This is a genomic window from Maridesulfovibrio salinus (assembly GCF_055394525.1).
The window spans coordinates 3,550,851-3,607,065 of sequence record NZ_AP042461.1 but is presented as its reverse complement, the minus strand read 5'-3'; the positions used below and the strand labels follow the sequence as shown (position 1 = coordinate 3,607,065).

Here is a 56,215-nt window from a genome sequence, read left to right as displayed (position 1 = left end):
GGGCAACAGAAGGGGGAGAGTATCCCGGAGCATTGCAGACGGGGATATTGCGTTTCGCGGCCGCCTCAAGGTCAACTACATTGTAACCGGTGGCCAGCACGCCGATAAATTTGAGATTGGGAAGTGATGAAATTACTTCTGCACTGAGAACTGTCTTGTTGGTCAGCAGGATGTCCGCTTCCAGGGATCTCTCTATAATCCGGCTGTTTTCAGTGCGGTCGTAAACTTTCAGTTCACCTAGTTTTTCAAGTCCGGTCCAGGGATTGTCGCCCGGGTTCAGAGTATATCCGTCCAGAATTACAATTTTCATTTTCCGTTCTCACTTCCGGCAGGGTGTTAGATTTTTATTTTAGGCGTGGGCCCTTTCTTCTCACCGCGTTTTGAGGTTCTTTCCACTTCTTTCTGTACTTCCTCTTCGGTCATATCGGGATGTTTGCCGCTGTGTTTCTTCTGAATCAATCTTTTCTGGGCGGCTAGAACTATTTTGCTGATGATTTTATCCTGTCCTCTTTCCAGATCCTGGAATTCACAGCCGATGATTTTTCCCTGCTGGCGCATGATCTTCATCTTCAGTCCTTTGAGGACCGGCTTTCCGGACCAGAGCATTACAGCCTCAACGGTTTCGCCTACCGGGAATTCCTTTGAACTGACAAAACCGACACCTGTCGCGCTGATATCGGAAATACGGCATTTGATCCGTGGAGTTCTACAGATCACATGCATGTTGTCCACATCAATGCGGTATGCCTTTCTGGCGCTGGGGGTGTCCTGTTTAGGTTTATAACAGATATCCAGCTGTTCTTTGCTCTGCCTGCCAAGCATTCTGTCGAGTTTTTTCTTCAGCTTGCTGATCAGACCGGAATCGCAGTTATTCTCGTTCATGTTTACCTGCCGCAAGGTCAAGCTATTGTTTTCAGGGTGCTTTATTTACAGGATTAATCAAAAGCCTTTTTACTTATTAATCATAGCGGTCTGAGTATCCATGTCAATATTTATACTGAAACTAGAGCTTGACAATCTTGCAAATTGTAGAGATGAATATCTAACATTTAGGTAATAAATCGGGTTAAATACTTGGAGGTATCAGGGTATGATCGGCGAACTTATTAGCAACATGGGACATAGCACAACTGCGGGCTTTGTCGGCGTTTCTCTTATTTTTGTTTACCTTGCATGGATTCTGTACATGGCGATCTACAGAATCGAGCAGGGCAAAAATGAAGATCACCATTAGAAAATTTCAGTAAAGCGGTCTCATGACCCTTTCAAAAAAAAGCGGCGCTCATTGCGCCGCTTTTTTTTTTGCGCCTTGCATACGGCACTTTCTCAACACTCTGATTAGTCTGCAGCTTAGATGTTGGCCTTAATCCTGACAAGCTGCTCAAGTATTATTTCCAACTGGGCATCAAAAATATGGGCGAGGTCGCGCAGCCGCTGATCCTTTGCCTTTTTCAGGATATCCATGACAAATGCCCTGCGGCGGGTAAAATCATTGAACGCGTAGAGGCATTTCTTTTTAAGCTGCGCGGTCTGATTATCCTGCACCTTTTCTCTTTTGACCAGATTGACCAGTGAAAAAAGTGAATTCAGACTGTGAACCTGCATTTTGCTTGAACTGCACAGGCCCGCCATATCCTGCATGGCATAAACACGGTCCGGGGTCGCTTCAGATCCGACAGCCTTGTCAATCTGCTTTGATAGAGTGCGCAGAGCTGCTTCTGTTCCGGACAGCTTATTGAAAGCTTCGGTAAGATCATTTCCTTTAGCGAAAACAGTCCCCGGTATTGCCAATGCCAGGACCAGCAGCATAAGGACGACAGTTTTACGCATATTAATCCTCCTGAGCTTCGTTGTATATTTCCATCAGATATCTGCCGTACTCGTTTTTGAGCATATCCCCTGCAAGATTCTTCAATTCGTCAGCGCTGATATACCCCATCCTGAAAGCGATTTCCTCAAGGCAGGCCAGCAGGAATCCCTGTCTCTGCTGGATGGCCTCAACATAGGCGGAAGCCCTTAAAAGGGATTCATGTGTCCCCATGTCGAGCCATGCGTACCCGCGTCCGAGGAGTTCAACGTTAAGCTTTCCCCGTTTAAGGTATTCGTTGTTAACGTCAGTTATTTCCAGTTCGCCCCTTGCGGAAGGCTTTATGCTTTTGGCAATTTCGATAACTGAGTTGTCGTAGAAATACAGTCCCGTTACAGCAAATTTGGATTTTGGTTTTTCCGGTTTTTCTTCAATGCTCAGAACGCACTGTTCCCTGTCGAATTCAACTACCCCGTAACGTCTGGGGTCCTTTACGGCATAGGCGAAGACGGTTCCGCCTTCTTCGAGTTTTGCCGCTCTGCGCAGGAGCTGGGGCAGGTCGTGCCCGTAGTAGATGTTGTCTCCAAGAATAAGGCTGACTGAGTCGTCCCCGATAAAGTCTTCACCTATAATGAAGGCCTGAGCCAGTCCTTCCGGTCTGGGCTGTACCTTGTAGGATATCCTTATTCCCAGATATGAACCGTCACCCAGCAGATCTTCGAAGCGGGGCAGGTCTTCGGGAGTGGATATGATCAGAATATCTTTTATGCCCGCCATCATCAGGGTCGAAAGGGGATAGTAGATCATAGGTTTGTCGTAAACCGGAAGCAGCTGCTTGCTTACCACCCTCGTCAACGGGTACAGTCTGGTGCCGGAACCGCCAGCCAGAATGATGCCTTTCATATTGTTCTCCTTAATATTATGTGCCGGAAACTGTTCCGGCTAATTTATCAATAAAATCTTGAAGTGTCTGCTTTAATATAATTTAATGACTTTTTCCATTCAGGAATCAAAACCAAGGAGTGCTGTCACTATGCGTGGTCCCATGTTTTCTCTGCCCACAGTCGTATTTCTGGGCATTATATTTTTTGTCCTCATATTCTTTTTGTTTATATTTGTACAGGTTGGACTTGTCACGGTTGCCTTTTCCAAGCTGGGGCTGACTCCGGGGCAGGGATTCCTGCTGCTTATCGCCACACTTCTCGGTAGCGGGTTGAATATTCCTGTTTTCAGATCGGAACGGCTTGTCCCTGATGTCAATGTCCGCAGGGTGCGCATGTTCAATCCCCGATTCGGTGGATTCGAGTCTGCCCACAGCAGGGCGCTGACTAATCAGGTGGTGGCGGTCAACCTTGGCGGATGTGTTATACCCGTGCTGCTCTCCCTTTCTCTGCTTGCCCGTAACGGTTTCAGCTTTCCAGTTCTGATCTGCATTGCTGTTGTCAGTGCGGCGGCTTATGCCCTTGCCCGGCCCATTCCGGGGGTTGGAATCGGTATCCCGATCCTTATTCCGCCGCTGATCACCGCCTTTGCGGCCCTGATTTTCGTGCCCGGTGAGATGGCTCCCATTGCAGCCTATGTTTCCGGAAGTCTCGGGACGCTCATAGGGGCTGATCTCCTGCATCTGGCCACTCCGGCCACCAGACGTGTTCTGGATGCCCCGGTTGTGTCCATCGGCGGAGCGGGTACTTTTGACGGTATTTTCATTACCGGTATACTGGCTGTCCTTTTATCATGATGATTTTCAAGGAGTTGGATGATGTTGAAATGTGATTTCTCAGAAGTCGGAGATATGCGCCCCGGCAGCAGGATAGTTCTCGGCTGTGCGGATTCCCTTCCCGCCGGAACAGCATGCGCCCCGGTTGAGGGGAATATCAGATCACTGCGGGCCGGATTTGAACTTTTGAACGGGGATAATCCCCTGTTGCGTGTCGTCTCGGGGTTCTGGGCGGATAATATGCCCGGAGCCAGACTGGTCATCGCTGAAGTTACAGGAATGCTCCCTGCTGGCGAAACTGAATTGAAAATTTCGAAATCAGGTTACTCTCTTGCCTATGTGACGCTCAGCGATAAAGGTGCGGCCGGACAGAGGGAAGACGGGGCCGGGCCGTTGATCGCCGAAATGATAAAAAATGCACTTCCGGTTTCTGCCGTTCAGGGTTATCTGATCCCGGACGAAGCTGACGACCTCAAATCCCTGATCATGCATCTTGCCCATGTGAGCGGTTTTGACCTGATCCTGACCACAGGCGGGACCGGGGTGGGGCCGAGGGATGTATCGCCGGAAGCTACTCTCGGGATAATCGAGAAGCGTCTTCCCGGTTTTGAGAGGGCAATTACCGCGACCGGGCTTTCCAAGACTCCGCATGCCATGATTTCCAGAGCAGTTGCCGGAACGCTGGGGCAGAGCGTGGTTATCAATTTTCCGGGAAGCCCCAAAGCGGTGCGTGAAAGTCTGGAGGCTGTAATCCCCGCACTAAAGCATACAGTGGACAAGCTTCAGGGAGATAAGGCGGACTGCGCGCAGTTAAATGGCTGAAAGCCGGGCTCAAAACAGTTTGAACAATAGCGTTTAAAACAAAATTGATACTTGATTAACTGCTTCGGAACATCTATAGAAGTGGTAATTTTGTTAATTTATCTGAAAATAATAACTCACGCTGTTTTAGGATGTGTAGAATGAAACGCAATATTTCCCTTTTATTTGTTCTGATTCTGATGCTGGCATCTGTCTCCTTTGCCCATGCTCAGCAGGCTGCCCCCGAGGGAGAGGACAATGCAAAGGCTCCGGTATCATTAGAAAATGCTACAGTACAGGTTCCTCAGGCTGTAACCAAGAAAGAGCAGGAGGCGAGGAGAACCCTGACTCTGGAAGAATGTGTAAAGATCGGTCTTGAGCAGAATCCGACCATTGTTGCCGCCCGCAAGAACCTTTTTGCGGCAGAAAGTGCAGTAAAGTCCCAGCGCGGACAGTTCGGAGGACCTTTCACTGCAACCTACGGCTACACTCATAACGGTGATCAGCCCCGGGCCAGTGGTGTTCCTTCCGACTACAAGGACAAATGGGCATTCACTTTCAATATCAACCAGCCGGTGTTCAGAGGTTTCGAACTTCTTTCAAAGTACCAGAAGACAAAACTTCAGAGAAAGTCCAGCGAAGCAAGTCTCAGAAATGCTGAACTCGCGCTGATCAGCCAGATCCAGACCGCTTTCCTGACCCTGCTGCAGGGCCGTATGGATGTTAAGAGTAAGGAAGATTCAGTTGCCCGTCTTAAATCCCAGCTTCAGGTGATTGAGGCGTTTTATCAGGTCGGTCTCCGTCCCCGTGTTGACGTGCTTCAGGCTGAAGTTGAGCTGGCCACTGCAGAGCAGAATCTGCTTATCGCCAAGAACGATGTTGATTCAAGAGCGGCAAGGCTGAATACCCTGCTCAATCTTCCCATCGAAGAAAATATCAACTACACAGGTGAGCTTACTTATCTGCCTTTTTCCATGACACTTGAACAGTGCATCGCTCTTGCGGACAAATATCGTCCGGATCTCGAAATCGCCAAGAAATCAGTTGAGATTGCTGAAGAAGACGTAACCATTTCCGAAAGTGATTACTATCCTGATGTCAGTGCTGATTTTGATTACAGCAGATCCGGCGGCGATCCTTCTGTAAGTAAAAATAAATACAACTACCAGAACGAGCCTGACACCTGGAGTGTCGGAGCCAGTGCCAGCTGGGAATTGTTCAGCTGGGGACAGACATACTATGATGTGAAAAGAGCCGAGGATAACGTAGAAAAGATCAAAGCCGAGTATGATAATACCAAGCTTGAGGCTTCCTACGAAATCAAGGATCAGCTCCTCAGCCTCAAAGCAGCGGCGGACCGTATCGGTGTTGGACGCAAGTCCGTTGAAGCAGGTCGCGAAGGTTACCGCATGGCCATGGCCCGTTATCAGGCTCAGGTCAGCACTAACAACGAAGTTCTTAATGCCCAGTCCCGACTCAGTGACAGTGAAGCTCAGCTCATTCAGGCTCTGTCGGACTATCAGGTCGCCCTTGCAAAGCTTTATGTGGCAATGGGGCAGAAGAACCCTTCACTCAAGACTAATTAGTTTTTGCGTCCATCAGATTCATAAGCTTTTACAGCCGGGTTTCAATTCAGGAAATCCGGCTGTTTTTTTATGGTGGACAGTGTGTTGAAATACATTTTATGGTTGAAGTTGGAGGAAAAAATGTTTCAGGGAAGAAGTCTATTCAGTAAAAGCAAGAAATCCGGCAGGGCTGAGGGTGAAGAAAGCACCTGTGCTTCCTGCGGTGGTGATCTTTTTATCCGGCGTAGTTGAAGTTCCGTTTATTTGCGCTGCGGGGACTGCGGCAAACGTTATGAAGTGTCGGATTATTCAGATTTTATCGATGATGATTTTGAAGATGAAATGGCCAATGTGCCTATGAACAGGTTTTAATACAGAGTCTGTAAATGCTTAGAAAATCGATTTTATTCACAATTTTAATTTTGACGTGCTTTGCGGCTGCGGCTGTCGCCGACGGACATAAAGGCTGGACTCCACTCAAGGACAGACTTGTGGCTGACGGTTTCAAACAGGAATATGTGAACACTGTTTTCGCTGTTGGATCAGTCAAATATGATTCCGGAATGATGGCCAGAAAAATGCGTTCCCTGCTCAAGCTCAGGTTTGAGCCACCGGCAAAAAAGGCCAAAAGGGAAATGACCTTCGACAAGAGATATGTCGGTGCGGTCATGCTGGCCGGGGGCTATTCCTATCTGCGCGAGCACTATGATTACCTTACCGAGATAGACAAGAAATACGGAGTAGCACCTTCGGTTATTGTGGCCTTGCTGCTTGTTGAAACGAAGCTTGGTTATACTCTGGGCAACAATCCTGCGTTCAATAATCTGGCAAACATGGCCGCCAGTTCAGACCCCGATCTTTTTTTTGATGAACTCGGGTATGATAAGCTTGAAAAGAAGGATATGGAGTGGCTTAGAAAAAGAACCAGACAGAAAGCGGACTGGGCCTACCGCGAGCTGGCGGCCCTGCTGAAGTTCTCTTCCGAGAATTCTTTTGATCCCACGGAAATCCCCGGTTCGCCTTACGGTGCTTTCGGAATCTGCCAGTTCATGCCGACCACTGCTGTGAGCTATGCCGTGGACGGAGACGGGGACGGCAAGATAGATCTTTTCAGCCGTGAAGACGCTCTTGCCAGCATGGCCAATTATCTGAAGAGGCACGGGTGGAAAAATTCACTCAGCAAGGAAAAGAAGCTGAAAGTCATTTACCGTTACAACCATTCCAAAGTCTATGCCCGTACAATCTACGAAGTTGCTGATAATCTTGAGGGTATCCGGTCTGTTTTCGGTCCCAGTGATTAGTCTTGCTGCTGCCGGGGGGAATAATGAGTAAGCTGGTTCTGTTTTTCTATCGCCTGGCTTTCTGGCTGCACAGGAAAGGAGTCCCCATCCTGCCCGGGCTTATCAACAAGCTTTTCGTGCGGATAATCTTCAGCTGCCAGATCGGTCTGGGAGCGGTTATAGGCAGGGGAGTCGACCTCGGTTACGGAGGACTGGGTGTTGTGATCCACCACCGGGCCGTGATCGGGAACAACGTGAATATCGGAAGCTGTGTCACCATAGGCGGCCGCTCCGGTATACAGGAAGTTCCGGTAATCGGTGACGGGACTCTGGTCGGCAGCGGCGCTAAAATCTTAGGTCCGGTAAAAGTGGGCCGTAATTGTAAGATCGGGGCCAACGCCGTGGTTCTCAAAGACGTTCCCGACAATCATCTGGCTGTGGGTGTTCCCGCAGAAATCCGTCCCTTATAATCTAATCCAGCACGCCCTGATAAAGGGTCATGGTCCTTTTCAGGAAGTCTTCGCCGGAAAGCTGGGACATTGTTCTGGCGTGTTCTTCCAGAAGTTTTTCCCTGAATTCAGGTTTATTAATCGCTTCGGTCAGCTTGAGGGACAGGGAGGTCACATCTTCCGCCGGGACCAGTGCTTCAGGGGGAAGCAGGTCGGGCATGACCCCTACTGAGGTGGAAATAAGCGGCCTTTCACAGGCCATAATTTCAAGGGCGGCTCTGGCAATTGTTTCCGACCATAATGAAGCTATCACTCCCAGATCAATGGCGGAGATACAGGCCACAACATCGGAGCATTTTCCGCTTATAACGGTGATGTCATCCATCTTGTTGTCGGAAATCCATTTATCAACTTCGTGCCTGCTGGTGGCGGTGGGGAAGCCGATCAGGAAAAGTTTTATTTTTTTGTCCCCGATATTGAGGCGGGTTTTGGACAATGCCTCGATAAGTTCTTTCTGACCTTTAACCCGGTCGAATCTTCCGAGCATTCCGACTACGAAATCATCCTCGGCGAAACCGTATTTCGCCCTGATTTTCTTTCTGCCTTCAGGGTCAAATTTAAATTGGTCGGTATCCACCCCGCCGTGAATCAGCCATAGACGGTTTTCGGCAAGCTCCATTTTATTCAGAAAATGCTCGGCCATGCGCTTGTTTGTTACAACAACACCGTCGGCGATTGTGGAATGCAGGTGGCGGTTGAAAAAATCGCTGCGTGGAAGACGTTGGTCTCCCCTTGTTCTGATGAGTTTGTAGCCCATGCGTATTTTGCGTAGAATCCCCCACCAGAAAAAAGCTTCACCGCGATGGCAGTTCACGATATGAGGCCTGTGTTCACGCACCAGTGACAGAACCCTTGAGCAGGCATTGAAAAGTTTTATGGGCCGGGTGGAGTTGAGCTCGATAGTCTCGACTTTGAGACCCATTTCAAGGGCCTTCGCTTCGGTTTCCGTATCGGGTACGGTGATGACCAGCACTTCATGCCCCGCATCCTGCAGCAGTTTACTGAGATAAAGGGCATACCACGAAGTGGCGTTGAACCAGCGGACATTGATAACTTGAAAAATACGCATGGAAGTAAATGACAATCCGTTTACTAAAGAGTCAAGAAAAAAGGACCGATAAGCGGCAGAGAATTCGAATTGAACATAACCTGCCGCCACCTGTAAAGATTCTTTTTGCGGTGATTTGCAAAACACAGTCAATCTAATTGTTGTTCCGGGAAAGGTGTATGATTAATAAAAATATGAGTGGCGGGCCTGAAGTCTCGGTCATAATCCCTACCTATAACAGGTGCGAACTGGTTGTAAGGGCGGTAAACTCGGTCCTTGCGCAGACTTTTTCCGATTTCGAGTGCATTGTCGTGGATGATGGTTCCACTGATGATACTTCGGCCCGCCTGCGTGAAATTGATGATTCCCGCCTGAAGATTATTGAAAGGGAAAACGCGGGTGTCTCCGCGGCCCGCAATCTCGCTGTAGAACATTCTTCCGGAAAGTTTCTGGCACTGCTGGACTCGGATGACGAGTGGGTTGAAGACAAGCTGGAAAAACAGCTGGCCTTTATGAAGAAGGAGGACCTGCAGATCAGTCAGACTGATGAAATCTGGATTCGCAAGGGTAAACGGGTCAACCAGTGCAAAAAGCATGAGAAGCCTGAAGGATTTTTCTTTAAACGCTCTCTGGAAATGTGCATGGTCAGCCCTTCCTGTGTAATCTTTACCAGAAGTTTCTGGAATGATGTGGGAACATTTGATGAACTCATGCCCGCGTGCGAGGATTATGATCTCTGGCTCCGGGCGGGGCTGAAGTATCCGGTCGGGCTTTTGAGGGAGCGGCTGACCATAAAGCATGGCGGAAGGCCGGACCAGCTTTCCAACAGTGTTGGCTGCCTGGATCTCTACAGGATGTATTCCATGGTAAAACTGTTGGTGCGGGAAAAGCCGGATGCGGAAAAACGTGATATGATACTTAAGGAACTGCGTAAAAAATCCGGCTTCTATATTGGCGGATGCCGCAAAAGGGGCCGCGATGCCGAAGCGGACAGGGTTATGCTGCTGGTGGAAAAACTGGAGCAGGGGACTCTGGCAGACCCTGCCGAATTTATTGGAAATTAAAAAAGGTCCGGGCTATACTTATCATGTATTTATTCCCGGACCCGGTTTATGATCAGGCGAAGATTTCTTTTTTGGAGAAGGCTTCAGCTTTTACACGGTCCAGCAGGCTGGAAAGGCATGCTTTTACATTTTCGCGGATATCCCCGGCAACGATGAGGAAAAGAACATCATCCCCGGGGTTGAATGTGCCTTCGTTGGCATGAACAACGATTTTATAAATGCCATCCATGTTTTCGTGTTCGATGCGCAGTTCTTCGATCTTTTCATGGTCGGCTTTGATTTCAATACCGGAGACTTCGTCGCGTGTGCCGCGGGACCAGCCTCGGACGACTCCGTTGTGAATGAGGATCATGCCTACATTGGCAGCGAATTCGGGGTCCTGTTTGAGCTCAGCAATCTTTTTCGAAATGTCCATAATACCTCCGCAAGTAAGGAGTTTTTATTTTGTATCAGATTTCCACCTTATTTGAAAATTTCCCGATTGTCAGCCATTCCCGAATGGTTAATCGCGGATTCGGTTTATGGCTTGTCTGGGGAGAGTCATTAGAGGATTCCATTGTCCGCAGCCTGAGCGATTTCGGCGGTATGCTCATGAGCGAAGGACAGAACCAGGCCTACTGGTTCTTTTTCAGCGATGATGTTTTCAGGGTGTCGGCAAGGCTTGAGGTCTGGGCCCGTCTCAATCCCATGCCCGTCTTCATGCAGATCATGCCTGCAACCCTTCTCGTGGATTACGGCCTCGACCTTTCGCTTAAAGTGGATAACGAGTTTACCTCGCAGGAAGTGGTGCTGCCCAAGGAATTTGAAGTAATTGTGCACCCCAAGCTTGAGGACGCGGTAAAACGGATTTCCGGGCTGGAGCTTGAAGAGGTCAGAACTCCCACCGGTATTTCAAAGTCAGGATGGAAGGCCCTGATCGCCGATCAGAGTCTGGGCTATGATTCGCAGCAGAGCTGGTATTTCATAATGATTCCTGTCGGCAACCCGTCCGATAAGGAATTCATTAAAGGATGGCGTTCCTTTTTTTCAGATATCCAGACCCTTATGCAGAAGCTGGGCATCCAGTACATTACTTCCGATGTCAAAGTTATTCTGCCCATAGGTTCATTGTCACTGCTGCGCACATTTCTCAGGGAGCTTCTTTCGGTAATCACCCGGTCACGCAATAATGAAGAGGGGACCCATTACTGGCCGACCGTGATGGCTCTTGTTCCGCAGATGAATATGAATTTTAACGATGAAATTCTGCGCAAGGTCAATCTGGACTGGGATAAACTGACCCCGGACTGTCCCCATCTGCGTTACCGCGACGCATATCTTCTGGGAAAGGATTTCGCCATCAACGAGGTCCGTTTCGGCAGCGATCAGGAAACTCTTGAGGGATGGTGTCATGTCAGTCTCAAGCACGGGGTGGAAGGCCTCAGCGCCGGAGCGATGGACGTCACTATTTCCCGCAGAGTCTCCATAGGTGAGATGGATGACTGCTTTTATTGCGGAATGAAAAACCACGCCCCCGCCGACTGCCCCAGTAAGAAACTCAAAGGGCTTGATCCCGGAGCATGGAAAAAGCTTGCGGCAATTGACAGTGATAAATTCAATGAAGGGTTTCAGAATATTGATCTTTCCATGCAGGGCAAGGATAATGTTCTGGAAGAGTTTTCCAAGATTCTCACTTCCGGCGACAGTTATGAAGGGATAATCACCCGCGCTCTTTTTTCCATCAATGCCATTTCGCAGTTGAGAACCCTTTACATGGTCTGGCGGAGCAGGGGAAAGGAGTGGCCCCGGGGAATCATGGAGCAGGGCCCTGAAGAGGGAGAGTTGATCTGGTCCGCTTTTGATTCACTTGTCGGCGGTTCGTTCAGTGATGCGGAACTCCTTACCAAAAATGCCATGATCCGGTTCAGCCGCAGTTACCAGCCACGGGCTTTGATCGGCTTTATCGAGCTTGAAAACGGGGACGGCGAGCAGGCTTATTTTTACTGGCAGGAGGCCGAAAGATTGAGCTTCTCCCCTTTGCAGCAGGGATATTTCATATATCTGCAGGGGCGGATGCAGGAGGTCAGCGGTGACGTCAGCGAGGCCAGCAACACTTTCAGGCGCGCTTCAAGGGTATGTCCCGACTGGCTGGACCCTTTGTACCGGCGGGCGGTCTGCATGGTCAAAATGGGATTTGCCGAGCAGGCTATTCCCTATTTTGAAGATATTATCGAGCGTGACCCGAATTATTTCAACCGCATAGCCATTGATCCCGAGCTTGACCGGGGGCGGCTCACCGTATTGCAGGCTATGGGGCAGCTCTGGGAAACGGCTGAAGCCGATGCAAAGGAAGTCGCGGCGGGGATGGATACTCTTGCCGCCGATATTGCCCAGTGGTTCGAAGAAGGGCACGACTTCGCCGATGAAGCGGGCAGGTTCATGGAGCGGATGAGAAAGCTGGCCAAGATCAAAAACTATGTGGCTTTCAAGCACCTGACTTCCGGAGTGGCCCGGCTTACGCAGGAGATCGAGAAGCGGGTTGAATACGAAATAAAGGTCATCAACAAGAAGCTAGAAATCTACCGCGAGGAACTGCTTGATATCCAGCGGGAGGCTTCATGGTTTCCCTTTCCCAAACTTCTTACCGAGTTCAACAGTGATTTCAACTACTGCGCCGATAAAATCTACTGGATTAAAACCCAGAACCTCAATCAGGCGGAGACTTTCCGTAAAACCCAGCAGTACCTGAATCAGATGGATGAACGACTGAAGAAGCTTAGACATAAGCTTGTTACTCTAAGAGTTATTCGGGATTCCACACTTTTCATAATGCTTCTGGGGCGGAGTTTTATATGGCTTGAGGTTATCTTTCTTGGATTGGCGTTACTTTGCATTCCCGCCCTGATTTACTATTCGAATAATTTCCCGTCCAATTTCGTGGTTGATATGATCATCCGCCAGAAGTGGGAATTTCAGCAGGGAATGATTTTGATCCTGAGTATTCTGGCGCTGGCCATATCCGCTTTCAGGGCCGCTGTGGTATTTGAGAAAAAGAAACGGGAATTGTTTTTACTCAATGATGAAAAAGATGAGGAAGACAAAGGTAAGAAATAAAATTTCAGCCAAGATCACTGCGCCTCGCATCTGATACTTTCTCAGCAGTCTGATGATTTTGTCACCAAACTCGCCTCTGAATTATATTCAGGGTCTTTTTTGTCTATAATCCGGACTGTTGGAGAGGTTGGCACACATGATGCTTTAACTCTGGTGGAATCATATATTTTTGACAGAGGGAAAGCTATGTCCAATGTGAATAATGATATCGCATCAGTTGTGCAGATGCTTGGCAAAAACGCTTCCGGCGTTGCCGGGAAAGGTGCGTCCACTCCCAATCTTGCGGCCTTGAAAGGGCAGCAGGGGGCATTCAATCTGGATATGATGATGACCGAAAAACTTCTGGCCGACCCGGCGAAAGATGATGGTTATTCGTCAGCGGATATGGATATGGGTGTGATGAACAACATGCTTATGCTTGAAGCATTGACCGCCTTAAATTCAATTAAAGGATTGAATGGATCCGGCGGGTTGAATCGTTCTCAGATAGCTCCCTACCAGCAGAACGGTATACCGGGCGGTGCTCCTGTCAAAAAAACGACAAATCCGGAGGTTACCGGAAGTCTGTCCGCAAAATTTGAGTCCGGGACTAAAGGCGTGGCCGCGATAGGCTACGACCGGGTAGGCGGAACTTCCTACGGTAAGTATCAGATCGCATCCAATACCGGGACTATGGACCGTTTTGTGGAATTTCTGAAAGACAAGGCCCCGGAAGTGGCGGACCGTCTGCTTGATGCAGGGCCTGCAAACACGGGATCGAAGTCAGGTAAAATGCCGGAAGTGTGGAAACAGCTCGCTTCAGAGGACCCCGCAGGGTTTGAAAAGCTCCAGCATGATTTTATTCAGAGCAGCCATTACGATCCGGCGGCCAGAATGATCTATGAAATGACAGGCGTTGACATGAACGCTCTGCCGGGTCCGGTGCGTGAAGTGCTCTGGTCCACATCGGTTCAGCATGGTCCTACCGGAGCGTCACGGCTTATTGCCAAGGCCATTGATAAACTGGCGGCTAATGCCGAAGACAAGGGGTTTCCCAAAGATCTCGTGAAAGAGATCTACGGTGAACGGTCAGGACAATTCTCTTCCTCAACCAATGCGGTTCAGAAGAGTGTTGCCAACCGCCTGCTGCGTGAACAGGACATGGTCCTCACCATGCTGGGCGAAGGAATTTCAAGAACCGCCTAAAGCAGTATGGCCGCCGCGCAAAATGAAATGATCAGAAAAATATCAAGGTGTGGGTAATATGAAGACCGATCTCAGGAATGTCGCTTTCATCATACCCTGCCGTGTGGATTCCCTTGAACGGGTCAGCAATCTCAAGCTGGTCACAACACTGCTGCTGAGCTGGTTTGATACCAGAATAATGATCATGGAGGAGGGGCCGAAGAGAGTCCTCCCAGAATTTTTCAACGATATGCCGGATGGTCCTGAACTGTATTTCAGGGAAGACCACTCCGGTTTTTTTCATAGAAGCTCTTGTGTGAACGAACTGGTCCGCATGGCTGGAGAGCCTGTTATCGCCAATTGCGATGTCGATGTTCTGGTTGCTCCGGGCAGTTACGTCCGGGCATGCGGGATGCTTCTTAAAGGGCGGATGGATGTGGTGCGTCCTTTTGACGGGCGCTGTCTGAATGTCCCGCAGAGTCTGGCCGCCAGAGTCCTGTCCGAGCGGGCGGTGGGCTTTCTGGATGATTCAAACTGCACTCTTCTTTATGCCGACACTCCGGGCGGGCTGGTGATGATCAGGCGTGAGGCTTATCTTGCTGCCGGAATGGATAATGAGAATTTCATTTCATACGGATATGAAGATGATGAGCGGCTGGTCCGTATGTCCGGTCTGGGTTACAGGCTGGGGAAGCTTGAAGGCCCCCTGTTTCATCTTGACCATCCACGGGGGGTGAACAGCCATGAAGGACTTAATCCCCACAACAGCTCAAACCGGGAAGAGCTGGAAAAGGTAAGGGCCATGAACCGGGAAGAGCTTGAAGCCTACATTGATTCATGGCCCTGGAAAGTTGTCTGATTGTTTATTTCCTGGCCAGTTTTTCTTCCAGTGAACCGTCCACATTGACGTGGACAGTTTTCAGGACGCTGTCGACGGTAACCTGTCCGTGAGCCCAGCCTTTCACCTTGCGCACATCCTTGACCAGGGCGCACATGACGTCCGCTTTGGAGTCATTTGCCCGGTAGCTTTTCAGGGCCGCGAGGGTGGCTGCTTCCTCGAAGGTGCTTTCCGGAACTTCCTGCCCGGGATGGTCCCGCTTGAGAACCACATGGGAGCCGGGACCGCCTTGAACGTGAAACCAGTAATCGAACACTGACGAGACTTTACTCAGTATCTCGTGGTTGGCTTTGCTGTTCTTGCCCCGGATCATCAGAAATCCGTCAGAAGAAACAAACAGGGCGGCTGCTATATTCTTGTACTTCTTGGGTATTTCAACAGACTTTTTCTTGCGGCAGCCTTCGGAAGAAGGCATCAGGTTGGATTGCAGAAATGCTTCATGTTCTGTTTCCACTTCTTTCTTTCTGCGCTCCATGTGCTTGAATCCGCGGTCAGCCTTGGCTGCGAATCTGAATATCTTCTCCATGTTTTCCGAAGGGGTGAGGGAAGGATCAAGTTTCACCTCCATTTCACCGTGTTCCGGGTGGGTGACGGATATGCTGTCCAGTTCACGCAGGTCTTTAATCCGGTACATTTCCGCCTGCAGTGCTTCCGCTTCGATCTTGCGGGCCTTCAGGGCGTGAAGCCTTTCTTCCTCCTGCTCGATTCGTTTTAGAATCCTCTTGAATTTCCTTTTGCCTGATTTCAGGGTGCTCAGCTGCTCAGCGTTCTCCATCTTTTCCATGACCGGAAAAAGAACCCTTTCCCCGTAAACCGAGGAGGCTTCAATTGCTGAGTGGAACACTTCGGCATTACCTCCCGAAGCCCACACTCTTGGCGGACTGGGAACGTCATTCTTTACGGTTTGCAGGTAGAAACTGTCAGCAATTCCGCTTTCAAGATTCAAAAGCAGGGTCTGCCCCTCATCTCGGGGCATTCTTTCAAGCACCTTGCGAAGGGGCGGGGAGATCTGAGGGTAATCACGCCAGATATCAGGATCGGACTGAATTTCTTCAAGCGAAGGCCATTCAACGTCCGGACCGAAATCTTCGGGAAGGTCATGAACAAGGGAGACCCCTTTTTTCATATCAAGCAGCAGATAACGGTATTTGTCCGGCTGTCTGAAAGGGGAGAGGGTAAAAGCCAGTCTGAGGTTCATCCAGTCGTGATGAGCCTCGAATATCCTGCGTCCCGCCAGACGTTTGCGGAGCCACATAACCTGTGACGGCGGAGCGGGGGGATTGGCGGGTTTTACCCTTGAAAGAAAGAGCAGGCCCACCGATTTGGCGGGCCTGAACAGAAGATATTCCTTTCCGCCTTTTGACTGGAGTGCAAAAGTCCAGACTCCCTCAGCCGGCGAAAAAATTTTCTCTACCCTGCGTCCATTGAGGTTCTCCTCAAGTTCAAGACACAGGGCACGAAAGAAGTGTGCGTCCATTTATACGAATCCGGGTTAGTCGCCGCGGTTCTTTTCGTCCTCTTCCTGCTTGCTCTTACAGGCAATGCACAGTGTGGTCACCGGGCGGGCCTTGAGCCTTGCAACAGAGATGTCATCACCACAGGCGTGGCATATACCGAAGTCACCGTCTTCAATGCGCTGGATAGCCTGCTGGATCTTCTTGATCAGCTTGCGCTCACGGTCCCGCAGGCGCAGGGTGAAGGCGCGATCTGATTCAGCAGTTGCACGGTCGGCGGGATCGGCATAGTTTTCGCCGGATTCAGTCATGTCTTCAATAGTTTCCTTGCCCTTCTGCAGGATGTCATCAAGCATCTTGTTCAGGGTTTCACGGAAAAATGCGAGTTCCTTTTGATCCATATCATTAACCTCTCTTTACGCATCGTGAGGTGGGGGTTACGAAATTACCAGAACTACATATCGTCATCAATTTTTAAGATGAATGGTATTAGCCTAAACCGGGGCAGAAAGTAAAGGCCATGATAAAAAAAAACAAAAATATAAAAAAATAAAACGGTTGACAAACATTTTAAGTTTTCCTAATCACTCTCCTCGAACGGTTCAAAGAACCGGATCTTTGAAAAAAAGTTCAGTTTTTGAGTTGATTAGCAAGGGTGATGTGTGTAAAGTTACTCCTTTGTTAAGAATTTCACCAACTGGCGAAAAGATCAGAAAAAATAAAAATAAGTGTTGACAGTTTGATAGCGTAACGGTAAAAACTGCTTCGCTTTTTGTGAGCGGGAATAACTCAGTGGTAGAGTACAACCTTGCCAAGGTTGGAGTCGCGAGTTCAAATCTCGTTTCCCGCTCCAGATATTTCAGGCGACATAGCCAAGTGGTAAGGCAGAGGTCTGCAAAACCTCCATTCTCCGGTTCAAATCCGGATGTCGCCTCCAAGAGCGGGAATAACTCAGTGGTAGAGTACAACCTTGCCAAGGTTGGAGTCGCGAGTTCAAATCTCGTTTCCCGCTCCATTTAAATTTCCGGCAGCCTCAAGGCGGCCTTCCTTCACCACCACACGAAGGTAAACCCCAAGGGCGGGAATAACTCAGTGGTAGAGTACAACCTTGCCAAGGTTGGAGTCGCGAGTTCAAATCTCGTTTCCCGCTCCACCGGAATTTCACATAAGGGTCGATCAGAAATGATCGGCCCTTATTGTTTATGGTTAAAATAAAATATTAATCATTGTTCGTGGGCCGGGCAAGCCTTTGCCGGGTGATCAGAGTTGGGTCTACACCAAAGAAAGGGGCGCAAGCCCGAATGATCAAATTTCCAACCGTTGATTCTCTTTTCGACTACCCACACAAAACGCGCACACGCAGCCGATAGTTTTCAAAATTTCTAAACCCGTATGCCCGCCTCTGGATAAGTTTCATCTTTCGATGAAATCCTTCAGTTGTTCCGTTGTTTTTACTGTAGCGAAACATCCGGGCCACCTCCTCTTTCCAGTTGCTCAAAGTTTTACCCAACGTCCGAAGTGGAGCAAAAGGACTTTGCTGAAGTTGCTTTATTTTATCAAGCAATTCGAAAATGTATTTTTTACAGCTACGACCATTTTGCGCCCTGATCCGCAGAAGATCGTTTAGTTCATGGCAGAAATGGTAAAGGCTTTCTATTGCCGGTTGAGCCTTAAAATATTGAGACAAAAGATCTTTCCTTTTATCGGACAAACGGTCCTGCCGACACAGCATGGCCCGCATAATTCCACCACGCCCATAAGAAATATTTTCTTCATCAATCAGCTTGCAGGTCTTGGTAAAATGATGATTTACCAACCGGATTACGTGAAAGCGATCCGAAACAATCCGCGCATTCGGAAACCAGTTTTTAACCATATGCCGATAAGCAGAATTCATATCGATGCAAACTACTTTTACCTTACTACGTCCTTTAAGAGTCCTGAGAAAAGGGAGTAATTCAGCTGCACTGCGACCTCTGGCTATGTCAAAAATTTTGTTATTTGTAAGATCGCAAAACGTGGTTGAAAAACCGACTTTGCGAGTGAAGCGGTGCTCGTCAATTCCGAGATAACTCGGGCATTTCCAGTTGCTGCGCTGTCGAGCTTTCAGATCAATGACTTGATGGTAAAATCGCTCCACACTTGAAACGCCGATCCCGTTTTCGTTGGCGATGGTCTTGTTACACGAACCGTTGTTGTACTGCCGAAAAACTTCTCGTTTCAGGACTTCAGTTGATCGACTCCATTTTTTTACACCTTCCATACGGGTGTTGAAATATCGACCGCAATCCTTACAGTGATGCTTATGACATTTCACCCGAAGAATCGATGCTCGTCCATTGTGCGGGATGCTCTTGATGAACCGCGTAAACGTATCCTTGATGCGAAAAGAAGAACTTCGACATCGTGGACAAACGGGTTTGCCTGTCCACTCCACTTCAAGAATTATCGGAAAATATGACACTACATTTTTGATTGCAAAATCGGAAAGACCGATTAAAATCCGATCCATAAATTGACCTCTTTTCTTTGGTAGGAAATTTGATCAATTTATAGGGCATATCGAGTCGGTTCGGTATGCCTTTCTTTTATCGGATTATTCTATCGCCCCTGTCTTTGAGGTAGAGCCTCAGAGTTTCGGTCCGGGGGTGGCGTGTATTTTTTTGTGGTTAATATTAATATAATTTGTCATTTTAGTTGACAGTATCGTTACATAGCGATAAACACAGCTTCTCTCGTGAGCGGGAATAACTCAGTGGTAGAGTACAACCTTGCCAAGGTTGGAGTCGCGAGTTCAAATCTCGTTTCCCGCTCCAGAAAAGGCGACATAGCCAAGTGGTAAGGCAGAGGTCTGCAAAACCTCCATTCTCCGGTTCAAATCCGGATGTCGCCTCCATGAGCGGGAATAACTCAGTGGTAGAGTACAACCTTGCCAAGGTTGGAGTCGCGAGTTCAAATCTCGTTTCCCGCTCCACATGAATTTCATAAAGGGCCGATCAGAAAATGATCGGCCCTTTTTTGTGTTATTTCCATTAATTCAAGTGGTAATGGTGATTATGAAGGTGTGTTTCCGCTTTTTCAGAGCGGAAAAACGGCGGTCAATCCTTGTTAAATATGTGTCGAGAGTTGACCCTTTGTGCTGAAATGATTACTCCTCATCGTCGTGGATAGTTTTGTTTCATACCTCGCAGGTGTGAAAATTCACGTCTTATATTAATGTTACGAATCAGTTAAGGAGGCATTCCTTGAAAAATATAGCACTTAAGGCCGATGCTACATTCGATGAGCTTCTGGCTGCGGCCCGTAATAAGTTCGGAGCCATAAAATTCGAACCTGTAAAGGTAGGCGATCAGGAACTTGAACTGGCCCAGATCGCGGACATGCAGGCATATCTGGACCGTCTGGTTGATAAGGCCCGTGGCGGAAAGAAGATTGAACTTCCCCTTTGGGCCAAGATATGGCCTTCATGTCTTGTGCTTGGTTTTTACATGCTCAGGTTCAAGGCTCCCGAAAATGCCAGAGTCCTTGATGTCGGTACTGACGGGGGGCTTTGCGGAATGCTCGCCGCAAAGAGGGGGCTTGATGTTGTTCTTGCGGAGACTGACGATGACGCGCTTCTTTTTGCCCGTCTGAATGCGGCCCGGAACAACCTTGACGATAAGGTTTCTGTGCAGAAGCTCGACTTCGCCGAGACAGAGATGGGACAGAAGTTTGATTTTATCGTCGGCTGTGAAATCCTTCATCGTGATGAAGTTGCCGAATCCTTTCCCGGATTCATTGAAAAGCACCTCGCGGACGGCAAGGAGTCCGAAGTGCTGCTCGCCATGGATAAAAAACGCGGCGGAAGAAAATTTTTCGACAGCATCAAGGATAGCTACAGGCTCATGAAGCAGGAAGTGCCTTTTGCTGCTGAAGGCGGAAAGAGCATTGTCTCTCTGGTCAGAATGGGGGTGAAGTAATGATTGAACTCAAATCGTGCCCCAAAGTATATTCCAAAGATCAGGATAAAGCGGTCACTCCCGAGGAGACCGTCGCCCGGGTGAAAGAGCTGCTTGAAGCAAAATGCAGCGGCGTACTCAAGTGCACCAGAAAGGTCGATACCGGACGTCTGGGCATTCCTGTTTTCATCAGTGAGTGTGGCGATGTGGCCCGGGATGTCATGCCTACCCGCAAACAGATGGGTAAGGGCGCTTCCGTGGCGCAGGCTGAGGCTTCCGCGCTTATGGAACTGGTGGAGCGGTTCAGCTTCTTCAGTTTCTGGAACACTCCCGAGAATTTCACCCTTGCCACCTACAGCGAGGCTGAGGAGTTGTGGCCCGGCAAAGTCATCTCGATTGAAAAGATTCTCCAGTCCGTGGATGAAGAGATGGACCCCGGCAAGGCACGGGTTATCCTTGATCTGGTCCGCTGGCATTTTCATCCGGCACTGAATGTCCATACCGGGGAGACCGAGTATGTGCCCCTCGACTGGTTCAAGATCCTTAATGAGTTCAACGGTTCTTCCGCTGGCAACACCCCTGAGGAATCTGTGCTGCAGGGCGGCAGTGAGCTCGTTGAGCGCCATGTCTGTGCAGTTATTGACAGGGAACGGCCCGAAGTGCCGGTGATTGATCCGGCTTCCTGTGACGATGAAGTGCTCGCTGACCTTTGCAGATGTTTTGATGATAACGGCATCAAGTATGTGATTAATGATTTCTCTCTTGGAATGCCTCTGCCCACTGTTGCCGTCACCGCCTGGGACCCTTCAACTTTTCCGGGCATGAGTGAGATTGTCTTTACCGCCGGAACTTCCGCGTCCCCGTGCAAGGCCGCGATCAGGGCTTTCACCGAGGTTGCCCAGCTCGCTGGCGATTTTGAAACCGGTCGTGTCTACGAGGCGTCAGGGCTCCCCAAATTCACCGAGATTGAGCAGACCGGCTGGCTGTCTGCCGGAGAGTGTGTAAAGCTCAAGGGGCTTCCCTCCGTAGAGACTGACGATATCTATGCCGAGTTGAAATCCTTTGCCGCGGGGCTGGAGGAAAAAGGCTACACCCTGTACACCGTGGATACCACTCATCCTGAGCTGGGTGTTCCCGCCAACTATAACTTTGTTCCGGGTTTTCATTTCCGTGAAAGAACCCCTCATGCGAGCCTCGGGCTGTTTGTCGGGCGTATTCTTTCCGAAAAAGCGGCAATCGATCTCGCCGGAGACGGTCTTGACGTGATCTCGGATATCTATGGCGAACCTTACTTTATTCCTTTCTTCGAGGGTATGCTGGCCCTGCGCAGCGGAGACACTTCCCGCGCGGTGGATATGTTCTCCATTGCCACGGAAGTTCAGCCCGCGGATGAGGAAAGGGCGCTTTCCGCTTTTTACACGGCGTACGCCTTGTCTCTTGAGGAAAGATGGCCCGAAACTGTTCCCTATCTGGATAAAGCCATTGAGCTTGATGATGAGGCCAAAGAGTTTTTCAACCTCCGCGGCGTGGCCAGATTCAAGGCCAAAGAGTTCAGCGTGGCCGCCGAAGATTTCAAGGCTGCCCTCGCTCTGGACAGCGGGTCCGCATCAGACCTTGCCAATCTCGGATTATGTCATAAATTCATGGGTGAGGAAGATGATGCCATCGAGTATCTGAGCACAGCACTTGAACTGGACCCGTCTCTGGAGTATGCAAGTGTGCATCTTCAGGAGCTGCTCGATAAGTAATCCCCCTTTTTTTGTGGGTATTGTTCAGAACTTGATTGACAAGAAAGCGGTTTAGATATTATCGCATTATGAGCAAAACGCGTAGAGGTTTTGCCCTTAATAAGTCATGAAGCAGCGGATCGCTGTTTTTGGATATGGCTGGTTCGACACGGTCCGAACCACAAGGTTTAAATATAAATATTCCAAAGGAGTATTACTATGGCTATCGTAGAATATCAGGGCAAGAGCTTTGACGTTGATGAGGACGGCTTCCTTCTGAAATTTGAAGACTGGTCCCCCGAATGGGTTGACTTCGTTAAAGAAAGCGAAGGCATCAAAGAACTCAACGAAGAACACCAGAAAGTTATCGACTTCCTGCAGGACTACTACAAGAAGAACGGTATCGCTCCTATGGTGCGTATCCTCTCCAAAGTAACCGGTTTCAAACTGAAGCACATCTACGAACTGTTCCCCTCCGGACCTGGTAAGGGAGCTTGTAAGATGGCTGGTCTGCCCAAGCCTACCGGCTGCGTATAGCCCAGACAGCTTCTCAGATATTTGGGCGGGATCCTCGCGGTCCCGCCTTTTTTGTTCGCTAGCGGCAGCAGGTGAATGGTGACGGTCCTACTACCGTATTGATGCTGATCGAAATTTTAGGTAGTTGAATTGTCAGCAGGCATTTGTTGTCCCGCTCGTTCCGGCCACTTGACGTGGGTTAAGTGGGCCTGTTAACTTATTGCACCAAAAATTGCGAAACAGGGCAGATAAACCTTGCATAATATTTTAAGCGGGGGTATTGGCCCTGTTCCACGGTTAACAAAGACAGGAGAAAGTCATGAAAAAAGATATCCATCCCAAACTTTATAAGGCTACAGTACGTTGCCACTGCGGTTACGAATCCGAACTCTACTCCACCATCGGTGAAGAGGTGAGCACTGAAATTTGTTCAAACTGCCATCCTTTTTACACTGGTAAGCAGCGTTTTGTTGATACCGCTGGTCGTATCGACCGCTTCAAGAAGAAGTTCGCAAACTTCGACGCCGCATCCAAAGCCAAGGGCAACTAGCTCATATTTTTGCGGTTTCCGCCGCATGAACATGCCTCTGTCGCTATACCTGCGTCAGAGGCATGTTGTTTTTGTTAAATATTTCAATGTCCTGCATCGTTGTCGGGTGGGACTATCTTCAATCCCTCCCGCTGTGAACAATGATAATTATTATCGAGTTCAGTCTTGCCTGTTTTCTTGAAATGATTATCCTACCGAGAATCAGTGCTATTTATTATTTACGGGGCTTAAGCCCTTTCCAAGCGAGGATACGGATTTGAAATCATCTCTGCTCATGTCAGCTGCCAAAACCGTTGGCGGTCAGGCTGTTATCGAAGGCGTAATGATGCGCGCGAAGGACAATCTTGCCATCGCGGTGCGCCGCCCTGACGGTGAAATCACCGTCGAACTCCGTCCCTGGTTCTCAATGACTCCCGAATTCATGAAAAAACCGTTCCTGCGGGGTTTTCCGATATTTATGGAGACAATGGTCAACGGTGTGAAGGCTTTGAACTATTCAGCCACCCAGGCTCTTGATGAAGAAGAGGACGGAGAGCTCACCAGCTTTCATCTCATATTGACCATGGTTATCGCCCTTGGCGCGGCTCTTGGTCTTTTTGTTGTGCTGCCGCATTTTTTCAGTGTGGCCATGAAGTGGTGGGGCGTTTCAGGTGATGTTGATTCCCTCAGTTTCCACATCTGGGACGGTTTTTTCAAGATGCTGATGTTTCTCGGTTACATAATTTCAATTTCATTTGTGCCGGATATCAAACGTGTTTTCCAGTACCACGGTGCTGAGCACAAGGTTATCTGGGCCTATGAAACCGATGGCGACCTTGAAGCCTGCAAAATCAAAAATTTCAGCAGACTTCACCCCCGCTGCGGAACGGCGTTCCTGCTTTTCGTGCTGGTGGTGAGTATTCTGCTTTTCACTGTGTTGGTTCCCATGATCGTTGCGGTCTGGTCACCTGAGTCATTTGTTTTAAAGCATTTATATATAGTAGCGGTGAAACTGCTTCTCATGGCTCCTGTCAGTGCTGTAGCTTATGAAATGATCAAGGCTTCCGGCAAATATGAGAGCAGCCCGGTCTGCAAGGCCATGTGCCTGCCCGGTCTTGGGATGCAGTATCTGACCACCCGTGAGCCCGATGAGTCTCAGATCGAGGTTGCGCTGGCCGCTCTTAACAAAGCGGTTGCGGCCGATGCAGATGGAGGAAAGAACTAATGTTTGCCAAACTTGAAGAGATTGAACGTTCTTTTATGGATCTGGAGCAGGAGCTCGCGGACCCTGAAGTTTACGGTAATCAGCAAAGATATAAAAAAGTGACCATGGCCCACGCTGAGATGGGTGATATCGTGGCCGCGTTTCGTGAATACAAGCAACTCAGCGCCGACCTTGAGGACAACAAGGAAATGGCCAAGGATTCGGATCCTGAAATCCGTGAAATGGCGGAGATGGAAATCTCTGAAATTCAGGAAAGGCTTCCCGCGCTTGAGGAAGAGCTCAAGCTGCTGCTTCTGCCCAAGGACCCCATGGACGGGAAGAACATCATCCTTGAAATCCGCGCCGGAACAGGCGGTGAAGAGGCCGCGCTTTTTGCCGCGGATCTCTTCAGGATGTACTCCCGGTTCGCCGAACATAACGGCTGGAAGGTTGAGATCATGAACTCCAACCCCACCGGAACTGGCGGATACAAGGAAATTATCGCTTCTGTCAGCGGCAGCAACATTTTTTCCAAGATGAAGTACGAGTCCGGAACCCACCGTGTTCAGCGTGTTCCTGCCACCGAGACTCAGGGACGTATCCATACTTCAGCCGCTACTGTTGCGATCATGCCTGAAGCGGAAGAAGTCGATGTCCAGGTGCGCAATGAAGATCTGCGTATCGATGTTTTCCGCGCGTCAGGTCCCGGCGGGCAGTCGGTTAACACCACTGACTCCGCTATCAGGATCACCCACCTTCCCACCGGTCTGGTTGTTATCTGCCAGGATGAAAAATCCCAGCACAAGAACAAGGCCAAGGCCATGAAGGTTCTCTGCTCCCGTCTGCTTCAGGCCGAGCAGGACAAACAGCATGCCGAGATGGCAGAAGCGCGTAAGGCGCAGGTCGGTTCCGGTGACCGTTCCGAACGTATCCGTACCTACAATTTTCCGCAGGGCAGGGTTACCGACCACCGTATCAATCTTACCCTTTACAAGCTTGACGCTGTAATGGAAGGGGATATGGGAGAACTCGTGGATTCCCTGATCAGCCACTACCAGTCCGAAGCACTCAAGAAACAGGCCGAAGACGGTTAACCGCTGATTGATCGGCGGGGATTTTCTCAAAATGCCTTTAAAGGGTTTTGCTGAATGAATCATTAAACTGCCGGTCTGTCTGATTAAGTTTTTAAGGCGGGATATTTGAACAATATCCCGCCTTTATTTTGTGTATTTATCCGGCTCGGCAAGGCTCGAAGTGGTATTCGCTCCGGCCTGCAGGGCGGAACTGTTCACAGAGTGTGCATGAGATCAGATTCCGCTGCTCCGATAAGGCATACCCTTGCGTGATGGGCTTGCGCTGAAGGTGTGATGAATACTAATCTGTTCCGGCACAGTGCTGCCGGGGGATTTTCCGTGAATGAAATGATTTTGAAAGATATTTTATCCACTGCCACTGCCAGACTAAATGAAGCCGGGGTCGATTCTCCCGCGCTTTCTGCACAGTTGCTTGCCGAGAAAGTCTTCGGGCTGGACCGCCTTGGCCTTATCATGGAAATGGCGCGCCCGGTGGATGCTTCAAAGGTCACCGAGTTTGAACAGCTGGTCGAACGCCGTGCTTCCGGAGAACCCGCCGCATATATTCTCGGGGTCAGGGAGTTCTACGGTTACGATTTCAAGGTCGGGCCCGGAGTTCTGATTCCAAGGCCTGAAACCGAAGAGATTGTGGAAAAAGTTCAGAGCCTTTATCATGAGAATGATGAATTTGTTTTTGCCGACTTCGGTACAGGCTCCGGGATTCTGGCTGTTACCGTTGCCATCCTTTTTCCCGGATCAAGGGGAATCGCCTTGGACATGAGCCCCGAAGCGCTGTCCATGGCCCGTGAGAATGCTCGGACTCACGGTGTGGAGGATCGCATACTGTTCATTCAGGCTGATTTCAACCTTCCGGTTCTCGCCGCTGAAAGGTTTGATCTCATACTCGCCAACCCTCCTTATCTGAGCAGTGCTGAGCTTGATGAAATCAGCCCCGAAGTGGCAGAATTTGAGCCTGTGTCTGCCTTGGTGAGCGGCCCCCGGGGAGATGAGGACATAAGCGGCAGTGCTCCACGCATCGCTGATTCCCTCAAAAGCGGAGGAACTGTTTTCATGGAAATAGGGTATCTGCAGGGGGGTGCAGCCCGGCAGATTTTTGAATCCTGTCCGGCCTTTTCAGGAAATGTTGACGTTAAAAAAGACCTTTCCGGGCATGATCGTATTGTTGTTGCAAAAAAGAAATGAATGCAGTGGCGTATTTGCAAAAAAACCACAATGTATGTTTAGGGTTGTTGTAAAAAAACAACTGGTTATGTTTAAACTGCAAGAATATATTTTATTTTACGTTAAAAAACAGATGTTTATGAAATTAAAAAAAATGGGCATGCTTTTTGCTGTATTGGAGACCACAAGGAGATAATATGCTGCAAACAACTATCCATAACACAGTAAGATGCAAAGGAATCGGACTCCACAGCGGTAAGCAGGTGGAAATCGTTCTGCGACCTGCTGTTGAAGATACCGGTATTCTTTTTTCCATTCATACCGGTTCAGGGAGTTCTTTCATCTCTCCCAATCCCGAACTCGTTGTAGCCACCGGGCTTGCCACGACGATCGGCAACGGTCAGGACGCTGTTTCCACTGTTGAGCATCTGCTTGCTGCTGTTCGCGGCATGGGTATTGATAATATTCACGTTGAAGTTAGGGGCAATGAGCTGCCCATCATGGACGGCAGTGCCGGTCCTTTTGTTTATCTGCTGCGTCAGGCCGGTGTCCGTAATCTTTCCAGACCCCGCAGGGTGATGGCTGTCAAGAAGTCCATCAACTTCGAGCAGGACGGAAAGTATGTCCGCGCCTTCCCCCATGACGGTTTTGCAGTCGACTACACTATTGATTTCGAGCATCCCCAGATCGGGACCCAGACTTTATCTCTTGAAATTACCCCTGAGGTTTTCATGGAAGATCTGGCCAAGGCCAGGACCTTCGGTTTCCTCAAGGAAGTTGAATATCTGCATGCTAACGGCCTTGCTCTGGGCGGATCACTGGATAACGCGGTGGTTCTGGATGAGTACGGTATCCTGAATGAAGGCGGCCTGCGTTTTGCCGATGAATTCGTTAGACACAAGATTCTTGATTTCGTCGGCGATATGGCCGTACTTGATATGCCTCTGCAGGGACGCTTTGAGATTTTCGCGTCAGGTCATGCGTTGAACAATTCTTTTCTCAAATACATCAGCGCGAATGCCGAAGACTATCTTGAAGAGCGTGTTCTGGCTCCTGCACAGGAAAAAGTGGAGCAGAAGGTTGCCACTCCGGAAACTTCCGGCGCGGTTCCCGCTCCCGCTTAAGAAATTATCTCCACATTTGTTTACTCAAGGCCCGCTTATCAGCGGGCCTTTTTTTTGGTATTTTTATCATGTACCGTTGAGGTTTATGGCATAAATCAGTGCGCGGGCTTGACTCCGGTAGCTTACGGGGTAAATATAATTCGAATTCAGGACCGCTTTTAAAAGAACCCCGGTCAGTTAGCCCCGGCAATCGCTCAGGATGGCTGTTTTTCCTGTTTTTTATCCTATCTTTAAGGAGTTTACATGTTCCGGTCTATCAGTACCAGACTCTCATATATAGTAGCAGCGGTGGTCATAGTTTCATCCATTGTCACCCTTTTCTTCATAAGCGGTTCACTCAAGGATGATATCATGGGCGCGCAGGGCCGCACCGCGCGAAACACCATTCGTATGGGACTGCTGTATCTTCAGGAAGGAAAACAGGCCATTGAGAGATACCGGGAGCATGCCTTTGATGACCGTAAACAGGCTATCAAGGACGCAATGGATATTTTTGTCGCCCAGCTCGATTCCCTGTACGCCCTCTATAAAGAAGGGAAAATAAGCGAGAGGGATGCCCGGGAGGCAGCATATAATCTTGCCAGAACCAGTCGCTATTTCAATAATGACTACTTTTTTGTTTACACGGAAGACCTGAAGGCACTGGCCCATCCCGACAGATCAATGGAAGGGCGTAATCTTAGTGATGCCGTGGATATGAAAGGTTATGCCTTCGGCCCTGACATGGTGCGCAAGGCTATCCGCGAAGGTGGCGGGTATCTGAAACTGTGGTGGACCCGTCTTGGAGATTCTACCCCCGTGCCCAAAATTCTGTATGTTAAAAGTTATCCCCGCTGGAATCTGATTCTTGGTACGGGGGTTTATGTGGATGATATCGAGGCCGCAGTGGATAAGCAGAAAGAAGGGCTAATTGAAGACCTGCGTATCGGTTTTTCCAAGATCAGGCTGGCCGAGACCGGGCGGCTTTTTATTTTCGACAACTCCAAGAATGTGCTGGTTGCCCCGCTGGGAGCAGGGCCTGATTTTGCCAAGGCAGTGAACCTTAATACCGGAAAGACTGTGGTGCATGATCTCAAGGAGATCGGCCGACTCGGTGACTGGAATCTGAATTACAGGGTTCGCCGTGCTGACGGGGTTGAAGAGAAAAGGATGGCCTATGTCCGTTATTTCGCTCCTCTGGGCTGGTTTGTGGCATCAACAGTTCCCGTGGATGAAGTCTATGCTCCGGTGAAGGATCTTATAGGCAAACAGGCCGTCATCAGTTTTGTCATACTGCTGCTGACCATCAGTGTGATTTATTATCTGGTAAGGAAGATCTGTCTGCCCATCAGGAGCGTTGCCGGAGCGGCCTACCATGTTTCACAGGGTGATTTGCGCAAGGCCCGCAGGATTTTCAACTCTGCCACTGACAAAGGACATATGCGTCAGGTGCTGGATTCATTCAATGCTGGAGGGGAAAAGAAATTTGATGAAGTCGATCAGCTTGTGAAATCAATTCACACAATGCTCAATACATTGAATTCGCTGGTGAGTCAGGTGCAGCTCTCAGGTGATCAGGTTACTGGATCGGCTTTGAAACTGGGCACGGCCATCAATCAGCTTGAAGTGGCGGTGGAGAATCAGGCCACGGCCACACAGGAGCTTGGCAGCACTTCCCGTGAAATATCCGCCACTTCGCAGGAACTGGCGAGAACCATGAACGAATCCACGGAAGTTGCTGTTTCAACCGGAGAACTGGCGGCTGAGGGAATGGATAATCTCAGTATCATGAGCCAGTCAATGGAATCCATGCGTGAAGCTTCCGGTGGAATTTCCGCGAAACTTTCGGTCATCAATGCCAAGGCCGGCAATATCAGCAAGGTTGTGACTTCAATTTCCAAAATTTCCGAACAGATAAATCTGCTCTCACTGAATGCCGCCATTGAAGCGGAAAAGGCCGGAGAGTTCGGTCAGGGCTTTTCCGTCGTGGCCCGTGAAATCAGGAAGCTTGCCGACCAGACTGCCATGTCAACTCTTGATATTGAAAAGATTGTCTCGGAAATGCTTTCGGCGGTTTCCTCCGGGGTTATGGAGATGGACAAGTTCAGAAAGCAGGTCGAGGGCGGAGCCAGCAAGGTGGAGTACATAGGTGAAGGCATCTCGGGTATTGTAAGTCAGGTGCAGTCCTTGACTCCGCAGTTCGAATCCGTGAATGAAGGCATGCAGAACCAGAGCGAGGGAGCAGAGCAGATCAGCAAGGCGATTATTCAGCTTTCAGAAACTTCCATCCAGACAAAGGACGCTCTAACTGAATTCATGGCCATCACCGAGCAGCTCTCCAGCTCTGTTTCGAATCTTGAAGCGGAAGTGGCCGTTTTTCAAGTGGATAAAGACTGATCATGCGTATTTCACGCTATGGCGGCAGGCCGTTTCATTCCGGGGGAGGCGGTTCTTCTGAGCGTTCGGCCCGTTTCCGCAAGAAATACAGCGTAGGGCAGGTCCTTCAGGGAACTCTCATAAAATGGGAGAAATCAAGGCTGGGCTGGGTCCAGATTGATGATCTGCGCCTTCTCGCCAGTATCCTGACCACTCCCTCTCCGGGAGATATTCTCACTTTTCTTGTCCAGCAGCTCTACCCAGATATCATACTAAAGGAAGTGGGTCAGGATGACTTTAATGCACAGGAGGCCTACATCAGCCCGGCTGATGTCACCCGGCATTTCGTAAGCAGCAGATCGGCTTTCCAGTCACGGGCCAGCTCTCTTTTCAAGGTTATTGCCGGACATAAGGGCTTGTCATCCGGAGAGCGACTGGCTATGCTCCTTCGGCTTCTTGAGGATGAGCCCGAAACGGCGGCTTTGTTTTTTGAAACCCAGAAGTGCGCTGCCGATCTTAATTCCGTTCTGAAATCAAGCAGGCTTTTTTATATGCCGTGGATGATTCCCGTAGGCATAAATCAGGAAATAGTCCTCAAGATCAAAGAACCGGACAATCCTGAAAATTCTTTTTATGAGCTTCTTTTTGCTCTGGATCTTCCGCCTTCAGTTCCGGTCAGATTCCGCATAATGTACAAAAAACCGCAGTGCGGTTTCAAGCTGCTTGCCGATGACCCTAATTTGAGCACATTGCTGAGCGTGAACTACAAGCACGCTTTCGATGAGTTTCTCGGAGTGGAAAGAATTCCCGCCCGAAGTTCGGGAGGCTTTCTGTCTGAGCTGCTTTCCGGCTGACGGAAGTTTTGTTTTCTCCGGTTTCTTTCGTCTGAACCATTTTTCACAGGTTATCCATAAAGAATCACCTGATCTGCAAATATAAATTTTATATGAAGGTCTTGCATTCAATTGAAACGGCTGCGGCAGTTTATCCGCACTCTCGGACTCAGTGCCCGGTGGCGTTTTATTTGCTCTGCATCTCCGGTTTTTTCCTAAAAATTATCATGTCTACTTTTACGGCAGCTCCTTTATGAGTCCCGGCCGGTTGTATAAGGAATATTGAATAATGAAAGATAAACTCGGCGTTGAAAAACATCCTTTTGAAACCAGCCCTAATAAAACACTGCTGAATCTTGCTGTTCCGGTTCTTTTTTCAATGATTGCGGAGCCTTTGACCGGACTGGTCGATACCGCTTTTGTTTCGCGGCTCGGCTCGGAGCCTCTGGCGGCTCTGGGTATCGGAACCATGGTCTTTTCTTCGGTTTTCTGGGTGTTCGGTTTTCTGGGAGTAGGAACCCAGACTGAAGTTTCGCAGGCCCTTGGCCGGGATAATATGAAAAAGGCTTCGTCTATCTGCTGGATGGCGGTTAAAATAGCCTTTGCTTTGGGATTTGTTCTGGCGCTGCTGGTGCTGCCGCTGCTTGAAACCGTGGCCGGAATAATGGGCGGGACCGGGGAGGTTCTCGATCTTGCCGTAGATTATATGGCTTACCGTCTGCTGGGAGCCCCGGCGGTGCTGGTTGTTCTTTCCTGTTTCGGGGCGATGCGCGGCTATCAGGACATGCGTTCTCCGCTCTGGATTGCGGTGGGCATCAACGCTTTCAATGTTGTGCTGGACTGGGTTCTTGTTTTCGGAGTCGGACCGTTCCCGCTGATGGGTGTGGGCGGCGCGGCTCTTGCCAGTGCCATCAGCCAGTGGATCGGTGCGCTCTGGGCGGTGCTGGTGGTAAGGAAACACTATGGACTGAATCTCGGTCTGGACCTTGCCGAAGCGCGCAGGCTTTTTGTCATCGGCGGGGACATGTTCGTGCGTACTGGATGTGTCTGCCTGTTCCTGCTGCTGTGTACCCGTTTCGCAACCAAAGCCGGGGCTGAATCCGGTGCTGCGCATCAGGCTATCAGACAGTTCTTTGTTTTTCTGGCCCTTTTCCTTGATGCTTTTGCCATCAGCGGGCAGTCCCTGATCGGATATTTCGTGGGCCGTGCTGACCGCAGCACCGCCCGGAGGGTGGCTTCACTGGTCTGTAAGTGGAGTTTCTGGACCGGAGCTGTGCTGACAGCGGTGATGTTTCTCGGTCAGAGCCATATCGTGTGGCTGCTGGTTCCTGATGAAGCTGCCATGGTTTTCGCTCCGGCGTGGCTGGCGGTGACTTTTCTGCAGCCTGTCAACGCCCTCTCGTTCGCTACCGATGGTATTCATCTCGGGACCGGAGATTTCAGATATCTCCGTAACGCCATGCTCATTGCTGTTCTCACAAGTTCGGCTGTATTGTTCGTTGTTGATTATTTTCATCCGGATAACATGCTTTTCTGGATTTGGGTGGTCGCCGGGCTCTGGACAACTCTCAGGGCTTTGCTGGGCATGATCAGAATCTGGCCCGGAATAGGTGACGCTCCGCTTTCCGCTGCAAGCGGATAGTTTGTTGACAGCGCATCACTTGCATAATATCAAGCTTTTGCCTGAGGTGCTCTCACGAGCTTAATAGGGAATCCCGTTAAAGTCGGGAACGGACCCGCCGCCGTGAGTCCTGCTAAGTCTTTGCCCCGTGGATCGTAGTCATACGGTCCGGCGTGCCACTGAAATCAATTTCGGGAAGGCCGGGAAAGGATGGGACGAGTCGGAAGACCTGCCCGGGTACAGTTCATACCAGTTTGACGGATAACGGGGCTTTTATCACGTCAAAATCATGGGCACTGCTGTGTCCTTTCAATCCCATAATTTGAAGCCCCCCAAACGAAAGGAGACTGTTATGCAGTGTCGCTTTGGGGAAAAGTTCAGAGTTCTTCCCTTAATTCTTCTCGTAGCTTTTCTTATTCTGCCCACCGTGGCAATGGCCGGACATGGAGAGTCAAAACCTGTTAAAAAAGGTATTCTTCTGGCGGCCTTCGGGTCCAGCATGCCTGAGGCTCAGGGTTCTTTTGAGGCAATCGACAAGGCTGTCAAAAAAGCTTTTCCCGGTGTTCCTGTACGCTGGGCATACTCTTCCGCCATTATCCGTGATATCCTTGCAAAGGAAGGGAAGGTTATCGACTCTCCCGTGAGCGCAATGGCCAGGATGATGGACGAAGGTTTCACCCATGTTGCCGTTCAGTCCCTGCATACAATTCCGGGTGAAGAGTTTCACGGTATTGTCGCAACTGCCAGAAAGTTCGAAGGCATGCCCAAGGGAATGAGCAAAGTGACTGTCGGGATGCCTCTGCTTTATTCCGATGATGACATGAAGAAGACCGTATCCGCCATAGTCGCCAACATCCCTGAAGACCGCAGGGCTGAGGACGCTGTGGTGCTCATGGGTCACGGTACTCATCATGGCGCGAACATCTATTATCCCGCATCCCAGTATTATTTTTCGCAGGCCGACCCGAAAATTTTCGTAGGTACGGTTGAGGGCTCTCCTTCCCTTGATGATGTGAAAAAACTGCTCAAGGAAAGCAAGTCCAAAAAGGTATACCTCATGCCTTACATGTCTGTAGCCGGAGACCATGCCAGAAACGACATGGCCGGCGACGAAGACGATTCCTGGAAATCCGAGCTGACCAAGGATGGGTACGAGTGCGTGACCGTTCTCAAGGGAACCGCTGAATTCCCTCAGGTCGTGGATATCTGGGTTGATCACCTCAAGGTTGCTTTCAAGCACCTTGGCGCTCATTAATCAGATTGAAACTTAAATGGCGGTAAGGATGGATATATCTGGAAAGAGAAGGATACAGGCAGCGGTGCTGTTAAGTGTTCTGGTTCCTGTGTCCATCTTTTCCGCCTGCCTTTTCGGTGCTTACGGAACGCAGCCGGGGCAGGTTCTGTCCGTTTTTATGTCCGCGCTGGGATTCGGAACATCCGGGGTGGATTCCGCTCTGTCATTCATTATCATAGACCTTCGCCTGAGCCGGGTCTGCCTTGCTTTTCTGGTCGGGGTTTCCCTTGCCGTGGCGGGGTCCGTTTATCAGGGGATTCTCCGTAATCCGCTTGCCGATCCCTTTACGCTTGGAGTCAGCAGCGGGGCGGCTTTCGGAGCCAGTCTGGCTATCTTTGCCGGGTCAACGGTTCTCGGGGCCGGACTGTGGCAGAAGTTCGGAAATCTGTTTCTTCCGTTCGCGGCTCTCGCGGGGGCGATGGCCGCCCTTGGCGCGGTGCTCGTTCTCGGGCGTATCGGCGGACGGTTGCGGCGTGAAACCATGGTCCTTGCGGGCATAGTGGTCGCCACTTTTCTCTCGGCACTGATTTCCATGCTGAAATCTCTGGATGAGGATTCCGTCACATCCATTGTTTTCTGGATCATGGGCAGCTTTCAGGGCCGCGGATGGGATCATTTAGGCCTGTTCATCCCTTACTTTGTGGCCGGGATGATTCCGCTGGTTTATTATTCCCGTGAACTGGACATTCTTTCCCTCGGGGAAACACAGGCCCGCCATCTGGGTATGGATGTTACCCGGGTGCGGATGCTGCTCCTGATCGGTTCGGGCCTTCTTACCGGAGCTGCCGTGGCTGTGTCGGGAATTATCGGTTTTGTCGGTCTGATTGTTCCCCACCTTGTAAGAATGTTTCAGGGGGCCGAGCACAGACCGCTGCTGCTTTCATCTTCGCTGCTCGGAGGGCTGCTGCTGGTCTGGTCCGATGTTATCGCCCGGTCGCTTCTGCCCGGAGGCGAAGAGCTTCCGGTGGGAGTTGTCACCGCCCTGCTTGGCGGACCTTTTTTCTGCATAGTCCTGCGCTCGGGTTTCAGGGAGGGCGGAAGATGATCAGGGTAAAAAAGCTGACAGCTGGGTATTTTTCCCGTGACGTCCTGAACGGAATTGATCTCGAATTTCCTTCCGGTTCCATGACCGCCATACTTGGACCCAACGGATGCGGTAAAACAACGCTGGTATCATCTGTTTCAGGTATCCTTGAACCGAAGGAAGGAACCGTTGAGGTCGAAGGTAAGGATGTGCGCGGCTACAGACCCCGGGATCTTGCCGGGATCATGGCTGTGCTTCCCCAGAAGGTTGAACCAGCTTTCGGGCTGAGCGTGAAGTCAATGGTCATGATGGGCAGATATGCCCACGGGTCCGGTTTTTTCGGTTATGATTCGGATGACGAGGAAATCTGTTGCAGTGCCATGGAAACAGTGGGGATAAGCCATCTTGAACACCGGAGTGTGTCCGAGCTTTCCGGCGGTGAGTTCCAGCGGGTGCTGATGGCGAGGACAATCGCCCAGCAGGCCCGTATAATGGTTCTTGATGAAGCTGCTTCGGAGATTGATGTCGCCGGAAAAATCGAGCTGTTCGATCTTCTGCGCCGCATGAACAGTGCTGGAACAACAATCATCTGCGTTATCCATGACCTCAATCTGGCGGCCCTTTATTTTGACCGGCTGGTCTTTCTGAATAATGGCAGTGTCGTGCTTGACGGTCCGCCACGGGACGTAATCAACAGAGAGAATATTTCCAATGTCTATAAAACATCAGTTGCCGTTGTGGAGCATCCCGAGCTCGGGATTCCGCAGGTCCTTTTTTCTCCTGGCGCTGATTAGCGCGATTTCTGTTTCCGGTTCCGCTCTGGCGCAAACGGCCGTTCAGGATGATTTCGGTAACAGGGTGGAGCTTGAACGCCCGGCAAAACGTATTGTCGCGCTTTACGGGTCCTTCAACGAAATTCTATACGCCATGGATCTGGGCGGGCTTCTGGTGGCCCGTACCGCGGCTGATCATTTTCCGGAAGAGATCACCGCTCTTCCTTCGATAGGCACGCATATGCGGCCCAACCCGGAACTGATCGTGGCTTTGAAACCTGACCTTGTCCTGCAGATGGCGGGACGTTCGCAGGCTTCAGCAGCGCTTGATCCTCTGCGGGAAAGAGGGATTCCCTGCGCCATGTTCAGGGTGGCTTCCTTCAAGGAGCTGTTCTCCGTGATTGAACGCATCGGGGTTCTTACCGGTGAGCCGGACAATGCCGAACGCCTGATCAGGGACATGAACACCAGATTGGAGCGGGCGGCGGCAAAGCATGCCGATATTCCTGATATTCCGACTGTATTTTTTGAAGTGCGCTACCCGAATCTGCTGGCCGCGGGCAAAGGGTCAATTGTTTCGGACATCATCCGTAAGGCCGGAGGCCGGAACTGTGTGACAGTGGATAAAAAGATAGTGCGCATGGGAGAGGAGGAGTTGTTCCGCCTTGCTCCTGAAAATTATGTATATCAGGTGGGCAGGATGAATCCTTCGCCTGTCACCCCTGCTGAAAGGCCCCACTTCAAAGTGCTTGGGGCGGTTGTTAATAATAAAACATTAAAGGTTGACGAATCCGTCTTTTCCCGTCCGGGGCCCAGAAACGTTGAGGCTGTGGAGCTACTGGTGGATTTTCTGTTCAACGATAAAGAGAAATAAATGGTTAAAGCTGGCAAAATTTACGGCATAGGGGTCGGTCCGGGGGATTCTGATCTCCTGACGGTACGGGCGGCGAGAATTCTTGAAAAGGTTGACGTGGTTTTTGCTGCTTCTTCAACTAAGAACGACTATTCGCATTCGCTCAGAATCGCGTCCGAATTTGTGCGTGAAGATTGTGAAGTGGTCACGCTGGGCTATCCCATGACTCGTGATAAAGAAGTTTTGCGTGACGCGTGGGAAAGGAACTGCGAAATAGCAATTGAATTTATGGCCGGTGGAAAAACAGCCGCTTTCCTGACTTTGGGGGATCCGCTGATTTATTCCACTTTCGGCTACATGATGAAGACCATGAACAGGATTGATCCCGCAGTTGAATTTGAAGTTGTGCCGGGCATCACATCCTATCAGGCCGCGGCTGCAAAATCTAAGCAGGTGCTGGTTGAGTCGGGACAGAATCTTTTGCTGACTTCAGGTGTGGCCGATGCACAGAAATTTGCCGAAACACTGGAGATGATGGATAACGCTGTTATTTTAAAGGCGTACCGCAATTTTTCTGAACTGCGAAAAACAGTAAACGACATTGAAGATCTCAATGTTAAATTCTATACCCGTCTGGGCATGGAAGGTGAGCAGATTTACGAGGATATCAATGAAGTCCCGGAGAACACCCATTATCTTTCACTGATGCTCTTAACTCCAGAAAATAAGGACTGATTCCGGAATCTTTTCTCGCTTCGGAAGAGATTCCACCCTGCCTGCTCACGGGACTGGCTGAAACCGGTCCTTCCTCTGTTAAAAAATCTTATTCGCTCAATTCCGAATTCTATTTCAAAATAAAAACCGCACTGCCATATACGGGAGTGCGGTTTTAGATTGCTGATAGAGCCCAATCTGCTGCAGTGCTGCGAAAAAGACCGGAAATCAGGTCTGTTTGAATACTCTTCGGTTCAGCCTTTTTTCAGCGGTTCATGCGCTGTTCTCTTGAGTGCAGTCTGTTCAACCGCAACAGCGTGCGTACTGATAAGTATCAGTATTGAGCAGAGCTGTGGTATTTACTGACAGGCTGTTGAATTCTTTATTAAAAGATAATGTCTGTAATGAACCCTCGGACTTATTATTTCAAAGGCGTCCCGGTTTTGTGCAGATCTTCACGCAGCAGTTCCCGCATGCGTCTGCACACAGGGCCGGGCCGGACATCGTGAATAGGCTTTTTGTTGTAGCGCACCACGCCTACCGCGTCGATGGAAGTTCCGCAGACGATTACTTCTTTTGCCAGCAGGATATCTTCTTCAGAAATGGCCCGGTAGTCGATTTCCACCTCGTCCGCTATAAGCTGCAGGGCGCGGACAAGCGAAGTCCCGGCCAGAGCGTTGGTGAACTGCGGGACCTGAATGGTTCCGTTCTTATCGACAATGCAGACACTTTCGGCCGCGCCTTCGGCGAGGAAGCCCATGTGGTCAAAGCAGAAAGGAACGTTGAATCCCTTCTCGATCGCTTCACGTTTCATCAGCACGTTGGGCAGGTAGTCGATTGACTTGATGGTCGCAAGGTATGACTGTTTTGCGGGGATGGATGTCTTGAAGGCGGTCAGCCCTTTATCGTACCATTCCTCCGGTCTCGGCTCATATTTGTAAACCACGATATAAAGTGAAGGAACCGGGCATTCATACGGATCAAGTCCGAATCCGCCGCCACCGCGCCCGAGAAGAAGCCGTACCAGACCTGAATTGACCTCCGCAGCCGCAGCCACCTGCTTGACGATGTCAGCAATTTCTTCCCACGGGCAGGGCGGGTCGAGGTAAATGGCTTTGGCTGAGCGTTTCATTCTGCGCAGGTGCGGGTCGAGCTGGTAGAGTTTGCCGTCTACAAACTTGATGGTTTCGAAAACTCCGTCACCGCGGTGGACCAGATGATCATCCCAGGGCATCAGCATCAGCTTGGGATCGGTACAGATCAGACCCACCCGGTGTTCATAAAAAGCGCATACCTTGTCCGTGCCCGCTCTCATTGCGGAGAGCATTGCGTCGATATATTCTTCACTTCCTACTTTTCTGATCAATTTGAGGCTCCATGTATATTTTTTGTCCCTAAGGATGTTCACCGCCATTACCGGGAAAGATTGTTTCCGTAACAGAGAAGATGTACTTAAAAAATAGCGGTTCCCGCAAGTGCTTTGATCGGTTGTTATGCATACAAATTAAAAAACGCCCGCAGCTTTTAACCTGCGGGCGTTTTGAGTGGGTTTGGAATATTGTTCCGGGGCTAGTGGTAGCCGTGCTCGTGCATGAAATCGGTGTACTTCGCGTCAACTACCATAATATGTTTGATGAGCCAGTCTTTGAGAAAGCGGATGATTTCGGTGGAGGCGGCAACTTTACCGGCATCCACTTCGTCCTTGAAGTCACTGATTTTCTGAATGAAGGTTTTGTGAAGCTTCTTGTGCGGCTCTTTTTCAGGGTAGCCGTGCTTGTCGAAGATTTTTTCCTCGTATCCGAAGTGGTACTTGGTGTATTCGAGAAGTCTTTCCGCTACCTCGCCGATCACCTCGTCCGCCTTGCGCTGGCGCATTGCCCCGTAAAGCTCGTTGATGAGATCCAGAAGGACCATGTGGTGTTCATCGATGGTTCTGACGTCCACGGAAAGGTCATCAGTCCATTCCACGATCTTTCCGGAACTGGTGTCGATCACGCGGCCGCTTGAAATTCCCTGAACAATTGAATCAAGTTCTTCAACTACGCTGGCGATTTCATTCAGGGCATGGGCTGAAGCACTCATCCCTTCCGATGTCTCCTGTGCAACTCTTGCCACATCGCTGATGGCCATGTTGATTTCTTCGGAGGCCGCAGACTGTTCTTCGGATGCGGCGGCAATGGATTCGACCTGTGTGTTGGTATCATCAACAATGCCGACAATGGCTTCCATCAGTTCGCCTGATTTTGCTGCCGCTTCAGTTGAATTAACGATATCCTCGGCCGCAGATTCAACGGCGGCGATGTTCTCACGGGCGTTGTCCTGAATCTTGGAGACCGCCTGTCCGACACCCTTGGTGGCGTCCATTGTCTTTTCAGCCAGTTTCCGGACTTCATCGGCAACAACCGCGAAGCCGCGTCCCGCTTCGCCCGCGCGGGCCGCTTCAATGGCGGCGTTGAGGGCAAGCAGGTTGGTCTGGTCGGCGATATCGGTGATAACGGTCATGATCTGGCCGATATTGTCAGCCTGATCGCCGAGAGTGCCCATGGTTTCCTTGAGATTAAGGATAGTGTCCTTGATCTGCTCAAAGGAGGCGATCGCATCGGATACGCCTTTGGCGCCACTGAGCGCATTATCCTTGGACTGGCTGGCGCTGTTGGCCGCGAGGGATGCGTTTTGGGCAACTTCCAGAACAGTGCTGTTCATCTCTTCCATGGCGGTGGCGGTTTCCGTTACCCTGTCACGCTGAAGTTCCATGCCGCTGCTGACGTGGTTGACTTGATCGCTCAGCTCTTCAATTCCCGCGAAAAGTTTGCTTGAAATATCCTGAGCGTTGGATGCGGATTTGACTATCGCTTCCATTGCGGTTTTCTGGTCCGCCAGTTCCTTGGAGGATTTATCAAGCTCTTCCTGCAGAGTGCGGGATCTGGCTGCGGCGTCATCTCTGGCCTGTTCTGTCTCTTTCAGCTTCTCAGCCAGTTCGGCTGCCGTCTTTTCAATAATCTTGGCTGTGTCGAGAATCTCACCGCTCAGCTCTGAAGGGAGTTTTGATTTCCCGCTGCCTTTTCCAAGCTCGGGTATGAATCTGGAAAGCATGTCGAGCTGGCCGAAAACAGTTGAGTTGACTGTCACCAGCGCAATAATGCTGCCGGCCAGAGCCACGATGAGAAAAACAATCTGCAATATGGTGATCCCGGGTTCTGCCGGAGGGAAGAAGGCAGATTCGACAACTGCTCCCACAGTCATCAGGAAGACCAGGACTATGGAAAATGCAAGTCTGGCTTTGGCTGGCATAAAAACTCCTTACTTGAAGTAAAATCTTTTTTGAATTTCAACTGTTATAATATAAAAAAACTAATGCGGGTGCAAGCTCACATTTTATGAAAAGTTATTATTAAAGACTATTTATAACAATACTGTTCCATGAATGTGAATTTTTAGCCATTGAAGTGTTTTTTACTATAGAAGCTGTTTCCGGCACTATAAATTATAATTCTTCAGCAGTCTGTTTTATGATGTTTCTCATCCATTTATGGGCGGAATCATTGTCCGACAATGAATGCCAATGCTGGAATACTGAAAAGGAGGTATTTTTGAGTGGTAGTTTTATAATTCTGAATGCGGAGTCAGCTGCATGCATTCTGGCGAGTCTTTCCGCAATAGAACCTACAAGGTCTGAATTTTCAACTAAGTTGGGAATTATAGTTTCCTGCTGAACTATTATCCTGATTTTTCTTTGCACACCCTTGCGGTATAGATACTCTTCCAGAAATCCCAGCCCTGATTCGGAAAGGGAAAGGGCCGCGAATTCGCAATTGGCCATCTCTTCTTCGGACATGGTTTCGCCTTTAAGCGGATGGTCTTTTCTTACTATGCAGACTTCCCGGTCATCAAAAAGTTTTTCATGCATCACTCCCGCTCCGTAATCCCTTGAACAGCCCAGAAAAATATCAAGCTTACCGTTTTTGAGCATTTCAGCGCGCTGTTCGTATGTAGTCTGTACAACCCGCAGGGATATTCCCGGAGCCTGCTCAGCGAGTTTTTTCAGGATTCCGGGAAGAAGCAGTTTGCAGAGATAGTCGCTCAGGCCGATGCAGAAGGTTCTCTGCGAGGCTTCGGGGGTGAAATCTCCCCGGTCATCAAGGGATTGCAGCAGGTTTTTGATGCATGGGGAAATGCTTGTGTGCAGGGTTGTGCATAACGGCGTGGGTTCCATGGCATTGCCCCGCCTGATGAACAGGCGGTCCTGAAAATGGTCACGGAGTTTGGACAGGGCATGGCTTACTGCGGACTGGGTCATGAAGAGTCTCTTGCCCGCTATTGTAAGGCTGCGTTCAGTATAGATTCTGTCCAGTATAACCAGAAGATTGAGGTCTATATTCGCAAGATTAGTTTTACTCATACAGTGGATGAATAGCTTTCACTGGTCATGGTTAGGGAAGGGGGGTATCAATTGCCTCAGCCGTATTTGCAGATACTCTGTAATCGGCGCTTCCACAAACATATTTTTCTTCACTTAATTCATATACAAGGAAATTGAAATGCTTGCTTTATACGGTTCTCTGGCGATCGCTGTTGCTTCGACTGTTGTTTACCATATTGCGCAGAAAAGTATTGCCGGTGGCGGGTCGGTATTCGGGTCGCTTGCATCGGCTTACGGCGTGGCCATGCTTTTCAGTCTTGCGGGGATGTATTTTCAAACCGGGCGCATAGATATCGGAGAGGTGGCGAGTTTCAGAAACTGGCCCGTGCTGGTTCTGGGACTTGCGGTGTTCGGAATTGAGGTCGGCGTTCTTTTGACCTACAAGGCCGGGGCCAATGTCAATTCACTTCCACTCATTGTTAACGGAGTTGTGATGGCCTGCCTTATTCCGCTCGGTGCTTTTCTTTACAGCGAAACGCTTTCCCTTACTTCAGTACTGGGGCTTCTGCTGGTGGCTTCCGGCGTATGGCTGCTTTGTTCCTCCGGTCATGCGTAATCAGTTGCAGGGAGTAATCATTTCCCTGTCGAAACCGAGCCGTTTTATCAGCTCTTCGCATTCCGGGGAGTCTTTTATTTCCCGCAGGGCCTTGCCGAATTCCCTTGCCCTTTCACCATTGCCCGGAGTTCTGGCAAATCCAAGATAAAGGGCTTCACTGTTAATGGGCTTGGGGCTGAAAGTTATTTTGCTTTCAAGTTCCATCTCCTTGAGAGTCTGGATGCCCACCGCCCTGTATGCTGCTACAAGGTCAATCCTTCCGGCCATGAGTTTCAGAAAATTGAGCTTTAATGAGGCTGTTTCCTCTTTAATGAAAGCGTCACTGCGGTCAAAATGGTTACCGTAAGTGTAACCTTTGGTGATTCCGACCTTCTTTCCTGTAAGAGAGAATGTTCCGCTATAATTGAAGGGGGTATCCTTGCGGTGGAATATGACAGTCCTGACGATCATTAACGGCTCATCAGGATAGATCAGCCAGCGTTCCCTTTTTTTTGTACGGCGCAGCCCGAAAACTCCATCCGCATTACCCGCTTCTGCGGTCATGACGGCTCTTTTCCACGGAAGGAATTTAATTTCAAAGGGAGTTCTTATCTTCTCAAAGGCCAGAGCCGCAAGCTCGTATTGAATCCCTTTGGGCTTACCTTTTTCCTCATAATAGTAAGGAGGGAAGGGGTCCGTGACAAACAGCAGCTTGGCTCCGGCAAATGCGGGCCTGCACATAAGGAGAGCCATAATGGCAATCAGTAAAGTATGTGCGTAAACCTTCATTCGTCTTGAACCCCGTTGTTTGAATTAAGAAACCTGTCCATAATAGAGTATCGGAGTAATATGTGTTTATGTCAATACTGATAGTGTTAATACTATGGTGTGTAATTCATATGTGGGTGCTAATCATAAAGGCTGTTCGATAATAATATTTCCAGTGTTTTGTTTTTTCAGAATAAAAAGTTAAATGCCGGACTTTATTTTAAATTTATTATTGCGTGTCACTGGAATGTAACATGGGTTATTTGCCTGCCAGATAACAGGCCAGAGCGATGGAATTGAATTTTGAACTGTCGGAATCTCCCCGTGATGGGACTACGATGGGAACTTCACTGCCCACGACAACACTTGCAAGAGTTTTTCCGGCTATTGTGGTAAGCGCTTTATAAAGGATATTCCCGCTCTCGATTTCAGGTGTCAGCAGGATGTCCGCATTACCGGCCACAGGGTGGTCAATTCCCTTGCAGGCTGCCGCAGTGCTTGAAATCGCGAGGTCAAGGGCCAGCGGTCCTGCCACCAGCGCGTCACCGAACGCTCCTTCCGCCGACATTTTGGACATGATGTCCGCGTCAAGGGTGGCGGGCATGGCCGGATAATTGACTTTCTCCGTAGCTGCAAGGACAGCCACCTTCGGCTTATCCATTCCCAGTTTGCGGGCCACCGCCAGTGCGTTTCTAAGTATATCGGCCTTGCGTTGAAGGTTGGGCTTGATGTTGACTCCGGCATCGGTCAGCAGAATCAGCCGGTTTTTATTCGGAGCTTCAAAAACGGTTACATGGCTGATGATTCCCTTGGGTGGAACTCCGGTCTGTTTGTTCAGGATAGCTTTCAGGATTACACTGGTGCTGATCAGTCCCTTCATGATCAGATCGGCTTTGCCTTCCTTGAAGAAGTTCACGGCGGTTGATACTGCCTTTTCTTCGTCATTTTCTTCATGGAAATTGAAGCCCGAGATATCCAGCCCGTGCTTTTCGGCAACAGCAAGGGATTTTTGTCTGTCTCCAATGAAAATGGGGTCGGCAATACCTTCTTCATGGGCGGTCAGTGCGGAGCGCATGACAAACTCTTCCGCGCAGGGAGCTATGGCCACCCGTGCTTTCCTGCCGCTCTCGCGCACCGCTTTGATTATTCCGTCCAGTGAGGTGAATGTCATGGGCGTACCTTCCGGTTCAATGAAATTGTGTTTTGAATCATGTTCTGCAGAGTCAGCATCAAAGATTATTCATCCCCGCGTTTCAGGGCGATCATTCCGGTACGGCACATGCTTTTAATTCCGAAGGGCTGCAAAATCTTGATCAGGCCTTCAACTCTTTCCTGATCTCCGCTTAGTTCAACAGTTATGGTTTTCTGGCCCATTCCCACGACATCAGCCCGGAAGACTTCAAATATCTGCATGACCTGAGACATGGAGTCCTTGTTGACATCAACTTTAATGAGCACCAGTTCCCGGTCCACAAATTCCTTGCGGGCCAGATCATCCAGCTTGATAACAAAGTCCATCTCCGCGATTTCACGGGTAACCTGTGCAATGTCAGCTTCGCTGCCTTCGGCGCATATCACCATGCGCGAGACATCCATATTTTCTGTTTCCCCGCAGGAAATGGAAGTGATATTGATTTTGTTTTTTTGAAAGGCGGCGGAAGATTCAGCAAGAACTCCGGGTCTGTTTTTCACCAGAGCAGAAATTGTATGTTTCATCTCATCTCCTGTTATGACTGTAGTATATGTAAAAATATACACTCAAAAGCACAGCCGCACAAGAGGAGCTTCTTTATGTGAGGGGGAGGATTAGATTGAGGTCAGGCCGGGCGGGCAGAATCCCTGTGAACGCATTTTGACCAGTTCTTCCGCGTCATCCTTGTTCTGCGGTTTGTCAAAATAAAAACCCTGCACACAGTCGCAGCCTATTTCCTTGAGCAGCAGCAGTTGCTGTCTGGTTTCGACTCCTTCGGCGATCACGTCCATATTCAGGCTGTGCCCCAGCGCATTTACCGCGCGTACTATCTCCAGAGATTCGTGGTCTTCAGCCATGCGGCTTACGAATGAACGGTCTATTTTCACTGTGGAGGCGGGGAACCTTTGCAATTGTGCCAGTGAGGAATATCCGGTCCCGAAGTCGTCAACAGCCAGACGTATGCCCATCTCTTCAATTCTCTTGAGGTTCTGGGCTGACGTAGCCGTGCGCTCCATGATTGCTGATTCGGTTATTTCAAGTTTGATGTTTTTGCACGAAATTTCAGTGTCGTAGAGAATCTTTTCAAGTGCATCGACAAGATCGGGTTTAGACAGCTGGCTTGGGGAAAGGTTTGCGGTCAGGAACAGATCTTCCGAGCCGGGATATCTTTTCAGCCAGCATGAGAGACACTGGCAGGCTTCCAGCAGAATAAGGCGGTCCAGTTCAACAATAAGTCCTGTTTCCTCTGCTACCGGAATGATGTGGTTCGGGGTGAGGAAACCCCGGTCGGGGTGGTTCCAGCGTACCAGAGCTTCGAACCCGGCAAGGCGTCTGGTTTTGAGGCAGTAGACCGGTTGAAAGAAGGGAAAAAATTCGTTCTCGGGGATTCCCTGCCTGATTTCGGTCTCAATCATAAGGCTTTGCAGCGCTTTCTCGTGCATGGCCTTATTGAAGACTTTGAACTTGTTCACTCCAAGTTCCTTGGCCTTGTACATGCTTATGTCTGCATCGCGGACAATATGCTCGGAATGTTCATATTCGGCAGTCTTGAAAACAATTCCTATGCTGGAGCTGATGACGATTTCTTTGGATGCGATTCTGACGGGCCTGCATATCTCATTTCGGATGGCCCTTATTATATGGATTACCTGCTGCGGTGTGTTGAAGCCGTCGAGCAGGACCGCGAACTCATCGCCGCCCATGCGGGCCACGGTATCAACATGCCTGACGCAGTTTTTGATGCGCTGCCCCACCTCTATGAGAAGGTTGTCCCCCGCCTGATGTCCAAGGCTGTCATTGATGCGCTTGAACATGTCGATGTCCAGCATGAGCACAGCGAAGTTGTGGTCCGGGTTAATGCGGGATCTGCCCAGGGTGTGGTCCAGCTTTTTCAGGAAAAGGGTTCTGTTGGGCAGTCCGGTAAGGGCATCGTGCAGTGACTGGTAGGAAAGCTGCCTTTCGTATTCTTTACGCTGGGAGATATCATCATATATTATGAAGGTCCCGGAAATCTGGTCGTCATACACGAAGGGATAGCCGAGGATGGATACCGGGATGAGGCTGCCGTCGCTTGCCCTGCGCAGGTCTTCGGCCCTGAAGGTCTGTCCGTTGAGTATCTTTTTCAGGTTAGCGCGTATTTTTCCTTTGCCGTCGGGGCAGAGGTTTTCGCAGCAGGGGCTCATTTCATCGGTTGTGAAGCCGAAAAGTTCGGTGAAAGCCCGGTTGGTGTCGACCACATTGCCGTTGGAATCGGTCAGGGCGATAGCCTGAGGCGAGCTTTCAAAAAGCTGCATGAATCTTGATTTATGGCGGATTATCTTTCTTTCCGCCACAATCTGGGGCGTGGAGTCGAAGGCGGAACCCGTAAAGAGTGAAGGGTCTCCTTTTGCGTCAAAGACAGTTCTGGCGTTGAGGGTCACCCATATTTCATTCCCGGAACTGTGCCGGAGGCGGAGATGAGTTCCGTTTACCGATCCATCCTTGACCAGTTTGCGCAGGAGTTTCAGGTGGTCTCTGCGGTCGATAAAATAATCAAGTGTGTTTCCGCGTTCCGCCAGCATTTCATCAACACTGTCGTAGCCCATAATGGAAGCCATGGCGGGGTTGGCAATGAGTATATCTCCACATTTCGAGATCTGGAAAATTGCCACGGTCGCGTTTTCAAAGACGGAACGGAATTTCTTTTCACTGTCAAAAAGGGCTGATTCAGCCTGACTGCGCAACAGTGCGGCGGCTACCTGTTCGGAGATAGCCATCATCATTTCGATATCCTGATTATTGTAGGCTTCCGAGGTCCGGTAGGACTGGATGGTCATGACTCCGAGAACCCGGCCCTGAAATTTTAGCGGAACGCCCAGCCATGATTTGGCAGTGGAGCCGATATGGTTGACTTTTTCATAGCCGTTGAAGTCGCTCTCATCCAGAAGGAGTGCCGATTCAGTCTCGATAACCCTTCCGCTGAGCGTTTTCCTCTCTGCAATCGAAATTATCTCGTCCGGTGCTATGTAGTCTTTTTCGTCCGAGTAGTAGGGGAACTGGAGAATTTTACGGGATGAGTCATACAGGGCCACGAAAAAGTTATCAGCTTCAATGAATTGTTTCAGGCTCTGATGCACCTGATAGAAAAAATCTTCCGCCTGCTCGGTGGCGTTCAGTGCGGCGGATATCTTATAAAGAATTGTGTTTATGTTTTCTGTCTGCTTGCGTGCGGAGATATCTCTCAGTGATTCGATGGCGCCTATTGTCCTGCCCGCTTCATCAACTATCGGGGCTGCCTGAACCCATAGATTGGTGCTTTTCCGGTTGCCCAGATTCTCAATCCGTATTTCGGCCGCGAGCGCGTTTCCACGGCGGCTTATGGCCTGATAGTCAATCTGTCCTATTTCATCGCACCCGTTGACCATATCTATCAGACCGGGAGTACGCTGCCCATGGATGATATTGATGTGTTCAAAGTTACCCTTTCCAACTATTTCCGAAGCGTTGACTCCGGTCAGTTTTTCAAGGGCGGGATTCCACGCAACGACAACACCGTCTTTGTTTATTACAAAGGCAGGGTCCGGCAGAAAGTCCAGAAATTTAACAAAAGGGGAGTTCGGAATAAGCTGGGAAGCATTAAGGGCGGACATATCACTATCAATGAACCTGATAAGATCGTTGATCTTGCCCTGCCCATTGTGTTTGTCCGCTGCGCTGATTTCTTTCAGTTTTTTTTTCAATTGCTCAAGCATTGTGGTAAGTTGATACTTTATAATGCTGTTCTAAGCAAGTTGAGTAGCCGTTTTTTGAATAAATTAATATTATATAGAATAAATGCAGTTTTAAAATTTTATTTTTATGACCGATATGCGTGGCTCATTATTAGCATTCCGCTTGGCGCTTATAAGAAAGTATTTTCCTTTCGGAAGAGAGATTTCCCATGTATTTTCTTTTTCATTGTTTTTGCCTTTGATTGTTTTCTCTATTATTGAAAAAAAGCATCTTTTATTGAGTTTCGAGATACTGAAGTCTTTGAAGTACTGTGCCGGTTTTTGTCCGGCAGGGAATCCGGCAATATTGAATTTAACAGCCTGCCAAACCCCGTAATAAGCTTTGCTCTCATCCGTTGCATTGCGGTTGCCTGTTTTTTCAGGATGTGCGGGGTAGAAGGGCTGCCATTTCTCACCGTCATAGAATTCCACCCAGCCCTGTTCATCGAGAAATCTGGCCGGAATTCCGGCTGCCCTCATAGCTGCCGCCGCGAACACAGCCGCCTCGGATTCATTGGAGGCGGTGCGGGATTGAAATACTCCCAGCGGATCCATGCTGCTCCCCAGGGGGCCACGGGGAACCGGGATCAGGTTTGCGGTGTGTTTTCCTATCTTCCTGATAATTCCGTCCAGCCCGGATTTGTGGTTAAAGTTGAAGCTGACGTGCAGTTCTTCGCGCCAGAACCGGAACTGTTCATACATGATCCGCTGGTTGAGAACGTATTTTTTAAAGATGTCGTCACTGTATTTCAGGCCCGATTTCTCAGCTTCGCTTCTGGCTTTGTCGGCAAGCTCTGCATTCCCGATAAGTTCCTGCGCGCCCATTTTAACCAGATCGGCCACAGCCATTGAATTCAGGTCCTTTTTCAGGGAAGGGAGATGTTCAGTCGGGCATTTGTTCAGTGCGAGCAGCAGCTGCGGGGTGTTCAGCCCGCCTTCGCCCAATCCGGGAATTGAGTTTTCAGAGTATATTTCAGCTCCTTTTTTCATCCCCTTCAGTTTTTCAAGTCTGGCTTCCCTGATTGCCTTGAACTCATCTTTCTTCGCTCCTTCCGAATTGGAGGGCGGTGCTGTGCGGGCGAGTTTGTCATCATAGGCAAAGGGAAAAAATATTTGTCCTTCCGGCTCGTTGTCCGGCTGGAGTCTGAGCAGGATATCCTGTCTCCGGGCGTGTTCTCCGGGAATCCAGACTGAACCGACATAGGCCGAGGAGTTTCCACGGGCGGCGGAAACAAGAACCGAACCGGGGCCGAGAAGGACTTCCGCCTTGCCTTCCTGATCGGATACCGCGGCAGCCACGGGCCTGAAAGAGGCGTAATTGAAAACAGAGAGGTATATCCTGACATCCGGCACAGCCGTTCCGTTACTGTCCAGAACCGTTATTTCGGTTTTGCTGACCGGAGCGTATCTTTGAGTTGTATTGATCAGGGTGCATCCGAAGGGGCGTCCCATAACGGGGTGTTCCGTCTGGAGATCCTGCCCGTAGGCATAGGAAATAACAAGCGGTGCTTTGCGGGCCGATCCGGTGAACCATGCGTAATCAAGGCCGTAATCGGGGTTGGCGGATTCAATGTAATGCCATTTTCCGTCGACCATGACTTCTGTCCATGTATGGTTGTCGTTTGAATGTTGCCATGCGGGGACCATTGCCTGCCGGGCGGGAATGCCCACCGTGCGAAGGGCGCACACGGTCAGGATTACAGCTTCCTCACATCTTCCCCAGCCCCGGTTAATACTCATGAGCGGGTTCTGGTCCCAGCGCTGGGTGGATTTGAAGCCTATTTTGGAATAGCACCAGCGGTTGACCGCAAGGACAGCTTCTTCCATAGAAGTGCATTCAGATACCAGAGGCAGAAGCTCGTTATAGAACTCTTTGCGCCAGTTGACAGCCTGCTCCTGACTGACCCGGTGGGGGAGGACATAGTGCAGGAAATCCGTCCATGAAACATCATGGCCCCATCCGGTCGAGCTGCGGGCGAGGAACGCGAATTCAAGATTTTCTTTGAGCATCTCCGCGGAAAGACTGACCCTGTCGGCAGGGGGGAGATTGGCGACAAGAAACTGGGCGGCCTGCCGCTTTTCAGGATTGTCCTTATAACTGTCCAGAAATTCGATCAACCGGTCCCTGTTCTGCCCGGAAGTGTCGAGGACCTGCTCAACAGGGCCGGAAAATGGAGAAATGTTCAGAGGTGAATTTTTAGATGCACACCCGGTTGATGTGACAAGGACAATGAAAAAAAGGATAGGGAAAAATCTTTTTATTGCAGGCATGAAGATGATTTAGCACAGAGGGGTGTACGCTGTCACTAGACTGCTGATAAAGCAGCACCTGCGCTCTTGCTGCGAAAAACTGCGAGACTGACGTATTCTCAACTACGCATCCTTCAATAATTTCAATTGCATACGGTCTCTGGTACTTTCTCAACATGATGATTCCGGCTTTGCCGCCAAAACCGAAAAAGGGCCGGACCACAAATGGTCCGGCCCTTTTGGATCATGATCGTAATCAAGCTCGTTTATTAACCGCATCCGCAGCAGCCGGTTCCGCAACCGCCTTCAGCCTGCTCGAATACAAGTGAAGAGGATATTTCGATACCCATGGGGGTCAGATCGATTACCATAGGTTTGGCCTGTTCCAGGAGCTCCTGATCTACAACGAAGTCATAACCTTCAAGGTTTATGGTCTCATCGCCTTCTTTAGCACTGTCGATTCCAAGAGCGAGGCGGGTGCCGCTGCATGCTGAAGCAACATATATGCGGATAGGTTCTTTCTCTTTTTCTTCAAAATGCTGATCAAGAACTTCTTTTGCTTTATCTGTGATTTTGAGCATTAAATCTCTCCTTTTGGGGTTGGTTTACTAAGAGGATAGCTTTGATCTTTTCTAAGTCAACACACTTTGATCAAAAAAGTTCTTAGTATTTGTCTGTTTTTGGGTTTTGCTTGGTTCTCATAGACTAGGTCTATCCTAATTGTGGCACGGACTTACGTTGTCTTTGAGGAAGCTCCCCGGTGAGATTCCTTTTACCTTTTTGAAGTGCCGGGAAAAATGACTTTGGTCAGAAAAACCGGAATCGATGGCAGTTTGAGTCAGCGGAACTTTGTTTCTTAAAAGTTGTTCCGCATATTTCACGCGGCATGAGATTACCATCTCCTGCGGAGAAATTCCGTAATGCTTTACAAACTGTTTCTGCAGGTGGAAGGGGTTTATGCCTCCTTCTTCTGAAAGTTTTGCAAGGGTTATTTTTTCCCTGAAGTTTAACCGGATGTAATCGCGGACCCTTTCAAGATCCGCATTTTCGATGTGCTTCTTTACTATGATGCTGTCGGAGCTCAAATTGCTGATGGCGTGGTATAAAAATGAGTTAAGCCGGCATTCGATTTCAAGGTGGTTGTTTGTTTCTTCCAGTGCTTCGAAGAAAGCCATGAATGAGATCCTGTCAAAATCAGTGTGCGCTTTGAGAGGATCGAAAACCGGAATTGCGCAAGGTTTACCTGTAATCTCCGCCGACAGTTTTTGCAGGTGTGATCCGGAAACACATATTGCCCTGTAGGAATGAGGGCCTGATTCGTTACAGCGGACCGAGTCACATTCATGTGATGTGCCGGGGGGAAGTATGGACATCTCCCCGGCACTGAATATCCGTTTTCTGCCCTGAATTCCGAGATACCTTCTGCCCCGCTCAATAAGTGTGAATACATAGCTTGAGTGCACATGGCGGGGAAAGCGGTTTTCAACATCCACCGCTTCCAGAGCCGATACATGGGGGAATCCTTCAGGGTTATGGAATATTATTTTTCCTTTTGTGTTGCGGGGCATGAATCCTCTATAACAGCGCGGGGAAAAACTTTGCAAGGATGGTAAGCCCGTCATCCCCGGCCCTGACACTGTGCTCGCAACCGCAGGGAATTACCGTGCTTCGGCCCGGAAGGTATGTTTTCATCTCTCCGCCCAGCATGGCCTGTCCGCTTCCCTGAATGATTTCATGCAGTTCCCACTGGGGATTGTGGGTGTGTGTTTCAAGCGAGCATCCGGGGTCTACCCGGACCACATGGCAGCTCAGGCTGCCGTTTGTTTTCTCTCCGGTCACAAGATGCTTCAGGTTGACCCCTTCAAAAACAGGATGCGGCGACCAGTCAAGTTCGGAGCATTTAATTGTTCCGTCCACCGTTTCAACGCTTCCATTACAGAAAAGGACTGAAATCTCTTTGTCTGACATATCTGTTCTCCTTATGAAATTGGGTTTTGGTTTGCAGGAGAGTTCTATGTCAGGCGGCAGGTGAAAGTATTGTACGATCTTGGTGAATGGAAAATTATGTGTGTTTTCGAAGTGGTATTGTCATTAAACGGAAAAAGGCCGGAATCACGCATACATTCAGTATGTTGTGATCCCGGCCCTGCAGGCACATCTTCAGTGCTTTGCTGATTCGGTTCTTAAACTATTTCAAGATTAAAAGCCGGTGGATTCAGCAGCTGTTTTTTGATGGTGCACATGTCGATGGCGCGAAGCAGCGCCGCCTTGTATTTTTCCGGAAATCCTTCCGGCAGGGTCAACTGATAATTGAACTGGCTGACCTGTTTGCTTTCAGGGTCAATTGTGTATTCCACACGCATTGCCATACCGTCCATGTTGATGGATCTGGTTTCACAGAAATTACGTGCGTAATGGCCCGCGCAGGTCGCCAGCGAAGCCAGAAACAGATCCAGCGGGGTGGGAGCGGAATCTTCTCCCCCGACTGAGACAGGCATGTCGGTAGCAATGGTATGAGCGCCGCTGACAGCCGACACTTTTTTGCCTTTACCGAATTCAATGGTCATTTCCTTGGTCATTCAGACTCCAAATCCGCCAAAATTGTTGGTTAAGGGATAGTACCAAATTCAACAAATTGAGAATAGCTCTTGTTATGGGAAAAGATCAATGCTTCTGCTCTGAAAAAAAAGAGTATTTTAATTATTAGAGTTAGTTGTCCGGTTTGGATGGAGGGACGGTTTTGAAATTTGCCTCCTCGTTTACCGCGTTTTCGAGAATCTTCTCAAAATCGATCTCCGTTGACATGCGGAAACCGCAACCGTCAGGCAGGCAGCCGTTCTGCATGTATATACTGGGTGCGGGGAATCGTTTGCACAGTTCAGGGCGGTTGTCATAATCATTGCAGATTCCGCTTTCATCAAGACAGGAGCAGCCGAATTTAAGGTGTCCCGACTCCGTCTTTCCTATAATTTCAAAGCGTCTGAGGTACTCAAGCTTTTTTTTAAGCTTCTTGAACTGCGCTGGCTTTTTCAGCCATCTGCCTTCCACATGCAGGCAGATGCCACTGCAGCATTTTCCGCACAGGTTGCACGAGCCGCGGATTACAACCATGCGGTTTTTTCTTTTTATCAGCCACTTTCGCAGCAGGTAGCTTAAGTGGTCTATGAAATCATTGAGAAAAGACATATCTTCCAGCTTTGTTTGTTTGCTGAAAGATAGTCATCCGCAGGCGGGAATGCAAGCCCGGAATTAAAGGTGTTTTCCGGCAACCCGGAAATTGACGTACAGGTTGAGCAGATAGTTCCAGAGTCCGGTGGCGAATGAAACAAGGATTCTGGCAATGAGATACTGCCAGCCAAGCACTGTGACCATGATATGCATCCCGCCTGTCACTATCACCAGTCCGGTTCCGGCAATGAGCATAAAACCCAGATAACCTTTTTTGAATCCCCGTTCCGAACCCTTGAAAACCAGCTTGCGGCTTATATAATAATTGATGGAGACCGCTATGAAAAAAGCCAGACCCGCCGCAAACACTGGGGACCAGCCGAAAGCGTCCGTAAAAAGATAAAGCATGGCCAGATCAAATAGAAATGTTCCGCCGCCTACACATCCGTAGCGTAAGAATCTGGCCAGTCCTTTTGAGTCCAGTGAAGGTATTTTCCTGTTCGGGTTCATTTTGCTTTCAGACTGCATAATCAGGGCGATTAGCCGGGATGCCGTTGTTTCCATGCAAAGAGTCTCTTTTAGCTGGTGCGGGTTGGCAGGGTGGCCTGCAATGAGTGTTTGCTTCTGTTGAATCAGGAAAGCCCGCAGAGGCTGAAAAAGTCAAGACCAATATGCAATGCTCACAGCTTTGTCACTTAACGCAAAAAGAAAGACCCCGTCGGCTAAGGGGGTGAAATCCTTGCCAACGGGGCTTGCGGCGTTCGGGTCAGGTTGCGCCAAACCTCCCTTTTGCCGTCTGGAAGAAAGGGTGTCTGTTCTGTTAGGAACGAAAGAGAGTGATTGAAATTTACATTTATAAAGTGGAGACAAACATGGGAGCCTTATCCATGTGATGGCTGAATCCACAGTTTTTATAGAAGCCGACCTTATCCTCTATTGAAATCAGCACCTTTCTGGGAATATCCTCGTATTCGTCCAGCATTCCCCGGACCAGTTTCTTCCCGAGGCCCATTCCCTGATATTCGGGATCGACCACAAGGTACTGAAAATATGTAGTAAGAACTCCGTCAGTCATTGAGTTTATAAGCCCGACAAGTCGGTCTGCTTCCCAGACTGAGTAAACCCTGTGGGAGTTGCGCATGGCCTGACGGACTTTCTCGGGATATCTGCCGGATTCCCAGTCAACTGAGAGGAAAAGCCTTTCAAGTTCCCGGGCTTTGAATTCCTTTGTCCAGCTGTAAGTCAAATCCACCTTGCGTCTCCTTATTGAGTGCTTCGTTGAGGTTGTTTATAGGTAAGCCCTTTTCATATGTCTAATATATAATTTGTGTTTGTTTGATACTTTTAATGTATCGATTGGCGAAGTGGGGATTAGTATCATGAATTTGGTAGATAATTCAGGGAGATTATTAAGATTAGAAGTAGTCGTAGTTTGCCTGACCAAGGAAGCGGCTTTTCCTCTGGCTATGCCTGAGATTAATTAAAAAAAGCTGATTTTTGTAAGGGCGGACCTGAGTTAACTGAAAAATGTCCGGCTTATCGCATATGGTCAACAGTTCAAGGAACATAACAGCCTATTAACACGTGGTTTATAGCTGTTGTTCCCAAACATTTGACCCAGGACATTATTATGACGTCTGATGAAAGATTTATTTTGAGAAAGAAGGACAGGAATAACCTGACTTCAGGGCAGCGTATTTATGGAAAAAACGAACCGCCTGTTGTGCAGATTGAAACTCAATGGGAAGTGGTCGACCGTTGCACAGGTGAAAAGTTGACCGAGCCTTTGCCGGACTTTGCGGAATTTTCCAGTTCCGACAAAATGTACCCTTCCATGATGAAGCCGGAAGTTAAAGCCCGCTGGGACTTAAAGAATCGTGAATGGGAGAATGCAAAGGAACAATTCAGGCAAATCAATCGTATTTGTCATGCTAAGTTTATCTGTGAGAACCCCGACCATGCGCTTGCTCAAAATCTGGCGAAAACAGATTACGGCAGACAGATTCTAGCCGAGCTTGGCAAAGCTCCTTCCGCCCATGCACGCTACGCTATCCCGGCCTATGAGCATAGTCAGCCTACCCTGCCTCAAACTGGAACAGGAGCGAATCTTCATGATGAATTTGCCTTTGACGGCGTGGACTTAAATCCCAATGAGAATACGCAAGTAACACATTTTGCAATTCCCGGCGCAGAAGAGCCGTTTTCGTTTCTGACAACAGCCCGTGACGGTAACGGCCGTATTGCCGAAAAAATGATCTCCCTTGAACCTGCGGAACATCACGTTAGTTACGAATACGATGCCGGAGGCAGACTCAGCAAGGTTTGCAAGGACGGTCGCCCTATTGAGTATTATCAATACGGCAAGCATGGTGAGCGGTTGATGTCCGAGACATTTCATAACGGCATTCAGCGATGTGTTTACGGAGAAGGTTTGCGGCTTATGCGGGCCGGGGATGTGAAATATTCTTATGATCCACAGGGCCGACTGACCATGAAGCAGGATCGCGGGCAGGTTACACGGTATGAATATGATACAAACGGGCAGCTCGTGCAGGTTTACCTGCCTGATGGTAAGCGCATCAGTTATATCGTCGATCCGCGCGGGATGCGCATTGCCAAGCAGGTTAACGGCAAAACCGTGGAGACCTACCATTGGGCAGACCGCAGTACTTTAGTTTCAGTGGCGGATGATCAGGGGCGGTTGAAGGAATTTGCTTATGACGAGGAAGGTGACCCGATCGCAATGCATTGGAATAACGAGATGTATTACTTCGCATCTGATCAGGTGGGTACCATTTATATGGTTGCTAACAGCAATGGAAATGAGGTAAAGCGAATTATAAGCGATTCGTTCGGTAATTTGATGGTCGATACCAATGAGGCTTTTGCAGTCCCGCTTGGCTTCGCTGCAGGACTTTATGACCGGGATACCGGACTGGTTCATTTCGGTTATCGTGAATACGATCCTTCCGT

53 protein-coding genes, 7 tRNA genes and 1 riboswitch (2 of these 61 only partly in view) are annotated in these 56,215 nt (G+C 49.5%); of the genes, 36 read left to right on the top strand and 24 right to left on the bottom strand.

Features of this window, described 5'->3' with window-relative positions:
* Nucleotides 1-310 carry the 5' portion of a D-2-hydroxyacid dehydrogenase gene (locus ACZ5PW_RS16615; protein WP_464555718.1) on the bottom strand. 653 nt of this gene lie to the left of the window's left edge, so only the first 310 of its 963 coding nucleotides appear in the window; it begins with the start codon at nucleotides 308-310; its stop codon lies beyond the left edge, outside the window.
* Nucleotides 311-336: 26 nt separating this feature from the next.
* Entirely contained in the window at nucleotides 337-882 is a 546-nt protein-coding gene (locus ACZ5PW_RS16610; RefSeq protein ID WP_464555717.1) for a PilZ domain-containing protein, read from the bottom strand.
* A gap of 208 nt (nucleotides 883-1,090) precedes the next feature.
* Between ACZ5PW_RS16610 and ACZ5PW_RS16605 the strand changes: the two genes are divergently transcribed.
* Nucleotides 1,091-1,234, top strand: coding sequence for a hypothetical protein (locus ACZ5PW_RS16605; protein ID WP_464555715.1), 144 nt, complete (start codon nucleotides 1,091-1,093; stop codon nucleotides 1,232-1,234).
* A 116-nt stretch (nucleotides 1,235-1,350) separates the two neighbouring features.
* Here ACZ5PW_RS16605 and ACZ5PW_RS16600 read toward each other — a convergent pair whose 3' ends face one another.
* Together ACZ5PW_RS16600 and rfbA are read right to left on the bottom strand one after the other, a co-directional pair.
* Nucleotides 1,351-1,830 carry a hypothetical protein gene (locus ACZ5PW_RS16600; protein ID WP_464555713.1) on the bottom strand — a complete coding sequence of 160 codons (480 nt, stop codon included), beginning with the start codon at nucleotides 1,828-1,830 and terminating at the stop codon, nucleotides 1,351-1,353.
* Nucleotide 1,831: 1 nt separating this feature from the next.
* Nucleotides 1,832-2,710: a glucose-1-phosphate thymidylyltransferase RfbA gene (gene rfbA / locus ACZ5PW_RS16595; protein ID WP_464555712.1), complete on the bottom strand. Its 879-nt coding sequence runs from the start codon at nucleotides 2,708-2,710 to the stop codon at nucleotides 1,832-1,834.
* A gap of 130 nt (nucleotides 2,711-2,840) precedes the next feature.
* Between rfbA and ACZ5PW_RS16590 the strand changes: the two genes are divergently transcribed.
* The 6 genes from ACZ5PW_RS16590 (at nucleotide 2,841) to ACZ5PW_RS16565 (ending at nucleotide 7,640) form a co-directional block, all read left to right on the top strand.
* Nucleotides 2,841-3,545: a DUF1614 domain-containing protein gene (locus tag ACZ5PW_RS16590; RefSeq protein ID WP_464555710.1), complete on the top strand. Its 705-nt coding sequence runs from the start codon at nucleotides 2,841-2,843 to the stop codon at nucleotides 3,543-3,545.
* Nucleotides 3,546-3,563: 18 nt separating this feature from the next.
* The gene (locus tag ACZ5PW_RS16585) at nucleotides 3,564-4,346 is read left to right on the top strand and encodes a MogA/MoaB family molybdenum cofactor biosynthesis protein (protein WP_464555709.1); all 783 of its coding nucleotides are present in this window, start codon (nucleotides 3,564-3,566) and stop codon (nucleotides 4,344-4,346) included.
* Between the two features lie 140 nt (nucleotides 4,347-4,486).
* A complete protein-coding gene (locus tag ACZ5PW_RS16580; RefSeq protein WP_464555707.1) occupies nucleotides 4,487-5,911 on the top strand; it encodes a TolC family protein in 1,425 nt (474 codons plus the stop codon).
* 276 nt (nucleotides 5,912-6,187) lie between these two features.
* Nucleotides 6,188-6,262, top strand: a complete 75-nt coding sequence (locus ACZ5PW_RS16575; protein WP_464560447.1) for a hypothetical protein — start codon at nucleotides 6,188-6,190, stop codon at nucleotides 6,260-6,262.
* A gap of 14 nt (nucleotides 6,263-6,276) precedes the next feature.
* Nucleotides 6,277-7,191: a lytic murein transglycosylase gene (locus tag ACZ5PW_RS16570; protein WP_464555705.1), complete on the top strand. Its 915-nt coding sequence runs from the start codon at nucleotides 6,277-6,279 to the stop codon at nucleotides 7,189-7,191.
* 23 nt (nucleotides 7,192-7,214) lie between these two features.
* Nucleotides 7,215-7,640, top strand: coding sequence for a serine O-acetyltransferase (locus ACZ5PW_RS16565; protein WP_464555703.1), 426 nt, complete (start codon nucleotides 7,215-7,217; stop codon nucleotides 7,638-7,640).
* A 1-nt stretch (nucleotide 7,641) separates the two neighbouring features.
* On the opposite strand, the gene ACZ5PW_RS16560 is transcribed toward ACZ5PW_RS16565, so the two are convergent.
* Nucleotides 7,642-8,748 carry a glycosyltransferase gene (locus tag ACZ5PW_RS16560; protein WP_464555702.1) on the bottom strand — a complete coding sequence of 369 codons (1,107 nt, stop codon included), beginning with the start codon at nucleotides 8,746-8,748 and terminating at the stop codon, nucleotides 7,642-7,644.
* A 158-nt stretch (nucleotides 8,749-8,906) separates the two neighbouring features.
* Between ACZ5PW_RS16560 and ACZ5PW_RS16555 the strand changes: the two genes are divergently transcribed.
* A complete protein-coding gene (locus ACZ5PW_RS16555) occupies nucleotides 8,907-9,791 on the top strand; it encodes a glycosyltransferase family 2 protein (RefSeq protein ID WP_464555700.1) in 885 nt (294 codons plus the stop codon).
* Between the two features lie 52 nt (nucleotides 9,792-9,843).
* Here ACZ5PW_RS16555 and ACZ5PW_RS16550 read toward each other — a convergent pair whose 3' ends face one another.
* Nucleotides 9,844-10,206, bottom strand: a complete 363-nt coding sequence (locus tag ACZ5PW_RS16550; protein WP_464555699.1) for a molybdenum cofactor biosynthesis protein MoaE — start codon at nucleotides 10,204-10,206, stop codon at nucleotides 9,844-9,846.
* Between the two features lie 29 nt (nucleotides 10,207-10,235).
* On the opposite strand from ACZ5PW_RS16550, the gene ACZ5PW_RS16545 reads away from it, so the two are divergent.
* From ACZ5PW_RS16545 to ACZ5PW_RS16535, 3 genes are all read left to right on the top strand, one after another.
* On the top strand, nucleotides 10,236-12,884 hold the full coding sequence (locus ACZ5PW_RS16545) for a tetratricopeptide repeat protein (protein ID WP_464555698.1): 2,649 nt from the start codon (nucleotides 10,236-10,238) through the stop codon (nucleotides 12,882-12,884).
* Nucleotides 12,885-13,070: 186 nt separating this feature from the next.
* Nucleotides 13,071-14,069 (top strand): VgrG-related protein, encoded by a 999-nt coding sequence (locus ACZ5PW_RS16540; RefSeq protein ID WP_464555697.1) that lies wholly within the window; start codon nucleotides 13,071-13,073, stop codon nucleotides 14,067-14,069.
* Nucleotides 14,070-14,127: 58 nt separating this feature from the next.
* A complete protein-coding gene (locus ACZ5PW_RS16535; RefSeq protein ID WP_464555695.1) occupies nucleotides 14,128-14,907 on the top strand; it encodes a galactosyltransferase-related protein in 780 nt (259 codons plus the stop codon).
* 4 nt (nucleotides 14,908-14,911) lie between these two features.
* Here the strand turns inward: ACZ5PW_RS16535 and ACZ5PW_RS16530 are convergent, their stop codons facing one another.
* Together ACZ5PW_RS16530 and dksA are read right to left on the bottom strand one after the other, a co-directional pair.
* Nucleotides 14,912-16,423 carry an NFACT RNA binding domain-containing protein gene (locus ACZ5PW_RS16530; RefSeq protein ID WP_464555693.1) on the bottom strand — a complete coding sequence of 504 codons (1,512 nt, stop codon included), beginning with the start codon at nucleotides 16,421-16,423 and terminating at the stop codon, nucleotides 14,912-14,914.
* A gap of 15 nt (nucleotides 16,424-16,438) precedes the next feature.
* On the bottom strand, nucleotides 16,439-16,801 hold the full coding sequence (gene dksA, locus ACZ5PW_RS16525; RefSeq protein ID WP_464555691.1) for an RNA polymerase-binding protein DksA: 363 nt from the start codon (nucleotides 16,799-16,801) through the stop codon (nucleotides 16,439-16,441).
* Nucleotides 16,802-17,178: 377 nt separating this feature from the next.
* Between dksA and ACZ5PW_RS16520 the strand changes: the two genes are divergently transcribed.
* The 4 genes from ACZ5PW_RS16520 (at nucleotide 17,179) to ACZ5PW_RS16505 (ending at nucleotide 17,553) form a co-directional block, all read left to right on the top strand.
* Nucleotides 17,179-17,253 (top strand) — tRNA-Gly (locus ACZ5PW_RS16520).
* 9 nt (nucleotides 17,254-17,262) lie between these two features.
* Nucleotides 17,263-17,337: transfer RNA gene (locus ACZ5PW_RS16515), tRNA-Cys, on the top strand.
* A gap of 3 nt (nucleotides 17,338-17,340) precedes the next feature.
* A tRNA-Gly gene (locus ACZ5PW_RS16510) sits at nucleotides 17,341-17,415 on the top strand.
* Between the two features lie 63 nt (nucleotides 17,416-17,478).
* A tRNA-Gly gene (locus ACZ5PW_RS16505) sits at nucleotides 17,479-17,553 on the top strand.
* A 183-nt stretch (nucleotides 17,554-17,736) separates the two neighbouring features.
* Here the strand turns inward: ACZ5PW_RS16505 and ACZ5PW_RS16500 are convergent.
* A complete protein-coding gene (locus ACZ5PW_RS16500; protein WP_464555690.1) occupies nucleotides 17,737-18,912 on the bottom strand; it encodes an ISL3 family transposase in 1,176 nt (391 codons plus the stop codon).
* Nucleotides 18,913-19,141: 229 nt separating this feature from the next.
* Between ACZ5PW_RS16500 and ACZ5PW_RS16495 the strand changes: the two genes are divergently transcribed.
* The 19 genes from ACZ5PW_RS16495 to cobI all read left to right on the top strand — a co-directional run bounded on the left by ACZ5PW_RS16495 (nucleotide 19,142) and on the right by cobI (nucleotide 37,181).
* A tRNA-Gly gene (locus ACZ5PW_RS16495) sits at nucleotides 19,142-19,216 on the top strand.
* Nucleotides 19,217-19,221: 5 nt separating this feature from the next.
* Nucleotides 19,222-19,296: transfer RNA gene (locus ACZ5PW_RS16490), tRNA-Cys, on the top strand.
* Between the two features lie 3 nt (nucleotides 19,297-19,299).
* Nucleotides 19,300-19,374, top strand: a tRNA-Gly gene (locus ACZ5PW_RS16485).
* A 271-nt stretch (nucleotides 19,375-19,645) separates the two neighbouring features.
* Nucleotides 19,646-20,359, top strand: a complete 714-nt coding sequence (locus tag ACZ5PW_RS16480) for a class I SAM-dependent methyltransferase (protein WP_464555688.1) — start codon at nucleotides 19,646-19,648, stop codon at nucleotides 20,357-20,359.
* Nucleotides 20,359-22,086, top strand: coding sequence for a YcaO-like family protein (locus ACZ5PW_RS16475; RefSeq protein ID WP_464555687.1), 1,728 nt, complete (start codon nucleotides 20,359-20,361; stop codon nucleotides 22,084-22,086). The genes ACZ5PW_RS16480 and ACZ5PW_RS16475 overlap by 1 nt, the downstream gene beginning before the upstream one ends.
* Before the next feature lie 198 nt (nucleotides 22,087-22,284).
* Entirely contained in the window at nucleotides 22,285-22,602 is a 318-nt protein-coding gene (locus ACZ5PW_RS16470) for a TusE/DsrC/DsvC family sulfur relay protein (protein WP_464555685.1), read from the top strand.
* A 298-nt stretch (nucleotides 22,603-22,900) separates the two neighbouring features.
* On the top strand, nucleotides 22,901-23,131 hold the full coding sequence (gene rpmE / locus ACZ5PW_RS16465; RefSeq protein ID WP_464555684.1) for a 50S ribosomal protein L31: 231 nt from the start codon (nucleotides 22,901-22,903) through the stop codon (nucleotides 23,129-23,131).
* A 274-nt stretch (nucleotides 23,132-23,405) separates the two neighbouring features.
* Complete coding sequence (locus ACZ5PW_RS16460; protein WP_464560445.1) at nucleotides 23,406-24,335, top strand: DUF1385 domain-containing protein; 930 nt, start codon at nucleotides 23,406-23,408, stop codon at nucleotides 24,333-24,335.
* A complete protein-coding gene (prfA, locus tag ACZ5PW_RS16455; RefSeq protein WP_464555682.1) occupies nucleotides 24,335-25,408 on the top strand; it encodes a peptide chain release factor 1 in 1,074 nt (357 codons plus the stop codon). The genes ACZ5PW_RS16460 and prfA overlap by 1 nt, the downstream gene beginning before the upstream one ends.
* A gap of 327 nt (nucleotides 25,409-25,735) precedes the next feature.
* Complete coding sequence (gene prmC, locus ACZ5PW_RS16450) at nucleotides 25,736-26,590, top strand: peptide chain release factor N(5)-glutamine methyltransferase (RefSeq protein WP_464560443.1); 855 nt, start codon at nucleotides 25,736-25,738, stop codon at nucleotides 26,588-26,590.
* A 176-nt stretch (nucleotides 26,591-26,766) separates the two neighbouring features.
* A complete protein-coding gene (gene lpxC, locus ACZ5PW_RS16445; protein WP_464555681.1) occupies nucleotides 26,767-27,693 on the top strand; it encodes a UDP-3-O-acyl-N-acetylglucosamine deacetylase in 927 nt (308 codons plus the stop codon).
* 243 nt (nucleotides 27,694-27,936) lie between these two features.
* A complete protein-coding gene (locus tag ACZ5PW_RS16440) occupies nucleotides 27,937-30,069 on the top strand; it encodes a methyl-accepting chemotaxis protein (protein WP_464555679.1) in 2,133 nt (710 codons plus the stop codon).
* A 2-nt stretch (nucleotides 30,070-30,071) separates the two neighbouring features.
* Nucleotides 30,072-30,902, top strand: a complete 831-nt coding sequence (locus tag ACZ5PW_RS16435; protein WP_464555677.1) for a hypothetical protein — start codon at nucleotides 30,072-30,074, stop codon at nucleotides 30,900-30,902.
* Nucleotides 30,903-31,170: 268 nt separating this feature from the next.
* Nucleotides 31,171-32,523 (top strand): MATE family efflux transporter, encoded by a 1,353-nt coding sequence (locus ACZ5PW_RS16430; RefSeq protein WP_464555675.1) that lies wholly within the window; start codon nucleotides 31,171-31,173, stop codon nucleotides 32,521-32,523.
* A 27-nt stretch (nucleotides 32,524-32,550) separates the two neighbouring features.
* Nucleotides 32,551-32,752, top strand: a riboswitch (cobalamin riboswitch).
* Nucleotides 32,753-32,854: 102 nt separating this feature from the next.
* A complete protein-coding gene (locus ACZ5PW_RS16425) occupies nucleotides 32,855-33,757 on the top strand; it encodes a sirohydrochlorin cobaltochelatase (protein ID WP_464555673.1) in 903 nt (300 codons plus the stop codon).
* Between the two features lie 28 nt (nucleotides 33,758-33,785).
* Nucleotides 33,786-34,841: a FecCD family ABC transporter permease gene (locus ACZ5PW_RS16420; protein ID WP_464555670.1), complete on the top strand. Its 1,056-nt coding sequence runs from the start codon at nucleotides 33,786-33,788 to the stop codon at nucleotides 34,839-34,841.
* A complete protein-coding gene (locus ACZ5PW_RS16415; RefSeq protein ID WP_464555668.1) occupies nucleotides 34,838-35,614 on the top strand; it encodes an ABC transporter ATP-binding protein in 777 nt (258 codons plus the stop codon). Before ACZ5PW_RS16420 ends, ACZ5PW_RS16415 begins: the two co-directional genes overlap by 4 nt.
* Nucleotides 35,532-36,467, top strand: coding sequence for an ABC transporter substrate-binding protein (locus tag ACZ5PW_RS16410; protein WP_464555665.1), 936 nt, complete (start codon nucleotides 35,532-35,534; stop codon nucleotides 36,465-36,467). The genes ACZ5PW_RS16415 and ACZ5PW_RS16410 overlap by 83 nt, the downstream gene beginning before the upstream one ends.
* Entirely contained in the window at nucleotides 36,468-37,181 is a 714-nt protein-coding gene (cobI, locus tag ACZ5PW_RS16405; protein ID WP_464555663.1) for a precorrin-2 C(20)-methyltransferase, read from the top strand. It abuts the gene before it with no gap.
* Between the two features lie 400 nt (nucleotides 37,182-37,581).
* Here cobI and ACZ5PW_RS16400 read toward each other — a convergent pair whose 3' ends face one another.
* From ACZ5PW_RS16400 to ACZ5PW_RS16390, 3 genes are all read right to left on the bottom strand, one after another.
* Nucleotides 37,582-38,526, bottom strand: a complete 945-nt coding sequence (locus ACZ5PW_RS16400; RefSeq protein WP_464555660.1) for an aminotransferase class IV — start codon at nucleotides 38,524-38,526, stop codon at nucleotides 37,582-37,584.
* A 203-nt stretch (nucleotides 38,527-38,729) separates the two neighbouring features.
* Nucleotides 38,730-40,451 (bottom strand): bacteriohemerythrin, encoded by a 1,722-nt coding sequence (locus tag ACZ5PW_RS16395; protein WP_464555657.1) that lies wholly within the window; start codon nucleotides 40,449-40,451, stop codon nucleotides 38,730-38,732.
* A 193-nt stretch (nucleotides 40,452-40,644) separates the two neighbouring features.
* The gene (locus ACZ5PW_RS16390) at nucleotides 40,645-41,559 is read right to left on the bottom strand and encodes a LysR substrate-binding domain-containing protein (RefSeq protein WP_464555655.1); all 915 of its coding nucleotides are present in this window, start codon (nucleotides 41,557-41,559) and stop codon (nucleotides 40,645-40,647) included.
* 139 nt (nucleotides 41,560-41,698) lie between these two features.
* On the opposite strand from ACZ5PW_RS16390, the gene ACZ5PW_RS16385 reads away from it, so the two are divergent.
* The gene (locus ACZ5PW_RS16385) at nucleotides 41,699-42,136 is read left to right on the top strand and encodes a hypothetical protein (protein ID WP_464555653.1); all 438 of its coding nucleotides are present in this window, start codon (nucleotides 41,699-41,701) and stop codon (nucleotides 42,134-42,136) included.
* On the opposite strand, the gene ACZ5PW_RS16380 is transcribed toward ACZ5PW_RS16385, so the two are convergent.
* From ACZ5PW_RS16380 to ACZ5PW_RS16325, 12 genes are all read right to left on the bottom strand, one after another.
* Entirely contained in the window at nucleotides 42,137-42,904 is a 768-nt protein-coding gene (locus ACZ5PW_RS16380) for a substrate-binding periplasmic protein (protein WP_464555651.1), read from the bottom strand.
* A gap of 238 nt (nucleotides 42,905-43,142) precedes the next feature.
* Nucleotides 43,143-44,054 (bottom strand): bifunctional enoyl-CoA hydratase/phosphate acetyltransferase, encoded by a 912-nt coding sequence (locus ACZ5PW_RS16375; RefSeq protein ID WP_464555650.1) that lies wholly within the window; start codon nucleotides 44,052-44,054, stop codon nucleotides 43,143-43,145.
* A 65-nt stretch (nucleotides 44,055-44,119) separates the two neighbouring features.
* Nucleotides 44,120-44,599, bottom strand: coding sequence for an acetolactate synthase small subunit (ilvN, locus tag ACZ5PW_RS16370; protein WP_464555649.1), 480 nt, complete (start codon nucleotides 44,597-44,599; stop codon nucleotides 44,120-44,122).
* Nucleotides 44,600-44,689: 90 nt separating this feature from the next.
* On the bottom strand, nucleotides 44,690-47,794 hold the full coding sequence (locus tag ACZ5PW_RS16365; RefSeq protein ID WP_464555648.1) for a bifunctional diguanylate cyclase/phosphodiesterase: 3,105 nt from the start codon (nucleotides 47,792-47,794) through the stop codon (nucleotides 44,690-44,692).
* Nucleotides 47,795-47,896: 102 nt separating this feature from the next.
* The gene (locus ACZ5PW_RS16360; RefSeq protein WP_464555646.1) at nucleotides 47,897-50,095 is read right to left on the bottom strand and encodes a transglutaminase domain-containing protein; all 2,199 of its coding nucleotides are present in this window, start codon (nucleotides 50,093-50,095) and stop codon (nucleotides 47,897-47,899) included.
* Between the two features lie 248 nt (nucleotides 50,096-50,343).
* On the bottom strand, nucleotides 50,344-50,655 hold the full coding sequence (locus tag ACZ5PW_RS16355; RefSeq protein WP_464555645.1) for an iron-sulfur cluster biosynthesis family protein: 312 nt from the start codon (nucleotides 50,653-50,655) through the stop codon (nucleotides 50,344-50,346).
* A 135-nt stretch (nucleotides 50,656-50,790) separates the two neighbouring features.
* Nucleotides 50,791-51,642: an AraC family transcriptional regulator gene (locus tag ACZ5PW_RS16350; protein ID WP_464555644.1), complete on the bottom strand. Its 852-nt coding sequence runs from the start codon at nucleotides 51,640-51,642 to the stop codon at nucleotides 50,791-50,793.
* A 7-nt stretch (nucleotides 51,643-51,649) separates the two neighbouring features.
* Nucleotides 51,650-52,042 (bottom strand): cupin domain-containing protein, encoded by a 393-nt coding sequence (locus tag ACZ5PW_RS16345; RefSeq protein ID WP_464555642.1) that lies wholly within the window; start codon nucleotides 52,040-52,042, stop codon nucleotides 51,650-51,652.
* Nucleotides 52,043-52,257: 215 nt separating this feature from the next.
* Entirely contained in the window at nucleotides 52,258-52,653 is a 396-nt protein-coding gene (locus ACZ5PW_RS16340) for an OsmC family protein (protein WP_464555640.1), read from the bottom strand.
* A gap of 130 nt (nucleotides 52,654-52,783) precedes the next feature.
* Nucleotides 52,784-53,260, bottom strand: a complete 477-nt coding sequence (locus ACZ5PW_RS16335; protein WP_464555638.1) for a YkgJ family cysteine cluster protein — start codon at nucleotides 53,258-53,260, stop codon at nucleotides 52,784-52,786.
* A 63-nt stretch (nucleotides 53,261-53,323) separates the two neighbouring features.
* A complete protein-coding gene (locus tag ACZ5PW_RS16330) occupies nucleotides 53,324-53,806 on the bottom strand; it encodes a GtrA family protein (protein ID WP_464555636.1) in 483 nt (160 codons plus the stop codon).
* Nucleotides 53,807-54,095: 289 nt separating this feature from the next.
* Nucleotides 54,096-54,494: a GNAT family N-acetyltransferase gene (locus ACZ5PW_RS16325; protein WP_464555633.1), complete on the bottom strand. Its 399-nt coding sequence runs from the start codon at nucleotides 54,492-54,494 to the stop codon at nucleotides 54,096-54,098.
* 378 nt (nucleotides 54,495-54,872) lie between these two features.
* Here ACZ5PW_RS16325 and ACZ5PW_RS16320 point away from each other — a divergent pair, with 378 nt between their 5' ends.
* Nucleotides 54,873-56,215: the 5' portion of an RHS repeat domain-containing protein gene (locus ACZ5PW_RS16320; protein WP_464555630.1), read on the top strand. The gene runs 586 nt beyond the window's last position; 1,343 of the gene's 1,929 nt are visible here — the first part of the coding sequence; its start codon is at nucleotides 54,873-54,875; its stop codon lies off the right edge, out of view.

Bases quoted from the DNA above. Each gene is read 5' to 3' on its own strand.
- ACZ5PW_RS16610 (WP_464555717.1), bottom strand. From the start codon at position 882: ATGAACGAGAATAACTGCGATTCCGGTCTGATCAGCAAGCTGAAGAAA.
- ACZ5PW_RS16605 (WP_464555715.1), top strand. From the start codon at position 1,091: ATGATCGGCGAACTTATTAGCAACATGGGACATAGCACAACTGCGGGC.
- ACZ5PW_RS16600 (WP_464555713.1), bottom strand. From the start codon at position 1,830: ATGCGTAAAACTGTCGTCCTTATGCTGCTGGTCCTGGCATTGGCAATA.
- rfbA (WP_464555712.1), bottom strand. From the start codon at position 2,710: ATGAAAGGCATCATTCTGGCTGGCGGTTCCGGCACCAGACTGTACCCG.
- ACZ5PW_RS16590 (WP_464555710.1), top strand. From the start codon at position 2,841: ATGCGTGGTCCCATGTTTTCTCTGCCCACAGTCGTATTTCTGGGCATT.
- ACZ5PW_RS16585 (WP_464555709.1), top strand. From the start codon at position 3,564: ATGATGTTGAAATGTGATTTCTCAGAAGTCGGAGATATGCGCCCCGGC.
- ACZ5PW_RS16580 (WP_464555707.1), top strand. From the start codon at position 4,487: ATGAAACGCAATATTTCCCTTTTATTTGTTCTGATTCTGATGCTGGCA.
- ACZ5PW_RS16570 (WP_464555705.1), top strand. From the start codon at position 6,277: ATGCTTAGAAAATCGATTTTATTCACAATTTTAATTTTGACGTGCTTT.
- ACZ5PW_RS16565 (WP_464555703.1), top strand. From the start codon at position 7,215: ATGAGTAAGCTGGTTCTGTTTTTCTATCGCCTGGCTTTCTGGCTGCAC.
- ACZ5PW_RS16560 (WP_464555702.1), bottom strand. From the start codon at position 8,748: ATGCGTATTTTTCAAGTTATCAATGTCCGCTGGTTCAACGCCACTTCG.
- ACZ5PW_RS16555 (WP_464555700.1), top strand. From the start codon at position 8,907: ATGATTAATAAAAATATGAGTGGCGGGCCTGAAGTCTCGGTCATAATC.
- ACZ5PW_RS16550 (WP_464555699.1), bottom strand. From the start codon at position 10,206: ATGGACATTTCGAAAAAGATTGCTGAGCTCAAACAGGACCCCGAATTC.
- ACZ5PW_RS16540 (WP_464555697.1), top strand. From the start codon at position 13,071: ATGTCCAATGTGAATAATGATATCGCATCAGTTGTGCAGATGCTTGGC.
- ACZ5PW_RS16535 (WP_464555695.1), top strand. From the start codon at position 14,128: ATGAAGACCGATCTCAGGAATGTCGCTTTCATCATACCCTGCCGTGTG.
- ACZ5PW_RS16530 (WP_464555693.1), bottom strand. From the start codon at position 16,423: ATGGACGCACACTTCTTTCGTGCCCTGTGTCTTGAACTTGAGGAGAAC.
- dksA (WP_464555691.1), bottom strand. From the start codon at position 16,801: ATGGATCAAAAGGAACTCGCATTTTTCCGTGAAACCCTGAACAAGATG.
- ACZ5PW_RS16500 (WP_464555690.1), bottom strand. From the start codon at position 18,912: ATGGATCGGATTTTAATCGGTCTTTCCGATTTTGCAATCAAAAATGTA.
- ACZ5PW_RS16475 (WP_464555687.1), top strand. From the start codon at position 20,359: ATGATTGAACTCAAATCGTGCCCCAAAGTATATTCCAAAGATCAGGAT.
- ACZ5PW_RS16470 (WP_464555685.1), top strand. From the start codon at position 22,285: ATGGCTATCGTAGAATATCAGGGCAAGAGCTTTGACGTTGATGAGGAC.
- rpmE (WP_464555684.1), top strand. From the start codon at position 22,901: ATGAAAAAAGATATCCATCCCAAACTTTATAAGGCTACAGTACGTTGC.
- ACZ5PW_RS16460 (WP_464560445.1), top strand. From the start codon at position 23,406: ATGTCAGCTGCCAAAACCGTTGGCGGTCAGGCTGTTATCGAAGGCGTA.
- prfA (WP_464555682.1), top strand. From the start codon at position 24,335: ATGTTTGCCAAACTTGAAGAGATTGAACGTTCTTTTATGGATCTGGAG.
- prmC (WP_464560443.1), top strand. From the start codon at position 25,736: ATGATTTTGAAAGATATTTTATCCACTGCCACTGCCAGACTAAATGAA.
- lpxC (WP_464555681.1), top strand. From the start codon at position 26,767: ATGCTGCAAACAACTATCCATAACACAGTAAGATGCAAAGGAATCGGA.
- ACZ5PW_RS16440 (WP_464555679.1), top strand. From the start codon at position 27,937: ATGTTCCGGTCTATCAGTACCAGACTCTCATATATAGTAGCAGCGGTG.
- ACZ5PW_RS16435 (WP_464555677.1), top strand. From the start codon at position 30,072: ATGCGTATTTCACGCTATGGCGGCAGGCCGTTTCATTCCGGGGGAGGC.
- ACZ5PW_RS16430 (WP_464555675.1), top strand. From the start codon at position 31,171: ATGAAAGATAAACTCGGCGTTGAAAAACATCCTTTTGAAACCAGCCCT.
- ACZ5PW_RS16425 (WP_464555673.1), top strand. From the start codon at position 32,855: ATGCAGTGTCGCTTTGGGGAAAAGTTCAGAGTTCTTCCCTTAATTCTT.
- ACZ5PW_RS16420 (WP_464555670.1), top strand. From the start codon at position 33,786: ATGGATATATCTGGAAAGAGAAGGATACAGGCAGCGGTGCTGTTAAGT.
- ACZ5PW_RS16415 (WP_464555668.1), top strand. From the start codon at position 34,838: ATGATCAGGGTAAAAAAGCTGACAGCTGGGTATTTTTCCCGTGACGTC.
- ACZ5PW_RS16410 (WP_464555665.1), top strand. From the start codon at position 35,532: ATGTCTATAAAACATCAGTTGCCGTTGTGGAGCATCCCGAGCTCGGGA.
- cobI (WP_464555663.1), top strand. From the start codon at position 36,468: ATGGTTAAAGCTGGCAAAATTTACGGCATAGGGGTCGGTCCGGGGGAT.
- ACZ5PW_RS16395 (WP_464555657.1), bottom strand. From the start codon at position 40,451: ATGCCAGCCAAAGCCAGACTTGCATTTTCCATAGTCCTGGTCTTCCTG.
- ACZ5PW_RS16390 (WP_464555655.1), bottom strand. From the start codon at position 41,559: ATGAGTAAAACTAATCTTGCGAATATAGACCTCAATCTTCTGGTTATA.
- ACZ5PW_RS16385 (WP_464555653.1), top strand. From the start codon at position 41,699: ATGCTTGCTTTATACGGTTCTCTGGCGATCGCTGTTGCTTCGACTGTT.
- ACZ5PW_RS16380 (WP_464555651.1), bottom strand. From the start codon at position 42,904: ATGAAGGTTTACGCACATACTTTACTGATTGCCATTATGGCTCTCCTT.
- ACZ5PW_RS16375 (WP_464555650.1), bottom strand. From the start codon at position 44,054: ATGACATTCACCTCACTGGACGGAATAATCAAAGCGGTGCGCGAGAGC.
- ilvN (WP_464555649.1), bottom strand. From the start codon at position 44,599: ATGAAACATACAATTTCTGCTCTGGTGAAAAACAGACCCGGAGTTCTT.
- ACZ5PW_RS16360 (WP_464555646.1), bottom strand. From the start codon at position 50,095: ATGCCTGCAATAAAAAGATTTTTCCCTATCCTTTTTTTCATTGTCCTT.
- ACZ5PW_RS16355 (WP_464555645.1), bottom strand. From the start codon at position 50,655: ATGCTCAAAATCACAGATAAAGCAAAAGAAGTTCTTGATCAGCATTTT.
- ACZ5PW_RS16350 (WP_464555644.1), bottom strand. From the start codon at position 51,642: ATGCCCCGCAACACAAAAGGAAAAATAATATTCCATAACCCTGAAGGA.
- ACZ5PW_RS16345 (WP_464555642.1), bottom strand. From the start codon at position 52,042: ATGTCAGACAAAGAGATTTCAGTCCTTTTCTGTAATGGAAGCGTTGAA.
- ACZ5PW_RS16340 (WP_464555640.1), bottom strand. From the start codon at position 52,653: ATGACCAAGGAAATGACCATTGAATTCGGTAAAGGCAAAAAAGTGTCG.
- ACZ5PW_RS16335 (WP_464555638.1), bottom strand. From the start codon at position 53,260: ATGTCTTTTCTCAATGATTTCATAGACCACTTAAGCTACCTGCTGCGA.
- ACZ5PW_RS16330 (WP_464555636.1), bottom strand. From the start codon at position 53,806: ATGGAAACAACGGCATCCCGGCTAATCGCCCTGATTATGCAGTCTGAA.